At 41.9% G+C, this 57,671-nt stretch carries 54 protein-coding genes (2 of these 54 cut by a window edge); 20 read left to right on the top strand and 34 right to left on the bottom strand.

Annotated elements, in window-relative coordinates; genetic code table 11:
* Positions 1 to 419: the 5' portion of a GNAT family N-acetyltransferase gene (locus tag L1272_RS06575; RefSeq protein WP_138616213.1), read on the bottom strand. The gene continues 73 nt to the left of window position 1, outside the view; the window shows 419 of its 492 coding nt (coding positions 1-419); its start codon is at positions 417 to 419; the stop codon falls past the left edge of the window.
* Between the two features lie 75 nt (positions 420 to 494).
* On the opposite strand from L1272_RS06575, the gene L1272_RS06570 reads away from it, so the two are divergent.
* The 6 genes from L1272_RS06570 (at position 495) to L1272_RS06545 (ending at position 5,908) form a co-directional block, all read left to right on the top strand.
* Positions 495 to 1,070 (top strand): glutathione peroxidase, encoded by a 576-nt coding sequence (locus L1272_RS06570; protein WP_054561036.1) that lies wholly within the window; start codon positions 495 to 497, stop codon positions 1,068 to 1,070.
* Between the two features lie 73 nt (positions 1,071 to 1,143).
* On the top strand, positions 1,144 to 1,425 hold the full coding sequence (locus tag L1272_RS06565) for a peptidylprolyl isomerase (RefSeq protein WP_054552716.1): 282 nt from the start codon (positions 1,144 to 1,146) through the stop codon (positions 1,423 to 1,425).
* Positions 1,426 to 1,485: 60 nt separating this feature from the next.
* Positions 1,486 to 2,064, top strand: coding sequence for a glutathione S-transferase family protein (locus L1272_RS06560; protein ID WP_054552717.1), 579 nt, complete (start codon positions 1,486 to 1,488; stop codon positions 2,062 to 2,064).
* Between the two features lie 17 nt (positions 2,065 to 2,081).
* Positions 2,082 to 2,432 carry a DUF2750 domain-containing protein gene (locus L1272_RS06555; RefSeq protein ID WP_054552718.1) on the top strand — a complete coding sequence of 117 codons (351 nt, stop codon included), beginning with the start codon at positions 2,082 to 2,084 and terminating at the stop codon, positions 2,430 to 2,432.
* Positions 2,433 to 2,547: 115 nt separating this feature from the next.
* Positions 2,548 to 3,225, top strand: a complete 678-nt coding sequence (locus L1272_RS06550; protein ID WP_166338872.1) for a hypothetical protein — start codon at positions 2,548 to 2,550, stop codon at positions 3,223 to 3,225.
* Positions 3,226 to 3,337: 112 nt separating this feature from the next.
* Positions 3,338 to 5,908 (top strand): M1 family metallopeptidase, encoded by a 2,571-nt coding sequence (locus L1272_RS06545; protein ID WP_138598847.1) that lies wholly within the window; start codon positions 3,338 to 3,340, stop codon positions 5,906 to 5,908.
* A gap of 39 nt (positions 5,909 to 5,947) precedes the next feature.
* Here L1272_RS06545 and L1272_RS23110 read toward each other — a convergent pair whose 3' ends face one another.
* The gene (locus tag L1272_RS23110) at positions 5,948 to 6,076 is read right to left on the bottom strand and encodes a hypothetical protein (protein ID WP_268841463.1); all 129 of its coding nucleotides are present in this window, start codon (positions 6,074 to 6,076) and stop codon (positions 5,948 to 5,950) included.
* Position 6,077: 1 nt separating this feature from the next.
* Complete coding sequence (locus tag L1272_RS06540; RefSeq protein ID WP_138598846.1) at positions 6,078 to 6,947, bottom strand: hypothetical protein; 870 nt, start codon at positions 6,945 to 6,947, stop codon at positions 6,078 to 6,080.
* 230 nt (positions 6,948 to 7,177) lie between these two features.
* Here L1272_RS06540 and L1272_RS06535 point away from each other — a divergent pair, with 230 nt between their 5' ends.
* From L1272_RS06535 to yjjG, 3 genes are read left to right on the top strand one after another with little or no spacing between them, the layout of a single operon-like run.
* Positions 7,178 to 8,077, top strand: coding sequence for a phosphoribulokinase (locus L1272_RS06535; protein ID WP_054552722.1), 900 nt, complete (start codon positions 7,178 to 7,180; stop codon positions 8,075 to 8,077).
* A gap of 49 nt (positions 8,078 to 8,126) precedes the next feature.
* A complete protein-coding gene (gene yjjX / locus L1272_RS06530; protein WP_138598845.1) occupies positions 8,127 to 8,666 on the top strand; it encodes an inosine/xanthosine triphosphatase in 540 nt (179 codons plus the stop codon).
* Between the two features lie 11 nt (positions 8,667 to 8,677).
* Positions 8,678 to 9,352, top strand: a complete 675-nt coding sequence (gene yjjG, locus L1272_RS06525) for a pyrimidine 5'-nucleotidase (RefSeq protein ID WP_138598844.1) — start codon at positions 8,678 to 8,680, stop codon at positions 9,350 to 9,352.
* Between the two features lie 71 nt (positions 9,353 to 9,423).
* Here yjjG and lpxC read toward each other — a convergent pair whose 3' ends face one another.
* From lpxC to mraZ, 16 genes are all read right to left on the bottom strand, one after another.
* The gene (gene lpxC, locus L1272_RS06520; protein ID WP_138598843.1) at positions 9,424 to 10,335 is read right to left on the bottom strand and encodes a UDP-3-O-acyl-N-acetylglucosamine deacetylase; all 912 of its coding nucleotides are present in this window, start codon (positions 10,333 to 10,335) and stop codon (positions 9,424 to 9,426) included.
* A gap of 104 nt (positions 10,336 to 10,439) precedes the next feature.
* A complete protein-coding gene (gene ftsZ / locus L1272_RS06515) occupies positions 10,440 to 11,687 on the bottom strand; it encodes a cell division protein FtsZ (protein ID WP_138598842.1) in 1,248 nt (415 codons plus the stop codon).
* Between the two features lie 21 nt (positions 11,688 to 11,708).
* Positions 11,709 to 12,941, bottom strand: a complete 1,233-nt coding sequence (gene ftsA, locus L1272_RS06510; RefSeq protein ID WP_054552726.1) for a cell division protein FtsA — start codon at positions 12,939 to 12,941, stop codon at positions 11,709 to 11,711.
* Positions 12,938 to 13,717 carry a cell division protein FtsQ/DivIB gene (locus tag L1272_RS06505; protein WP_054552727.1) on the bottom strand — a complete coding sequence of 260 codons (780 nt, stop codon included), beginning with the start codon at positions 13,715 to 13,717 and terminating at the stop codon, positions 12,938 to 12,940. The genes ftsA and L1272_RS06505 overlap by 4 nt, the downstream gene beginning before the upstream one ends.
* A 1-nt stretch (position 13,718) precedes the next feature.
* Positions 13,719 to 14,639, bottom strand: a complete 921-nt coding sequence (locus tag L1272_RS06500) for a D-alanine--D-alanine ligase (RefSeq protein ID WP_138598841.1) — start codon at positions 14,637 to 14,639, stop codon at positions 13,719 to 13,721.
* Positions 14,636 to 16,072 carry a UDP-N-acetylmuramate--L-alanine ligase gene (murC, locus tag L1272_RS06495; protein ID WP_206769780.1) on the bottom strand — a complete coding sequence of 479 codons (1,437 nt, stop codon included), beginning with the start codon at positions 16,070 to 16,072 and terminating at the stop codon, positions 14,636 to 14,638. Before murC ends, L1272_RS06500 begins: the two co-directional genes overlap by 4 nt.
* A 17-nt stretch (positions 16,073 to 16,089) precedes the next feature.
* A complete protein-coding gene (gene murG, locus L1272_RS06490; protein ID WP_138598839.1) occupies positions 16,090 to 17,163 on the bottom strand; it encodes an undecaprenyldiphospho-muramoylpentapeptide beta-N-acetylglucosaminyltransferase in 1,074 nt (357 codons plus the stop codon).
* Positions 17,160 to 18,335, bottom strand: coding sequence for a cell division protein FtsW (gene ftsW, locus L1272_RS06485; protein ID WP_054552731.1), 1,176 nt, complete (start codon positions 18,333 to 18,335; stop codon positions 17,160 to 17,162). The genes murG and ftsW overlap by 4 nt, the downstream gene beginning before the upstream one ends.
* On the bottom strand, positions 18,332 to 19,657 hold the full coding sequence (murD, locus tag L1272_RS06480; RefSeq protein ID WP_054552732.1) for a UDP-N-acetylmuramoyl-L-alanine--D-glutamate ligase: 1,326 nt from the start codon (positions 19,655 to 19,657) through the stop codon (positions 18,332 to 18,334). The genes ftsW and murD overlap by 4 nt, the downstream gene beginning before the upstream one ends.
* Entirely contained in the window at positions 19,658 to 20,740 is a 1,083-nt protein-coding gene (gene mraY / locus L1272_RS06475) for a phospho-N-acetylmuramoyl-pentapeptide-transferase (protein WP_054552733.1), read from the bottom strand. It abuts the gene before it with no gap.
* Positions 20,734 to 22,122 carry a UDP-N-acetylmuramoyl-tripeptide--D-alanyl-D-alanine ligase gene (locus tag L1272_RS06470; protein ID WP_235373016.1) on the bottom strand — a complete coding sequence of 463 codons (1,389 nt, stop codon included), beginning with the start codon at positions 22,120 to 22,122 and terminating at the stop codon, positions 20,734 to 20,736. The genes mraY and L1272_RS06470 overlap by 7 nt, the downstream gene beginning before the upstream one ends.
* Positions 22,119 to 23,597, bottom strand: a complete 1,479-nt coding sequence (gene murE, locus L1272_RS06465) for a UDP-N-acetylmuramoyl-L-alanyl-D-glutamate--2,6-diaminopimelate ligase (protein ID WP_138598836.1) — start codon at positions 23,595 to 23,597, stop codon at positions 22,119 to 22,121. The genes L1272_RS06470 and murE overlap by 4 nt, the downstream gene beginning before the upstream one ends.
* Positions 23,590 to 25,407, bottom strand: a complete 1,818-nt coding sequence (locus tag L1272_RS06460; RefSeq protein WP_054552736.1) for a penicillin-binding transpeptidase domain-containing protein — start codon at positions 25,405 to 25,407, stop codon at positions 23,590 to 23,592. The genes murE and L1272_RS06460 overlap by 8 nt, the downstream gene beginning before the upstream one ends.
* A complete protein-coding gene (ftsL, locus tag L1272_RS06455; protein ID WP_054552737.1) occupies positions 25,404 to 25,730 on the bottom strand; it encodes a cell division protein FtsL in 327 nt (108 codons plus the stop codon). Before ftsL ends, L1272_RS06460 begins: the two co-directional genes overlap by 4 nt.
* Entirely contained in the window at positions 25,730 to 26,665 is a 936-nt protein-coding gene (gene rsmH, locus L1272_RS06450; RefSeq protein ID WP_054552738.1) for a 16S rRNA (cytosine(1402)-N(4))-methyltransferase RsmH, read from the bottom strand. The genes ftsL and rsmH overlap by 1 nt, the downstream gene beginning before the upstream one ends.
* Before the next feature lie 30 nt (positions 26,666 to 26,695).
* Positions 26,696 to 27,154, bottom strand: a complete 459-nt coding sequence (mraZ, locus tag L1272_RS06445) for a division/cell wall cluster transcriptional repressor MraZ (protein WP_054552739.1) — start codon at positions 27,152 to 27,154, stop codon at positions 26,696 to 26,698.
* A gap of 459 nt (positions 27,155 to 27,613) precedes the next feature.
* Between mraZ and L1272_RS06440 the strand changes: the two genes are divergently transcribed.
* The 4 genes from L1272_RS06440 to L1272_RS06425 all read left to right on the top strand — a co-directional run bounded on the left by L1272_RS06440 (position 27,614) and on the right by L1272_RS06425 (position 29,329).
* Complete coding sequence (locus tag L1272_RS06440; protein ID WP_054552740.1) at positions 27,614 to 27,955, top strand: hypothetical protein; 342 nt, start codon at positions 27,614 to 27,616, stop codon at positions 27,953 to 27,955.
* A 5-nt stretch (positions 27,956 to 27,960) separates the two neighbouring features.
* The gene (locus tag L1272_RS06435) at positions 27,961 to 28,407 is read left to right on the top strand and encodes a hypothetical protein (RefSeq protein WP_054552741.1); all 447 of its coding nucleotides are present in this window, start codon (positions 27,961 to 27,963) and stop codon (positions 28,405 to 28,407) included.
* Positions 28,407 to 28,664, top strand: a complete 258-nt coding sequence (locus L1272_RS06430) for a hypothetical protein (RefSeq protein WP_054552742.1) — start codon at positions 28,407 to 28,409, stop codon at positions 28,662 to 28,664. The genes L1272_RS06435 and L1272_RS06430 overlap by 1 nt, the downstream gene beginning before the upstream one ends.
* A gap of 89 nt (positions 28,665 to 28,753) precedes the next feature.
* Positions 28,754 to 29,329 (top strand): AAA family ATPase, encoded by a 576-nt coding sequence (locus L1272_RS06425; protein ID WP_199530256.1) that lies wholly within the window; start codon positions 28,754 to 28,756, stop codon positions 29,327 to 29,329.
* A 41-nt stretch (positions 29,330 to 29,370) separates the two neighbouring features.
* Here the strand turns inward: L1272_RS06425 and L1272_RS06420 are convergent, their stop codons facing one another.
* From L1272_RS06420 to L1272_RS06405, 4 genes are all read right to left on the bottom strand, one after another.
* Positions 29,371 to 30,342 (bottom strand): glutathione S-transferase family protein, encoded by a 972-nt coding sequence (locus L1272_RS06420; RefSeq protein WP_235373015.1) that lies wholly within the window; start codon positions 30,340 to 30,342, stop codon positions 29,371 to 29,373.
* Positions 30,343 to 30,351: 9 nt separating this feature from the next.
* A complete protein-coding gene (locus L1272_RS06415; protein ID WP_054552745.1) occupies positions 30,352 to 31,194 on the bottom strand; it encodes a pirin family protein in 843 nt (280 codons plus the stop codon).
* A 97-nt stretch (positions 31,195 to 31,291) separates the two neighbouring features.
* The gene (locus L1272_RS23205; RefSeq protein ID WP_290440851.1) at positions 31,292 to 32,941 is read right to left on the bottom strand and encodes a sensor histidine kinase; all 1,650 of its coding nucleotides are present in this window, start codon (positions 32,939 to 32,941) and stop codon (positions 31,292 to 31,294) included.
* A 189-nt stretch (positions 32,942 to 33,130) separates the two neighbouring features.
* On the bottom strand, positions 33,131 to 34,096 hold the full coding sequence (locus tag L1272_RS06405) for a YihY/virulence factor BrkB family protein (RefSeq protein WP_054552747.1): 966 nt from the start codon (positions 34,094 to 34,096) through the stop codon (positions 33,131 to 33,133).
* Between the two features lie 122 nt (positions 34,097 to 34,218).
* Between L1272_RS06405 and L1272_RS06400 the strand changes: the two genes are divergently transcribed.
* Positions 34,219 to 35,298: a mechanosensitive ion channel family protein gene (locus L1272_RS06400; protein WP_235373013.1), complete on the top strand. Its 1,080-nt coding sequence runs from the start codon at positions 34,219 to 34,221 to the stop codon at positions 35,296 to 35,298.
* 11 nt (positions 35,299 to 35,309) lie between these two features.
* Here L1272_RS06400 and tatA read toward each other — a convergent pair whose 3' ends face one another.
* Entirely contained in the window at positions 35,310 to 35,465 is a 156-nt protein-coding gene (gene tatA, locus L1272_RS06395) for a twin-arginine translocase TatA/TatE family subunit (protein WP_082389242.1), read from the bottom strand.
* Positions 35,466 to 35,511: 46 nt separating this feature from the next.
* Positions 35,512 to 36,276 carry a transcriptional repressor AgaR gene (agaR, locus tag L1272_RS06390; RefSeq protein ID WP_166338756.1) on the bottom strand — a complete coding sequence of 255 codons (765 nt, stop codon included), beginning with the start codon at positions 36,274 to 36,276 and terminating at the stop codon, positions 35,512 to 35,514.
* Positions 36,277 to 36,435: 159 nt separating this feature from the next.
* On the opposite strand from agaR, the gene L1272_RS06385 reads away from it, so the two are divergent.
* Positions 36,436 to 37,767, top strand: coding sequence for a sugar MFS transporter (locus L1272_RS06385; RefSeq protein ID WP_206004070.1), 1,332 nt, complete (start codon positions 36,436 to 36,438; stop codon positions 37,765 to 37,767).
* Positions 37,768 to 37,797: 30 nt separating this feature from the next.
* On the opposite strand, the gene L1272_RS06380 is transcribed toward L1272_RS06385, so the two are convergent.
* The 6 genes from L1272_RS06380 to L1272_RS06355 are packed head-to-tail and all read right to left on the bottom strand — an operon-like array spanning position 37,798 to position 44,500.
* Positions 37,798 to 38,310: a hypothetical protein gene (locus L1272_RS06380; RefSeq protein ID WP_166338754.1), complete on the bottom strand. Its 513-nt coding sequence runs from the start codon at positions 38,308 to 38,310 to the stop codon at positions 37,798 to 37,800.
* Positions 38,303 to 39,997 (bottom strand): GMC oxidoreductase, encoded by a 1,695-nt coding sequence (locus tag L1272_RS06375; protein ID WP_166338752.1) that lies wholly within the window; start codon positions 39,995 to 39,997, stop codon positions 38,303 to 38,305. Before L1272_RS06375 ends, L1272_RS06380 begins: the two co-directional genes overlap by 8 nt.
* Before the next feature lie 13 nt (positions 39,998 to 40,010).
* Positions 40,011 to 41,174 carry an N-acetylglucosamine-6-phosphate deacetylase gene (gene nagA / locus L1272_RS06370; protein WP_166338750.1) on the bottom strand — a complete coding sequence of 388 codons (1,164 nt, stop codon included), beginning with the start codon at positions 41,172 to 41,174 and terminating at the stop codon, positions 40,011 to 40,013.
* Positions 41,152 to 42,075, bottom strand: a complete 924-nt coding sequence (locus tag L1272_RS06365) for an ROK family protein (protein WP_166338748.1) — start codon at positions 42,073 to 42,075, stop codon at positions 41,152 to 41,154. Before L1272_RS06365 ends, nagA begins: the two co-directional genes overlap by 23 nt.
* A 17-nt stretch (positions 42,076 to 42,092) precedes the next feature.
* Complete coding sequence (locus tag L1272_RS06360) at positions 42,093 to 43,211, bottom strand: SIS domain-containing protein (RefSeq protein WP_235373012.1); 1,119 nt, start codon at positions 43,209 to 43,211, stop codon at positions 42,093 to 42,095.
* Between the two features lie 23 nt (positions 43,212 to 43,234).
* The gene (locus tag L1272_RS06355; protein WP_054552755.1) at positions 43,235 to 44,500 is read right to left on the bottom strand and encodes a D-tagatose-bisphosphate aldolase, class II, non-catalytic subunit; all 1,266 of its coding nucleotides are present in this window, start codon (positions 44,498 to 44,500) and stop codon (positions 43,235 to 43,237) included.
* Positions 44,501 to 44,773: 273 nt separating this feature from the next.
* On the opposite strand from L1272_RS06355, the gene L1272_RS06350 reads away from it, so the two are divergent.
* Entirely contained in the window at positions 44,774 to 46,234 is a 1,461-nt protein-coding gene (locus tag L1272_RS06350; RefSeq protein ID WP_138598820.1) for a Gfo/Idh/MocA family protein, read from the top strand.
* A 148-nt stretch (positions 46,235 to 46,382) separates the two neighbouring features.
* On the opposite strand, the gene L1272_RS06345 is transcribed toward L1272_RS06350, so the two are convergent.
* The 3 genes from L1272_RS06345 to L1272_RS06335 all read right to left on the bottom strand — a co-directional run bounded on the left by L1272_RS06345 (position 46,383) and on the right by L1272_RS06335 (position 51,875).
* Positions 46,383 to 49,061 carry a M14 family metallopeptidase gene (locus L1272_RS06345; protein ID WP_166338744.1) on the bottom strand — a complete coding sequence of 893 codons (2,679 nt, stop codon included), beginning with the start codon at positions 49,059 to 49,061 and terminating at the stop codon, positions 46,383 to 46,385.
* A 139-nt stretch (positions 49,062 to 49,200) separates the two neighbouring features.
* Positions 49,201 to 51,447 (bottom strand): S46 family peptidase, encoded by a 2,247-nt coding sequence (locus tag L1272_RS06340; protein ID WP_235373011.1) that lies wholly within the window; start codon positions 51,445 to 51,447, stop codon positions 49,201 to 49,203.
* 185 nt (positions 51,448 to 51,632) lie between these two features.
* Positions 51,633 to 51,875, bottom strand: a complete 243-nt coding sequence (locus L1272_RS06335; protein WP_138616187.1) for a YdcH family protein — start codon at positions 51,873 to 51,875, stop codon at positions 51,633 to 51,635.
* 226 nt (positions 51,876 to 52,101) lie between these two features.
* Here L1272_RS06335 and L1272_RS06330 point away from each other — a divergent pair, with 226 nt between their 5' ends.
* The 4 genes from L1272_RS06330 to katG form a co-directional block, all read left to right on the top strand.
* Positions 52,102 to 52,731 (top strand): response regulator transcription factor, encoded by a 630-nt coding sequence (locus tag L1272_RS06330; protein ID WP_054552760.1) that lies wholly within the window; start codon positions 52,102 to 52,104, stop codon positions 52,729 to 52,731.
* A complete protein-coding gene (locus L1272_RS06325; RefSeq protein ID WP_235373010.1) occupies positions 52,718 to 54,277 on the top strand; it encodes an MASE1 domain-containing protein in 1,560 nt (519 codons plus the stop codon). Before L1272_RS06330 ends, L1272_RS06325 begins: the two co-directional genes overlap by 14 nt.
* A gap of 119 nt (positions 54,278 to 54,396) precedes the next feature.
* Positions 54,397 to 57,150, top strand: a complete 2,754-nt coding sequence (locus L1272_RS06320; RefSeq protein ID WP_166338740.1) for a S9 family peptidase — start codon at positions 54,397 to 54,399, stop codon at positions 57,148 to 57,150.
* A 189-nt stretch (positions 57,151 to 57,339) separates the two neighbouring features.
* Positions 57,340 to 57,671, top strand: partial view of a catalase/peroxidase HPI gene (gene katG / locus L1272_RS06315; RefSeq protein ID WP_138598815.1) — the 5' portion only. The gene runs 1,882 nt beyond the window's last position; the window shows 332 of its 2,214 coding nt (coding positions 1-332); it begins with the start codon at positions 57,340 to 57,342; its stop codon lies beyond the right edge, outside the window.

Genomic DNA, 57,671 nt, shown 5'->3' with positions numbered 1-57,671 from the left:
TCTCCCCAAACCTTGTATTCAAAGCGATTAAACAGTTTTATGCTCGGTAGGTTATGGCTGAAGATAAAAGCTAACAATACCTTGATATTAAGTGTTTTTGCATGCTGTTCTGAAAATGTAAGCAATTGTTTACCTAGCCCTTGCCCTTGAGCCTGCTGGGTGATGTAAATACTAATCTCAACCGTGCCATCGTAAGCTGGGCGGCCATAGAAAGACTTATAACTTAACCAAGCAATTACTTTACCTTGTTGCTCAAAAACAAAGATAGGTCTTTTTTCTGTATGGCTATCAAACCAAGCTTGTTTGTCTGCCACCGACACCTCTTCGGTATCTGCGGTAACCATACGCCCAGGGATGGTCTCGTTATAAATCGCGACTATATCAGTTAAATCGTTTTGTGTTGCTTTGCGAATCGTCATAAATAGCTGAAATTAAATGATCACTTTGCTGCATATTAGCGTATATTCATCACAAATAACTAGCGGGAAATAACTATGTATAAATATGCTTTGTTACTTGCAGCAGGCCTAATAACAACGAACCTTGCAGCACAAACCACAGAGGCTACGCCAACTGCTAAAGCAAGCAGCCAATGTGATGATTTTACCAATGTCACAATGAGAAAGTTGCGTTCAAAAGAGTCTATTAATTTTTGTGAATTCAAAGATAAACCACTCTTAATAGTAAATACCGCTAGTAATTGTGGTTTTACCGGCCAGTTTGAAGGTTTAGAAGCCATTCATAAAGAATATAAAGACCAAGGCTTAGTTGTGCTAGGTTTTCCATCAGATGACTTTTTTCAAGAAGAAGACGATGAAAAAGACACGGCAAAAGTATGTTTCATCAATTATGGCGTAACCTTCAATATGTTGGCTACCAGTGCCGTTCGTGGTAGCGATGCGAACCCAATATTCAAACACCTAAATGAAGCAACCAGCTCACCTAACTGGAACTTTTACAAATATTTAGTGTCTGCAGATCGTAAGACAGTGCAACGCTTTAATAGTAAAACTAAGCCACAATCGCAAACTTTACGCGATGCAATTGAAGCTGAGCTGACTGCAAAATAAATTTAATTTTTCGTTCGGTAAATATTGAACTAAACTAGTGATTTAATACTAAAACACACATTAGGGAGATGTTATGGCAGTAGCCAGTGCAAGACACATTCTCGTAGACAGTGAAGCTCACTGTTTGGATTTAAAGCAGCAAATTGAGCAAGGAGCTGACTTTGCAGAGCTTGCTCGTGCTCATTCTAATTGCCCATCAGGTCAAGATGGTGGTGCATTAGGTGAGTTTGGCCCTGGCATGATGGTTCCAGAGTTCGACAAAGTCGTTTTCTCTGCACCAATAAACCAAGTACAAGGCCCAGTGCAGACCCAGTTTGGTTATCATCTTCTAGAAGTAACAAGCCGTACTGACTAATTTACAAATCGATTTCAAAAAGCCGCTTCATAGCGGCTTTTTTTTGCGAAGGATCTCAAAATGAAACTTTTAGGCTCGACCACCTCACCTTTTGTGCGCCGTATTCGGATTTGGGCTGCACTTAATAACCTAGCTATTGATTTTATTAATTTGGATATTTTCTCTGAGCAAGACAGACAAACCATGATAGCTCATAACCCTGCCAGAAAAATTCCTGTATTAATCGACCATGATTTTACCTTATGTGATTCCAACTCCATTATTCGCTATCTGCTCGAAAAAGCAGATCAGCCATTACTTAGCTGGCAGCAAGAGAACTACTTAACCATTATCAATGCCTGCAATGATTCATTAGTAGAAATTTTACTTTGTCAGCGTTCTGGGTTTGATACCAACAGCGACAAACTATTTTTTAATTTACAGAATGAACGAATTGTTGAAACATTAGCCTATTTAAATACTCATTTATCGGAGCCAGTATTTAAAAGCTGTGAATACCTAAACATCAGTTTATACTGCTTGCTAGATTGGATCCGCTTCCGCGAATTAACTGATTTTAGCCAACTAGAAAACTTAGTTGATTTTTATCATAAATTCGCCGATAAAGCGGCGGTACAACAAACAGATCCACGAATATAAAGATAAGGGTTACGCAAATGAGCGATATCGAAATTGAATCAGAATTAGTTAGCTTTGTAGAAAAAGTTCGTTTGAACGAATCTATGTGGGCACTGGGTGCCGAAGATGGTGGTTTTGTTGTCTGTGAATCAAACCAATTTAGCGACACTGATGTCTTATTACTTTGGGGTACTGAAGACGCTGCAAAAGCACAATGTAAAGATGAGTGGCAAGACTATACCCCTGTTGAAATTGGCCTAGACGAATTTCTTGATGAGTGGGTTGAAGACCTTAACGAAGATGATGCGCTTGTTGGTTTAAACTGGAACGATGATCAAGTATGCGTTGAAATCGAACCGGTTGGTTTAGCTAAAGCTCTTTGCGATTAATCGCAATCCTTAAGCTTATAACGACACGGCCGTATTTATGGCAGTGTCGTTAAGCTGGAAACTTGATACTTATCAGGTATACTCTTCGACACATCTTTATTATCAAGGTATTAGGTTGAAGTCCCATCTTGGTCGTAGGCCCTTTTCGGCCATGGAATTACATACCCTGTATAATGGTTACATTTATGGTGATCAGCGTTTAGCACGTGAACAAGCTAAGCATTGGCACTTTTGGCTGCCTTTGTTTGCCTATTACACCGGTGCCTACAGCGATGAAATTGGCCATTTAACCCTTGATAATATTGTTACCCTTGATGGCATTCGCTGCTTTGATTTTCATACGCATGGCAAGATAAAACCCCGCTATGTGCCTATCCATAATGCATTACTCGATGCTGGGCTTGATCAGTACTTAGACTTTTTAACAAGTCAAAATCAACAACGACTGATGTTTGATTTACCCGCTAAATCAGGTCGCTATAGCGAAAAAGTGCGCATTTGGTTTTCGGGTGAAGGTGAACGTGCTGGTTATTTGCAAAAATGCGCTATTCCTACAGTTGATCAGCAAGGTATGAAAACCGCAATTAGTAGCTTACGGCTTAACTTTGAACAACAAGTGCGAATTCATGCACTGCAAGCCAACTGCAAAGACGCCTTTAACTACTTACTTGGTTTTAAAGATTTCAACGAACAACGCTTTGCTGATATGCAATTATTAAATACCGTGCTGCAAAACGTCCGACAAATAAACCCGCAACTGCATTGGCAGCGTTTCATTGACCGCCATAATTAACTGACAAACTTTGTTACTAACTATTTATTACTGTTCAAATTAAAACCTGATAGCATGGTGATTCGCCCCTCATAGCAGGTGCCTTTCTAACAACAAAAAATCAGGGATACTTATGTTCTTAAAAAGCCTATTAACGGTGAGTGTTGCACTTGCTGTTAGCTCTGCCCATGCCAATGAATATGTTATCGAAAAGCTTGCCAAGCCTAGCTCACAACAAGTAGAACTTACGCTTGATCCTGCCAAAGACAATTTTTCTGGTCATACCGAAATTGCTTTAGAGGTTCTAAAAGCAACCAATTATATCGAATTAAACGGTATTGATTATGCAGTTAGCATGGCGAAAATTTTAGGTGCAGAAAACTGTGACCTAAATGCTGAAATGCTAAAAACAGGCAAAGTTAAATTCGCTTGTGAAGAAAAAATTCAGCCAGGCAAATACACTTTAAAAGTTGATTTTACCGCACCTTATAACCGCCAAAGTGTTGGTTTATATAAAACTTTAGATCAAGGCACACCTTATCTTTTCACGCAATTTGAAATGAGCGATGCGCGTCGTGCATTCCCCGTTTTTGACGAGCCAAGTTATAAAATTCCATTTCAGCTAACTATCACAGCGCCAACATCACAAAAAGTGTATGCCAATACACCGGTTTTAAAAACCAAAGTTGATGGCGATATGACAACGCACTTTTTTGACAAAACACCACCGATTCCTTCTTACTTAGTCGCTATGGCTGTTGGCCCGTTTGAAGAGCTTGAAATTAAAGGCATGCCAATCCCTGGCCGCGTATTGACTCCACAAGGTAAAATTCACCTTGCTGATTACGCAAAAGAAAATATGCCGCGAGTGTTAAAAGCGCTAGAAGATTATTTTGGCATTCCTTACGTATACAAAAAGCTAGACTCAGTGGCAGTGCCAGAGTTTCCATTTGGCGCAATGGAAAACGCAGGCCTAGTGACTTACCGTGAAGACATTTTACTAGTAGACCTAGCAACAGCAACGCGCAGCAAAAAAGAGCGTAATGTATCAATCATTGCCCATGAGTTAGCTCACCAGTGGTACGGTAACCTAGTGACTATGAAGTGGTGGAATGATTTATGGTTAAACGAAGCATTCGCAAGCTGGATGGCAGCGAAAATCACTGCACAAATCAACCCAGAATTTGAGTCTCACTTAGACTTACCACAAAATCATGTAATGGCACTGGATGCGCGTTTAAGTACTAAACCTATCCGTAAGCCAATCAAAACTGAAGCTGACATCATGGATGGCCTTGGCCTTGCCTACAGTAAAGGTAGCGCGGTTTTATCTATGGTTGAAAACTGGATTGGCGAAGAGGCATTCCAGCAAGGTATTCGTGCTTACTTGAAGAAATTCTCGTATAAAAATGCAGAAGCTGCTGATCTATGGCAAGCACTAGGCGAAGCGTCTAATAAAGATGTGGCAAGTGTTCTTAAATCGTTTATCGAACAGTCATCTTTCCCACTTATTAAAGTAACGCAAGATGGTAAGAAAATTAATATCAGCCAAAGCCGCTTTGTAAATGCTGGCGTTGATGCACCAGCACAACTTTGGAATGTTCCGGTTGCAATTAAGTATGGTGCGGGCGACAAAGTTAAAACCGCAAATGTACTGCTGAATAAAGAAACACAGCAACTGACTCTCGACTTTGAACCTGAGTGGATCTACCCAGATCAAGGTGCCATGGGTTATTACCGCTGGGTATTAGATGATGCTCAGTTTAATGCCCTGTTAGAGAACGCTGCTGACAAGCTAACGGTACGTGAGCGCTTAGCGCTACTTTCTGCGGTTGATTCATTACTTGATGCAGGTGTTATCTCTGCGGCTCACTTAATGCAAACTTTAGAAGCCTTTGTGAGTGATGCTCACCCATTAGTAGCAAACACAGCATTAGGTTACCTTGCTTCTCAAAAACGCGTATTCGAAGACGACAGTAACCGAGACCTATGGCCTAAGTTTATTCGAAACAGCATTGCACCTGCTGCTAAGCAATATGGATTAACGGCAAAAACAGATGAAGACGCGGCGGTATCGCAATTACGTGCGCAAGTTATTGCCCGTTTAGGTTTTGATGGTCAAGATCAAAAAGTCATTGATACCGCAAAAGCACAAGCGGCACTGTACTTAAACAACCCTGAAAATGTTGACCCATATTTAGCCTCAACTTACTTAAACCTTGCTGCTTACCATGGCGATGCAAAGTTACTTGAAAAGTACAAACAAACCTTTAAAACCACCAAAGATCCACAAGTGCGTACTAAGATGCTGGCAGCGATGGGTTACTTTGGTAAACCTGAGTTACAAAAAGCGGTTCTAGAATACAGCTTAACAGATAACGTAACAGCCTCTGATATGCGTACGTTATTAGGTGGTTTAGGCTATGGTAAAGAGCGTGAAGCACTGTTTATTGAGTGGATTTACAACAATTACGATGCTATCACTAAGAACTTACCACCGTTCTTTGTACCAAATTTACCGTTCTTCACGACGGCAAGCTGCGATGCGAAAAGCCTAGAGAAAACCAAAGCCTTCTTCAACGATAAAATCACTGAAGTACCAGGTTATGCACGTTCTCTTAGTAAGCTTGAAGAAAGCATTAATGATTGTATTGCACTGAAAAACCGTGAGTTAAATTCGGTGAATAGCTTCCTTAAGCGCTAATTAAAGCAAATGCGAAAAGGGCCACAATGTGGCCCTTTTTTATTGCGCTAAAATAGCAGTTAACTTAGTTATAAATTGCTCTGCAGCTTCAGGTGAGGTGACTTTAAATGCAATACCATAATGAATGGGCTGTGCACTTTTATGAATGCGAGTTGGAAAACGGGTCATTTCACTTATTACATACAAATGCCAGTTTGCTCTGTTTGTAATTTAAACGCGAGATTGAGCCTTCACAAAAGCGTCTTAAATCAAGCCACTGTGATACCACTTCAGGCTCAGTCAAACTGCGCTTATGAACTCGGTTATTAACCGCATAAGCCACAGTGTCTTTATCAATTAAAGCAAAGTCTTGCACCGACTCAGGTAATCTAAATAAATCACTCACTTCCTCAGTTTGCGGCGCAAAGCGTGCAACCCAATGTTGATTGTTTTTGTTATAACTAAATAAATAACTGTTTGTGTGTTTATCAAAAATTAAAGTTCGGCCAATATCATCAGCAATGACACGCGGTTTAGCCGCAGCAACACGAGTGTATTGCAATGTATGCGGCTCACCTAAGATAAACATGATCAGGTCTTCATCAGCGCCCCACGCATGGTAGCCAACAGGCTCAATCCATTCAAAAATTCGGCTCGCGGCAGGCTCTTCTGCTAATGGATACTGCCATAACTTTTGCTTACCATCTGCTTCGACCACGATTGCCGACAAGGCTTGCTGATTTGGCATTAGCGTTGGCGAGTATTCACTGACAGCAGTATTGGTGATATTCACGCTGCTCTTAGATGCAAAGTCATAAAACGCAATATCGGTTTGTGACTGGCCATTTTCGCCAACAACTTCATGGGTGTAGTAAAGCCCAGTATCAACTAAAAATGGTTGATTATTATAAGTTTTATCATCGGTTACTCGCGACACCTGCATACCATATGGGGTGTCTAAATCGGCAAGTAATATTTCGCTTTTAGGCATCGCTGCATGTGCGTGACTGGTAAACAATGTCCCTGCTGCGACGAAAAGTAAAGACGAAATCAATTTCATGTTGTTCTCTCGTTTTAATTTTTATCAGCCCATGATAGCGTTAATTAATCCGCCAGTCACTTGACCTTACCATGCTCGACCTTTATAACTAGGACGTGTTCGTTTTTTATCGGTTTCTACTGATTGATTTTATGCACGGTAATACCAATCGAGTTATGCCACTGACCATTTAACACACTAGAATGGTTAAATTTTTAAGCCGACTGGTATCAACAATAACGAGAATAATTATGTCAGCTAAACACCCTATCATCGCTATTACCGGTTCATCTGGGGCGGGAACTACCACAACCACCAATGCAATTAAGCACATTTTTAGAAGCTTAAGCATTGATGCCGCCTTCATCGAAGGCGATAGCTTTCATCGTTATACTCGCCCTGAAATGGATAAAAAAATCCGTGAAGCACAACAAGAAGGTAAGCACATTAGCTACTTTGGCCGAGAAGCTAATGATTTTGGTGCCCTTGAAGAGCTTTTTTACCAATATGGCGAAACCGGCCAAGGTAAAATCAGACGTTACTTACATACTTTCGACGAAGCGGTGCCTTATAACCAACTTCCAGGAACTTTTACCCCTTGGCAAGATTTAGAATCAAATACAGATATCTTATTCTATGAAGGTCTTCATGGTGGTGCTGTCGATGAGAATCATGATGTTGCTAAGCATGTCGATTTATTGATTGGCATGGTGCCAATTATCAACCTTGAGTGGATCCAAAAACTCATTCGCGACACCTCTGAACGAGGCCATTCGCGAGAAGCGGTAATGGGCTCTATTGTGCGTTCAATGGATGACTACATTAACCACATTACCCCGCAGTTTTCACGTACTCATATCAACTTCCAGCGAGTGCCGACGGTTGATACCTCAAACCCATTCAGCGCAAAAGATATTCCTTCTTTAGACGAAAGCTTTGTTGTGATTCGTTTTCGTGGCATAGATGACGTCGATTTTCCGTACTATTTGAGCATGATTGAAGGCAGCTTTATGTCTCGTATCAATACGCTTGTGGTACCTGGAGGCAAAATGGGCTTAGCAATGGAGCTTGTGCTAACCCCGTTGATCAAAGATATTATTTTGAAAAAACGCGCCCTTGAAAATTTAGCCCCGGTTGACTTGCCGATTTAACTCACTCGGGTACACTGCTGACTCTGGTGAAAACAATGGAGTCGTCGCCTTGAAACAAACATTACGTGTTATTGTTGGTTCAAAGAACCCCGTTAAAATTAACGCGGCTAAACATGTCTTTAGTCTTTATTTCCCACATCATACCATTGAGTGCAAAGGTGAAGATGCACCTTCTGGCGTACCTGATCAGCCACTAGGTGAAGATGAAACCCGTATCGGCGCTGAAAATCGCGTTAAGTATTGCCAAGATCACTTTGACGCCGATTTTTATACAGCAATGGAAGGTGGCGCAGAACAATTTAGTTATGGCGCTGCAACCTTTGCCTTTGTAGTGATTGCAAACAAGCAGCAATTTAGCGTGGGTCGCAGTAGCAACCTACCGTTACCGCAACCTTTTTACGATGCCTTGCTAGCTGGTAAAGAACTAGGTGATGTCATGGATGAGGCATTCAATACCGTTAATATCAAACAACAAGGTGGTGCTATTGGCTTATTAACCAATCATCTTGCCACGCGCGAAAGTACTTATGTACAAGCGCTGACATTGGCCATGGCGCCATTTTCACACCCTACCCTATTCAACCAGTAATTAGGATAACCATGAAGTATAGCCACGTATTATTCGATGCCGATGAAACGCTTTTTAGCTTTAATGCATTTGAAGGTTTAAAAGTGATGTTTGCACATTACGGCGTAGAATTTACTGAGTCAGATTATCATCATTACCAAGCAACCAATAAGCCGCTGTGGGTTGCATATCAAAAGCACGAAATTACCGCCAGTGAACTACAGATAACTCGCTTTACCGAGTGGGCAAATAAACTCGATGTACCAGCAAAAGAGCTTAACGATGGCTTCTTGGATGCTATGGCCTCTATTTGTGTGCCATTACCTGGTGCAGTTGACTTGCTTACAAAGTTAAAACCACACGCCAAGCTAGGCATTATTACCAATGGGTTTGCTAAGTTACAACAAAAACGCCTAGAGCACACCGGTTTACAGGATATGTTCGATTGGCTGGTTATTTCAGAGTTAGTCGGTAAAGCAAAACCTGCCCCAGAGATTTTTCAACATACATTTCAATTAATGGGCAATCCACCAAAAGAGCAGATTTTAATGGTAGGCGATACAGCTGCCAGTGATATTTTAGGTGGTCACAATGTGGGTATCGACACGTGTTGGTTACAACACCCAGGAGTTGAGCTACCTGAAGATATTAAACCAACTTATCAAATCAATCAGTTGGTCGAGCTTGAAGCTATTCTAGGCTTATAATTCTTGATAATAGTTTGGCAAAAAAAATGACGCTTAAAGCGTCATTTTTTATAACTGTAATATGCTTGCGATTAAGCTGTCGCTACTTCTAAGCCTGGTGCTGGCATAGTCACTGGGGAATCGAAAGTTGCCCATTCCCATGCTGACTCAGTCGCCATAATTTTACGAAGTAGTTTATTGTTTAAATCATGGCCTGATTTATAAGCCGTGATTTTACCTAGAATGTTGTGGCCAGTCATAAACATATCGCCCACACAGTCTAAGATCTTGTGTTTAACAAACTCATCGCTATAACGTAAGCCGTTTGGATTTAGTACTTTAAACTCATCCAATACAACTGCGTTATCCATGCTACCACCTAATGCTAGGTTGTTAGCGTGCATATACTCGATATCTTTCATAAAGCCGAAAGTACGTGCGCGGCTGATTTCTTCAGTGAAGCTTTGTGCCGTGATATCTAAACCGATACGTTGGCGGCTTTCATTGATTGCTGGGTGATCAAACGCAATTTCAAAATCGATGTGGAAACCATCGTATGGTTCTATCTCAGCCCATTTATCGCCTTCTTCAATACGTACTTTTTCTTTAATACGAATAAAGCGCTTAGCTGCATTTACTTCTTTAATGCCGCCTTTCTGTAACAAATAGATGAATGGTAATGCACTACCATCCATGATTGGTACTTCTGAGCTGTCTAATTCAACAATTAGATTATCAATACCCATTGCCGCTACCGCCGCAATAAGGTGCTCAGTCGTTGATAAACGAACACCATCTTTGTTTGTCAAACAGGTACACAGTTGCGTATCACCAACGGCTTCTGGTGTTGTTTCAAAATCAACAACCGGATCAAGGTCTACGCGACGAAATACTATCCCAGTATTTGCGCTCGCAGGTCGGAGAGTAATAGTGACCTTCTCACCTTTATGAAGTCCAATTCCTATGGCTTTGACTACTTCTGCAATCGTACGCTGTTTAATCATAGGTTCACTCACTTATAGTTACAGTTAGACGGCGAATTGTATCATAAATACATTCAACTGCCAATTTGTTTATTTATCGAACAAAATTACCAACAAAAACTGTCTTAGTCAGCTTGCTTTCTTAGGAAAGCTGGAATGTCGAAGTAATCGCCACCCTCTGATTTATCAGACTTTTTGCTGCTCTCAGTGCTGCTAGATACTGAGCTGCTCGTTGTACTTTGTTGTACTGGCTCTTGCTTTTCAGACGCAGATGACATGCTTACATCATCACCGCTGCTTTGACTTGCAAAGCTTGGTACATACATGCTGCTAGTTGTTTGGTTCATTGAGCTTTGTACATCAGAACCTGATGCTTTCTTAAAGCCATTATCAACAATGCCAAACTGTGGACGACGATCACCGCCTAAACCTGTTGCAACAACCGTTACACGTAACTCGTCGCTCATTTCAGGGTCAATTACCGCACCCACAACCACTGTTGCGTTTTCTGACGCAAGTGCTTTAACGTGGTTACCAACAATTTCAAATTCTTCAATCGCGATATCCATACCTGCCGTGATATTAACTAGGATACCTTTAGCGCCTGTTAAATCGACATCTTCAAGTAGCGGGCTTGAGATAGCCGCTTCTGCAGCTTCTTGCGCACGGTCAGGGCCAGACGCAGATGCTGTGCCCATCATCGCAGTACCCATCGCTGACATAACTGTACGTACGTCGGCGAAATCCACGTTGATTAGACCAGAACGTGTGATTAGTTCTGCAATACCTTGTACCGCACCAAATAATACGTCATTCGCTTTTGCGAAGGCATCTAATAGTGTAGTGCCTTTACCTAAAACTTTAAGCAATTTATTGTTCGGAATTGTAATAAGTGAATCTACAGTTTCTGACAATTCATTAATGCCTTGTTCAGCAGCTGCAGCACGCTTTTTACCTTCAAAGTCAAACGGGCGCGTTACAACAGCAACCGTTAAAATGCCTAACTCTTTAGCAATTTTAGCAACCACTGGTGCAGCACCTGTACCCGTACCACCGCCCATACCTGCTGCGATGAATACCATATCAGCGCCTTCTAAGCTGGCACGGATAGTCTCAGCGTCTTCTTCAGCAGAATTACGACCCACTTCAGGGTTAGCACCCGCACCTAGACCAGAGGTGATTTGTGTACCTAGCTGTACAGTGACATCTGCTGATGAATTACGTAATGCTTGTGCATCCGTATTCGCAGCAATGAAACGTACACCTTCAATTTGTTGTTTTACCATGTGCTCAACAGCGTTACCGCCGCCACCGCCCACGCCAATTACTTTAATGACAGCTTCTTCGCTGTGCTGTTCCATCATATCAAACATGTTTACTCTCCGACTTGAGTCTTAAAACTCACCTTGGAACCATTTAGTAATACGGTTCCACCAATTATTATCACCTTCTGCTTTCGACTTTTGTGCATTCATCGATTGCATTGTACGGCCGTATTGTAACAAACCAACCGCGGTTGCGTACGAAGGATCATCTACATAATCTGTCAAACCAACAATCCCGATTGGTTTGCCAATTCTGACCGGCATTTGGAAAATGTCTTCTGCCACTTCCATTGCACCCGTCATTTTTGCTGTTCCGCCAGTAATGACGAGACCTGCAGCAATTTGGTCTTCAAAACCTGAGCGGCGGATTTCTTCCATCGCCAACTCGAATAATTCTCTAAAACGAGGCTCAACAACCTCAGCTAAGGTATGGCGCGACATAATACGCGCTGGTCGGCCACCCACACTCGGTACTTCAATAGTGTCTTCGTTGCTTGCCATCTGGCTACTCGCACATGCATATTGTACTTTGAGTGACTCAGCATGTGATATAGGCGTTCTAAATATTTTTGCAATATCACCAGTCACTTGGTTACCGGCTACAGGAATAACGGCTGAGTGGCGAAGCGCACCATTAATATAAATGGTGATATCCATGGTACCGCCACCAATATCTAACACGGCTACACCCAGTTCTTTTTCGTCATCTGTAAGTACTGAGTAACATGATGCCAGTGCCGTGAAGATCAACTGATCGACTTCAAGGCCACAACGCTCAACACATTTCTCGATATTCTTTGCCATATCGTTTGAGCAAGTAATAATGTGCGCGCGAGCTTCCATACGTACACCGCTCATGCCAAGTGGGTTTTTAATCCCTTCTTGCATATCGATGCTGTACTCTTGTGGCAATGCATGTAGCATTTTTCGTTCTGCCGAAATAGGCACTGAACGCGCAATGTGGATGACATTTTCAATATCTTCGTCTGTCACTTCCGTGTTGTTAATTGCCACTACACCGCTTTCATTTTGGCACTGGATATGTTTTCCAGAAATCCCTAAATAAACAGAGCTAATACGGCAATCAGCCATTAGCTCAGCTTCATCTATAGCTCGACGAATCGATTCAGAAACAAGGTTAAGGTCGTTAACGCCGCCTTTATCCATACCATGCGATACTTGGCTGCCAACACCCACAATGCTTAGTTTGTTATCTGCGGTGATTTCACCAACGGTGGCCACAACTTTCGATGTGCCAACGTCTAATCCAATCACTAGGTTTCTTTCTGCTGACTTGGTCATGCCTTACTCTTATTTTCTAATTGTTCTTCTTGCACTGGCTTCCAGCTCACTGCAAGACCGGTATCATACCGTAAATCAACAACATCGATTTGTGCATCTGCACGTTGTTCCATGCGCGGATACACGTCAATAAAACGCTGTACACGCTTTGCTTTTTCTTTGCGGCCTAAGTTCAGGCGAATGCCGTTATCAAGCCATAACTGCCACGAAAAGCGCTCAGAAAGCGCTAAACTAGTCAGCTCTAAGTTATTCACTTTGAGCATTTCTTGAAATTGACTAAATGCTGTCCACGCCTCAATCTCACTGCCTTCAGGGCCGTATAATTGTGGCAAGCTTGTGGGTAATTTATCACTACTTGCTTGGAACACTTCGCCAGCTTGGTTTAACAGCATATCACTGTTCCAATGAGCTACAGCTTGATGTTCAACAACATATACTTGCAGGGTATCTGGCCATTGCTTTCTGACCGATGCCGTTGCCACCCACGGCAAGCTTTGTACTAAGCGTTGCACATGTTTTACGTCTAATTCAAAAAAACTCGATAAGTCGGCTTTTTTTATTGCACCAATAATTGCTTTCTCATCAGTATATTGGGGCTGTCCAAGTACTGATAAATGCTTTATTTGTGCGTCTTTGTTTTCTACCAACCAATCTGAGACGCCCGTGGTGATTTTTACTAATGCAAAAATCACGACTAGAAAAAAGCTCACACCAAAAATCAACGACCAATTTAGTTGCTGTTTTAATTGTTGCGCTTTTTCTAAAAAAGGATGCATATTAAAGGGTTTGCTCCAAAATGCGAACAACTAATTGCTCAAAGCTTGCACCATTCGCTTTCGCTGCCATGGGCACTAAAGACTTTTCTGTCATGCCTGGTACCGTATTTACTTCTAATAAGTAAAAGTTACCTTGCTGATCACGCATCGCATCAACACGCCCCCAACCACTTGCACCCACTAAATCAAATGCTTTTAATGCCATATCTTGCAACAATTCAGTTTCTTGCGCAGATATATCTGCAGGGCAATGATACTGAGTTGTATTCGATTGATACTTAGCTTGATAGTCATAAAAGCCATTTGGCGTCGTCATCTCAATGACAGGCTGAACATCTTGCCCAAGTACAGCAACAGTAAATTCACGGCCAGTGATCCATTGCTCAACAAGCACTTGGCTATCAAACTTAAATGCAGCGTTAAGCGCCGCATCGAGTTGCTCAGCGCTGCTTGCTTCTGCCATACCAATGCTTGAGCCTTCATGTGACGGTTTTACCATCACTTTGCCAAACTCATTAATAATCGCTTGGCTATCAAACTCATGGCGGCTATCAACAACAGTGTAAGGTGCTGTGCTTAGCCCCATTGCTTTAAATAAGTGCTTACAACGCACTTTATCCATCGCAAGCGCAGAACCTAAAACGTCACTGCCAGTATATGGGATACCCATAAATTCAAGTGCACCTTGAATAGTGCCATCTTCGCCACCACGACCATGCAGAGCAATAAACACACGTTCAATGTTTAGCTCTTTTAATTGCCATAGCGGCTGATCTTTCGGATCAAAAGCAATGGCATCAACGCCAGCACTTTGCAAAGCATTCAATACAGCTTGGCCTGATTTAAGAGAGACTTCTCGTTCGGCAGATGTGCCACCAAAAAGTACCGCTACTTTGCCAAATTTGTCACTTAACTGGCTCATACGTTTACCTGCTTTAGTTGTTCAATAGACAACTCGGTTGCTGCTAACTTTTTCACTAACTGGCCAATGTTACCAGCGCCTTGTGTTAAAACTAAATCATTATCTTGCAGTGTACTGGCAAGAACACCAGCAAGCTCGGAGCTGTTGGCAATATGTAATGGTTCTTTACCACGCTGGCGTAAACTACGACATAAACTCTTGCTGTCGGCCCCTACAATTGGCTCTTCACCCGCTGAATACACATCTAGCAGTAATAACTGATCAACATCAGCCAGTACTTTGACAAAGTCTTCGTATAAATCACGGGTTCGACTATAACGGTGCGGCTGATAAATCATCACTAAACGTTTATCTGGCCACCCTTCACGAACCGCCGCAATTGTTGCTGCAACTTCTGATGGGTGATGACCATAATCATCAACTAACATCACATTACCGCGTTCATTCTCAAAGCTTCCATAATGCTGAAAACGACGGCCTACGCCTTCAAATTTTGTCAGCGCTTCTAAAATTGCATGGTTAGCGATGTTTTGATCTTTAGCCACCGCAATCGCAGCTGTCGCGTTAAGCGCATTGTGCTTACCCGGCATATTAAGCGTAACGGCTAGGCTTTCACCTTGCTTATTCACAACATTAAATGAACAAGTATTCGCTGCTTGACTAAAATCAACCATGCGGTAATCAGCTTCTGCCGACTCACCATAGGTAATCACAGGGCGTCCAAAGCGAGGGATCAACTCCGCTGCAACCTCAGAATCAATACACACAACAGCTAAACCATAAAACGGTAAGTTATGAATGAAATCAACATACGTGTCTTTCATTTTTTCTAAGCTACCGCCGTATGTATCCATGTGATCTTCTTCAATATTCGTGATCACCGACACCATAGGCTGTAAGTGTAAGAATGACGCATCACTCTCATCAGCTTCAGCAATTAAAAAGTCGCTTTTACCGACCTTGGCATTACTTCCAGCACTGTTTAACAAGCCACCAATAATAAAGGTTGGATCAAGGCCCGCTTGTGCATAAATACTTGCTATTAAACTGGTTGTTGTTGTTTTACCATGAGTGCCCGCTACAGCAATACCGTGGCGAAAGCGCATTAATTCTGCCAACATTTCGGCGCGGCGAACAATTGGAATACGTGCCGCTTTTGCTGCTTTAATCTCAGGATTTTGCTCGTTAATCGCACTTGATACCACGACAACGCTGGCATCTTTTACATTGTTCTCATCATGACCAATAAATACTTCTGCACCCACTTGTATTAAGCGCTCAGTCATCGCACTGTGCGCAATGTCTGAACCTGTGATACGGTAGCCTTCAAAAGCAAGTACTTCGGCAATACCACCCATGCCTGCGCCACCAATACCCACAAAGTGGATGGTGTCTATACGACGCATCGCAGGACGAGTGTTGTTTTCTTTCATCGTGCTTTCTTTCACTACTAATCTCTTCTATCTGCTAGTTGCTCACAGCGTTTTGCAACATTGGCTGTGGCATCTAAAATAGCAAGCTGTTTTGCTTTACTTGCCATTGTTGAAATTTTTTCTGGTGCATTTACGTAAGGCGTTAATAACTCAACAACCGCCGCTTGGTTAAACTCACTTTGCTGCATAATCAATGCAGCTTGCTCAGTCACTAAATACTTTGCATTGGCAGTTTGATGGTCATCGACAGCATGTGGAAAAGGCACAAATAAGGCCATTCTTCCGGCTGCCGCAATCTCACTCACCGTTAATGCACCAGCTCGGCAAATTACCAAATCAGCCCATTGATATGCGCTATCCATATCATCAATGAATTCAGCGACTTTACTATTTTCAGTTAACCCTAACTGTTGATAGCTGGCAGTCACATTCGGTTCATTATTTTTACCTGTTTGGTGCCATATATTAAGCGTTGTTAGCGCTGAAAGTTCACTGAATACAGCTGGTAAAGTCTCATTAAGAACTTGCGCACCGAGTGAACCGCCAACTACTAGCACATTAATCGGTGTCGCTGTTTGCTTTACAGTGACATTAGCGACACTTGCTCGCACAGGGTTACCCACCACTTCGCATTGTTCTTTTGCAAAAGCCGATGGAAAAGCAGCTAAAACTTTATTGGCAAACTTTGCTAGCCAACGATTACTCATGCCTGCAACAGCATTTTGCTCATGAATAACCAAAGGAATACCTAAGCTCTTTGCTGCAATGCCCGTAGGTCCAGTCACATAACCACCCATAGCTAAAACAACATCGGGCTTTTGTGCTTTTAAAATTTTGCGTGCTTGAAAAATGGCATTCATCACCATAAATGGTGCCTTGACCAAACGTTTAATACCATTGCCACGCACACCTTTCACATTGATAAAATCAATCTCAATGTTGTGCTTAGGTACTACCGTTGCTTCCATTCTGTCAGGCGTGCCAATCCAGCTAACCTGCCAGCCTTGCTGCTTTAAAAAATCAGCAACTGCAATACCCGGGAAAATATGACCACCAGTACCGCCTGCAACAACAAGTAATTTTTTACTCATCGCTTACCTCCTCGAGAGGTTGCCTGCTTAGTTGCCATTTTTGTCTCAAAATCTATTCGCAAAAGTACACCTGTTGCTATGGTCATAATTAATAAACTAGAGCCACCGTAAGAAACAAACGGCAGTGTTAAACCTTTGGTTGGCAAAATACCCGCACTTGCGCCAACATTTACCATGGTTTGAAACGCAAACCAGATACCAATAGCAAAAGCAAAATAGCCTTCGTACTCTTTGCCGCATTTCAATGCTTTTTGACCAATTAACAGGGCTCTGAATACAAACACAGCAAGCACAATCAAAATACTTAATACGCCAAAAAAGCCAAGCTCTTCACCAATCACTGCAAAGATAAAGTCATTATGTGCTTCAGGAAGATATTGCAGTTTTTGCACGCTATTTCCTAAGCCTTGACCAAACCAACCACCTTGACTGTATGCCATTAGCGATTGCACTAACTGATAACCTTTACCGAATGGATCTTCCCACGGCTCTAAAAAGCCAGTGACACGAGCCATACGGTATGGTTCAGCGATAATTAGCACTACCACGGCAGCAATACCCGTTAAAATAAGGCCAAAAAACTGCCATAACTTAGCCCCCGCTAAAAACAACAAACCAACTGTCGTCACAAACAGTACAACTACGGTCCCTAAGTCTGGTTGCATCAAAATCAAAAATGCATACACACCAAATACAGCTAATGGCTTGAAAAAACCTTTTAAGTTCTCTTGTACTTCTTCACGTTTACGTACCAAGTAACCGGCAATATAGCTAAAGAAATACAACTTGGCGGCTTCAGCAACCTGAAAGCCCACAGGGCCAATAGGTATCCAACGCTTTGCACCGTTCACTTCACGGCCAACAATCAGCACTAAAACCAGCAAACCTAAACCCAGCAACAATAAATAGGCGTTACTGCGCTTCCACCAATCCATAGGCACGTTTGTGGCAATCCAAAATAAGAAAAAGCCCATAATTAAGAACATGCCGTGGCGAATAATAATGTGATACGGATTATCAAATAATCGCTCTGCTGTTGGCATAGAGGCACTGGTTACCATCACAAAGCCAACGCCAATCAACATCAACATGCAATACAATAACGGCACATCATAAAGCTGTGGCGATTGCTTTGGTGTTAATGCGTCACGGATGTCAGCAAATGCAATCATACTGCCTCCGCCAATACGCACTGCGCAAAATCATCACCACGTTGCATGTAATTGTTGTACATATCAATGCTGGCACATGCGGGTGCTAATAAAACGATATCGCCACTGCTGCTTAACTGTTTTGCTAGTTGCACAGCTTCATGCATGTTGGTGGTTAGGTGGCCTTTTTCGGTTAATGCTACGAGAGCTTTAGCATCCTTACCAAAACAAATAAGCGCTTTCACTTTGTTGTTTAAGTATGGCTTTAAGGCATCTAAATCAGCCCCCTTTGCATCACCACCGGCAATCACAACCAATTGCTTTGCTTGATCAGCTAAGCTTTCAATCGCAGCGATAGTTGCACCTACATTGGTCGCTTTTGAATCATTAAAGTATTTTACTTCATTAATTTCAGCGACAAACTGGCAACGGTGTGCAAGCCCAGTAAAAGCACTAAACGCTTGCTGGTAATGCCCTTTAGCAATATCAAACGGGCTCAGTAATGCCATCACCGCTAAAGCGTTTTGTTGATTGTGTGAACCAACAACATTTAAGCAGCTTGCTGGTAATACTGGTTTACCGTGTGCTGCAAAGTATTGTTCGCCTTGATGTTCAACCAAGGCAAAATCTGCATTGGCGAGCGCAAAGCTTACTTGGGGTTGCTTTGCAGTGTGTGTTGCCACATCAATGGCATTAACTACAGCAAGCTCTGAGCCATTATAAATACTTTGTTTAGAGTCTATGTATGCTTGATAACTTGAATAACGATCGAGATGGTCTTCACTCACATTCAAAACACAGGCACTTTTCGCTTTTAAGCTATGCGTGGTATCAAGTTGAAAACTCGACAGCTCAAGTACATAAACATCATAGTCTTGCGATAGTAAATCAAGTACCGCAGTACCAATGTTACCACCAAGGCCAACTTTATAACCGGCCGCTTTCAGTACTTCAAACGCCAATGTGACCACTGTCGACTTACCATTTGAACCTGTCACCGCGACAATTGGTTTATCGGTTAAACGGGCAAAAAGCTCCACGTCACCAATCACTTCAACACCAGCATCAATTGCTTTTGCTACAGCGGGTGTCGCGAGGCTTAAACCTGGGCTGATGATAATAATGTCATTGCTGGCTAAGTCTGCCTGTTCTAAATCACCAAAGTGAGTCGTTAACTCACTGGCATGCTCATTTAGCCAATCAGCACCCGGCGGCGCTGTGCGGCTATCAACAACAATTGGCTTAATATTCTGAGATAATAAAAAACGCACAATGCCCAGACCGGTTACACCGAGTCCGAGCACTGAAATTTGTTTGTTTTTAATCTCGTTAATAACTGTCATTTACCTGATCTTTAATGTCGCAAGGCCAGCAAGCACTAGCACGATTGAAATAATCCAAAAGCGCACAATTACGCGCGGCTCAGGCCACCCCTTTAATTCATAATGGTGGTGAATAGGCGCCATTCTAAAAATACGTTGACCACGTAATTTGTATGAGCCTACTTGTAAAATCACCGACAATGCTTCCATTACAAACACACCACCCATGATGATAAGTACCAGTTCTTGACGAACCAGCACCGCAATAATACCCAGTGCACCACCAAGTGCTAATGAACCTACATCACCCATAAATACCTGTGCTGGGTAGGTGTTAAACCATAAGAAACCAAGGCCAGCTCCCACAATTGCTGTACACACAACCACAAGCTCACTGGCGAGCGGTAAATGCGGAATATGTAGGTAGCTTGAGAAATTAACGTTACCTGTTAAATAAGCAATAATGGCGAGTGCTGCCGCCACTAAAATGGTTGGCACAATCGCTAAACCATCAAGGCCATCTGTTAGGTTTACCGCGTTCGACGTACCTACAATTACAAAGTAAGTCATCACGATATAAAACAACCCTAGCTGTGGTAGCACGTCTTTAAAAAACGGCACAACTAACGAGGTTTCGCTGCCTTGCTGCGAGGTAAAATAAAGTGCGCTGGCAACCACTAACGCAATCACTGATTGCCAAAAGTATTTCCATTTAGCAATTAACCCTTTAGGGTCTTTGCGGATCACTTTACGGTAGTCATCAATAAAACCAACCACACCTAACGAGCCCACGACAAATAAGGTTGCCCAAACATATTTATTTGAAAGGTCTGCCCACAGTAATGTGCTGGTAAAAATCGCCCCTAAAATCAAAATGCCGCCCATAGTTGGCGTACCTTTTTTAGATAGGTGAGATTCTGGACCATCGTGACGAACCACCTGACCAATCTGCATTTTTTGCAATGCACGAATTAGCTTAGGACCAAAATAAAGTGAGATAAGTAGCGCTGTTAAAATACCTAAAATTGCGCGCAGCGTTAGGTAAGAAAAAACATTAAAGCCACTGTAATATTGTGTTAAATACTCTGCCAGCCAAACTAACATGACGATACTCCATTATTGCCATTTTGCTGGCTATTTACTAAATCTGTGACCACAAGCTCCATACGAGAACTGCGCGAACCTTTTACAACAACTGTGGTTTTTTGCGTCGATTGAGCAAGTTCACTTTGTAATTGTTGTAATAATTGTTCACGGCTTGAGAAGTGGCGGTTTGGCTTTTCAAATACATCACTGGCTGATTTACTTAATACACCTAGGCTGTAAAGCTCATCAATGCCTTTTTGCTGTGCATATTCACCGACTTGTTGATGATAAAAACGCGCTTCTTCACCAAGCTCCCCCATATCACCTAACGCAAAAATACGACGCCCCGGCATATCACTTAACAAATCAATTGCCGCTTTAACCGATTGCACATTCGCGTTGTAGGTATCATCAATCACCGTCAATGTGTCTGACACTTTAAGGACGTTTACACGACCTTTAACTTCACCCATGGTTGCCAGCGCCGATGCGACACTTTCGAGACTTACACCGAGCTCAGTGGTTAAGGCGGTGGCTATTAACGCATTAGCAATATTATGCTTGCCCGGTAATGCCAGAGTGACAGGTACTTTTTTATCTTTATTGCAAAGCACAAAAGAAGCGCGCGCTTGTTCATCAAGCACCACATCTTCTGCCCAATAATCTAATTGTTGGCTAGTAGAAAAACGTTTTACGTTGCGATTAGTTAATTTATCAAGCCAAAAATCGGCATAATCGCTGTCGCAATTAACTACGGCAACACCATCAGGCTTTAAGCCATCATAGATTTCGCCTTTGGCCGTTGCTACACCTTGTAATGAGCCAAAGCCCTCTAAGTGAGAAGCTGCAACATTACATACCACAGCAACATCAGGTTTCGTCATTGCAACGGTGTAAGCAATTTCACCAATGTGGTTTGCACCTAACTCAATCACCGCATATTGGTGTTGTGGTTCAAGGCGTAATAACGTGAGTGGTACGCCAATGTCATTATTAAAGTTGCCTTTTGTTGCTAGTACTTCACCATGACCAGATAAAATCGCCGCACACATTTCTTTTACGGTCGTTTTACCCACGCTACCAGTAATAGCAATTGTTTTCGGTGCAACCTGTGCCATCACAGCTGCGCCGATGTGACCTAGCGCAATACGTGTGTCACTAACCACAAACTGCACAATATCGACATTAACAGGGCGCGCTACAATAGCAGCTATCGCGCCTTTTTCTTTTGCTTGCGCAACAAATTTATGGCCATCAAAATTAGGCCCTTGTAGCGCTAAAAACACTTCACCGTCACGCAAAGTACGGGTGTCAGTGTTAATATTTTTTACCGTTTGATTACCACCTTGGTAATCGGTTGCTAGAACTTTAGCTAGCCAATCAAAATCCATAGGGATCATAACTGCGCCCCTTGCGATTTTTCTTTTAATTGTTGTTGTACATATTGACGATCGCAGAAGTCGATTCGTTGGTCGCCAATAATTTGATAGTCTTCGTGGCCTTTACCCGCAATAAGAATGACATCATCAGCACTCGCTTGCGAAATGGCATAACTAATAGCCTGCGCTCGGTCTGCTTCACAATGTGCGCGTTCAGGCTGCTTAAGCCCCGCAACCACATCAGCGATAATAGCGTCAGGGTCTTCACTTCTTGGGTTATCGCTGGTGACAATAATACGGTCTGCATTGCCTTCAGCTGCTTTTGCCATCATCGGGCGCTTGCCTTTGTCTCTGTCACCACCACAGCCAAACACACAGCTAACGCCACCTGGAACGTGCTTTTGCAATGCTTGTAATGCCAGTGCTAATGCATCAGGAGTGTGGGCATAATCAACAATACAAGTCGGTTGACCTGGCGCACTAAATGCCTGCATGCGCCCAGCAACAGGCTGCAATGACTTACATCCTTCAACGAGTAAATCAAGTGGGTAACCCATACCTAATAAAGTGGCCATAGCAGCGGCTAAATTATATAAGTTAAACTCGCCAAACAGTGTGCAATTAACTTCGGCTAGCCCCCAGCTGGTATCAAACTTCGCCGAAATACCGCTGTTATCATAAGTTACATCGCTAAAATAAACAAAACGCGCATTTTCAGGCGTGAGGTTTTTATGGCCGTAACAAATTAGATTATTGAAGTCGTATTTTTCTAACCATGCTTCAACTTGCGCATCATCTTGATTAAGCACCACAAGCTGTGGCATATGGTCACGCATTAACATTAACTTGGCATCAGCGTAAGCATCCATGGTGCCGTGATAATCTAAGTGATCGCGTGTAAGATTAGTAAATACTGCTGCTTTAAACTGACAATTATCAACGCGATGCTGCACTAAACCATGAGATGAGACTTCCATGGCCACAACATCATTCTGCTCTGCGACAAGCTCAGATAAAATACGCTGTAAATCAACGCTCGATGGCGTGGTGTTTGCAAGCTCAGTTAGATTATCAGGGTGCCCATAACCGAGCGTACCAATCACTGCTGCGCGTTTATGACAGTGCTGTGCTAAGTGCGCAATCATTGCTGTGGTTGTTGACTTGCCATTGGTGCCTGTCACACCCACTAACTCAAGCTGCTTTGATGGTTGCTGGTAAAAAGCTGCTGCAAGTGCTGGCAGCTTTTTTGCTAAATCGGTAACTAAGTAAAGTGGTTCAAACTCACTTTCGAACTCACATAAACGGTCAGCAATAACTGCCACCGCACCATTTTCAATGGCTTTGTCAATAAACTGTCCGCCATCAAGCTGATGGCCTTTAATGGCGACAAACACATCGCCAGCTTTTACATCTCGACTATCAAGACGTAGTTGGTTAACCAATAAACTATTGGCCTCAACATCAATTTGATTAAGAATCGGTTTTAAATCACGCATCGTTATCTTTGCCTTCTACGTACGCAACCGCATCTTTGTCCGGTGCAACGTTTAGAATTCTTAAGGCATTGGAGACAATCTCTGCAAATGCAGGGCCTGCCGTCGCACCGCCGTAATAAACATCTCCACCCGGTTCATTAATCATTACTACTACCGCTAAACGTGGGTTACTCGCTGGCGCAATACCAGCAAAATAGCCAACATATTCGTCACCATACCCGCCCACAGCGGCTTTCTTAGAGGTACCTGTTTTGGCAGCAGCACGATAGCCATCAACATGAACTTTTTGTGCAGTACCACCTTTTTCGAATACGCTTTCCATCATGTGAACAACCGCTTCAACGTCTTTTTGTTGGAAAATACGTTCACCCTCTGGTACTGACTCTTGTTTAAGAACTGTTAGCGGGCGCATAACGCCACCAGAGCCTAACATGGCATAAAAACGAGCCATTTGGGCGGTACTTACAGCTAAGTTATAACCAAATGATAATGCAGCAATTTCATGATCTGACCAGCGTCGATTTGGGTAAAATAAACCGCTGCTTTCACCAACCATGCCTGTACCACTATCACTGCCAAACCCCACCTTTTGGTAAAGCCCTACAAAATAGTCTTTTGGTACTTCTTGACTGACCTTAGTTACACCCATATTACTTGAATACTTTAAGATTTCTCTTAAGGTCATCTCACCATGGTTACGGGTATCTTGCACAAGGCTGCCACCCACACGCATCCAGCCAGGATAAGTATCAATAATTGAATCCGGTTGAATTGCGCCGTAGTCTAAACCAGCTAAAATGGCTAGTGGCTTAACAGTAGAGCCTGGCTCAAACAAATCGGTGATAGCACGGTTACGACGCTTATGCGGTGCAGCATCGTTTAAGTTATTAGGGTTAAACGATGGGCTATTCACCATAGCTAATACTTCGCCGGTTTTAACATCAACAACCATGGCTGAACCCGAAGTAGCTTTATAGGTTAGAACTGCTGATTTTACTGCTTTATAAGCAATCGCTTGAATGCGCTGATCAATACTTAAATGAATGTTTTCAGGCTCAACACGTTCACGCTCATCAAGCACTTCTACTTCACGGCCTTGGGCATCTTTACGAATGGTGCGCTGACCTTCAACACCCGTTAACGCCTTTTCGTAAAGCTTTTCGATTCCCTCAATACCATGACCATCAATGTTAGTAAATCCAATAACATGGGCTGTTACTTCACCGGCAGGGTAATAACGTTTTGACTCATCAAGTAAGTGGATACCTGGTAAACGAAGATCACCAATATAGTTAGCAACAGCAGGGGTAACCTGACGTTTTAAGTAGACAAAACGACGCTTTGGATTATCACGAAGGCGAGAGTTAACTTTACTTGGGTCAATGCGTAATACATCCGCAAGTTCACGCCAGCGAATATCATTATTGTAATAAGCGGCAATACGTTTATCTAACTCAACCGTATTTTCAGCCAGTGCTTGTTGATCTTCACCATTTTTTCTAGCTTGACGCAGTACCTTACTGATCAGTGATTTATGCAGCGCTTTCGGATCCGCATACACACTTACCACAGGTACGCTGACCGCCAACTCTTTGCCATTGCGATCGAAGATCATGCCACGTTGCACATGTTGTTTTTCAACACGCACAGTTCGTTTATCACTTTCAGAACGCGCTTTATCTGGTTCAATAACCTGTAAAAAAGCGGCACGCGCAACCAGCGTCATAAAGACTAAAAACACCACTGAGCACACCAGCAAAAAACGCCATGTAATTAAGGTATTTGTTGGCTTTTTCCCTCTGCTTCTCATCGCAGTATTACCACCTGTTCGTCTTGGCTAGTTGGCCGTTTCATTTCTAATTGCATAGTCGCGACTTCTTCAATGCGCGCATGCTGTGAATAAAACTCTTCTTCTACGAGCAAGTAACGCCACTCAAGATCGAGCTCATCACGCTCTTGCAATAATTTGTCTTGTTCAATCAATTGCTGACGCGCTAGATGCGTCACCTGAACCACACTCAAACTAGATGCGAGGATCACAACCAACAAGGCCAAGGTCAGCTTATTAGCTCCTAGGCCTTTGAAAATTTCTGTAAATAAATTAGGTTGGCGATGTGTCGCTTTAGCTTTCATTACAACCTCTGCGCAACCCTTAACACTGAACTACGTGAACGCGGGTTTGCTTCAATCTCCGCCTTACTCGGCTTAATGGCTTTACCCACTGCCTTTAACGTCAGGTTTTTGTTTATTTGTGCGTCCGTCAAAGGCAGACCTCTGGGTATCGCCTCTCCCTTACTCTGTTTTTTAATAAACTGCTTAACAATGCGATCTTCTAACGAGTGGAACGAAATAACCACTAAACGTCCCCCTGGTTTTAAAACCTCAACAGCGGCTTGCAATGCAGTTTGAATTTCTTCAAGCTCACTATTGATATAAATACGGATCGCTTGGAATGTGCGTGTAGCTGGGTGTTTGTGCTTATCTTTAACTGGCACAGCTTCATCGACTAAATCAGCAAGCTGCTTAGTACTTGTGATTGCAGTGTGCTCACGTGTTTCAATGATCTTATGAGCAATTCGACGACCAAATTTTTCTTCGCCATAGGTTTTAATCACATGCGTGATATCTTCTAGTTCAGCTTCAGCTAGCCATTGTGCAGCACTGCGACCACTAGTTGGATCCATACGCATATCAAGTGGGCCATCTTTCATAAAACTAAAACCGCGTTCAGCATCATCAAGCTGTGGTGAAGAAACACCGATATCCAACAAAATACCGTCAACTTTACCGATTAAATCGTTATCTTCAGCAACCGCTTTTAGGTTTGAAAAACGAGTGTGAGCAATTGAAAAACGCGCATCATCGGCAAATTTTTCGGCGGCTTTAATAGCTTGTGGATCCTGATCAATCGCCTGTAAGCGACCTTGTTCACTTAAACGCGCAAGAATTTGCCCCGAGTGCCCACCGCGACCAAATGTGCCATCCATGTAAATGCCTTCAGGTTTAATATCCAAAGCATCTATGGTTTCGTCCATCAGTACAGAGACATGTTCAAATTGCGCTGTCATTAGCTATTATTTGCCTTTTTCTTTGTGCCGTTAGAGTGAGAAGTTATCGAACTCAGGATTCGCCTCAAAATCGCCTAGGCGTTCAATTTCAGTATCTTGGCGCATTTGTTCATGCCAACGATCTTCATCCCAAATTTCGAACTTGTTCATCAAGCCAACCAACATGATTTTTTTTCCTAGTTCTGCATGGGCTCGTAACGAAGGTGCCAGCAAAATTCGGCCATTTTTATCTAATTGATATTCTGTGGCATTGCCGAGCAACATTCGTTGCATGCGGCGAGCGCGTGGATTCATATTTGAAATTTTTAATAGTCGCTCTTCTATTTCAAGCCACTCGGCTAACGGGTATAACCACAAGCAGGGCTCGTTTAAAGCAACAGTGCAAATAACCGTTCCCTGATCTTCAGACAAGATCGCATCTCGGTACTTAGTTGGTACCGCAAAACGTCCTTTATCATCCAAACTCAGTGAGCTCGCACCCCGAAACATAACATGCCTTAAATTAGGTTATTTATTGTAACTGACTATCTCTGATCCAATTTGATCCACTAAAAACCACTTTTTACCACAGTGCTCCAGTTTAGGGCTTGACAAGCTATTTTGTCAAGTAACTAGATCATCTTCAGTGCCTTCTAAAGCCAGAAAAAATAAGGCCTCAAGCAAAGCCTCTGAATTACGTGGGAAAAAGTGGAAAACATAGAAAAAAATTTTTTTTCCAATTTTATTGGCAATCTAATGGGGAAAAATGGTTAATGAATAACCAATGAACAATTACAAAATTATCTTATTCTGTAATTTTTACTTAATCACCCTGCAAGAGTTACGAAAAACCACTAACCAAGAACGCAATAAAAAGAATAAACAATTGAAAATTATTGATTTTATATTTTGGTATGAAGGTTGCGATGAATTAATCACCAATTAAATGGCAATTTTTAAGGAATGATTATGACTACCGCAACTTCAAAATCGAATTCAAGCACGGCAACAAGTAACAGTGCAAACTCGAACGCGGCTCAAGTAGAGGCGCCATTCACAGAAAAAGCGACAGAGGCAGCTCACCACGCAGTAGATGCATTATCAACACGCGCTGCTAGTGCTGAACATAGTGTACGTCAGGGTGCATCTAGCTCTGCTCAAACGCTTTCGGAAAAGCAAGCAATAGCACGCGCTAAAATTAATGAATACAGTGGTAAAACTCGTAAACTTGCATCAGAAAACCCACTTGCAACAGCAGGTATTGCATTTGCTGCAGGCATGTTAGTAACTGCACTTATTCGTCGTAAGTAATTGTTATGCAAACTTCTCAATCTACAGATGAGAAAACGCAAGATGCCACTGATCAGCCATTAAACGCTGATCAGTGGCAAGATCACCTTGCTAAATTATCTGACTACGGCAAACAGCTATACATTGACTATCGCAAACAAACTGGGACTTGCAAAAAGCTTGCAGCTGCTGAGTGGCGCTTATCAACACGTTCACTCGCCTTAACTATTATACTACTTGTCTGTTTTGCCGGTGGTTTAGTGTTACTTTGGGCTGGTTTACTTGCTACTGTCGGTATCGCGATATTCAGCTTTAGCCAATCATTGTGGTTAGCCGCTATTTCACTGATTGCATTACAATTGCTTTGTCTTGCATGGCTTTGGAAGAACATTGGTTATGTCAGCAGTAAAATAGGTTTTGATCATACGCTAAAAAGTATTCGTCAATTATTGAATATTAGTAAGGATGAATGATGTTAATTGATTATTTTATTAATAAACCGCAACACAGAGTAACTAAGCTAAGCCAGCAAATGGATTTACAAGATGAGCTTAAACGTCAACACCATCAAGCGTTCAAATACCGTTTAAAACGCTTTGCGGTAAGTAAAGTGGGTGTTGCCAGTGCCTTCACTGCGGGTATGGGTTATGAAGCACTTAATAACTCAGACCACAAGGACAGTAAATTGAAACAAGTCAGCCGCTTCAGCTGGTTACTGCGTTTGTTGTGATCATTATCATGTAATGTTTGCTTTTTACTTCTCTTTGCCACCTATTTTCATTACCTTAAACACAAACGAGCAACTTGTGAGAATGTAAGGTGAAGAAAAGGATTGTACTAACTGGTGGCCCTGGCGGTGGTAAAACAACAGCCATCGATCTATTAAGACGTGAATTTTCTAATCAAATTGTTGTTGTACCAGAATCTGCGACCATGCTGTTCAGCGGTGGTATAGAACGTGGTGATGCAACTCACCTGATCAAAGCTCACCAACAAGCTATCTTCAGCTTACAAAAACACCTTGAACATATTCAACGAACCATGCACCCAGATCGTTTAATGCTTTGCGATCGTGGTAGCTTAGATGGACTTGCCTACTGGCCCGGTGAGCAAGATGAGTTTTTTGAGTGTCTGAATACCAACCTACATACCGAGCTGAATAAATATGATGCAGTGATCTTTTTTGAAACAGCAGCGAAGTCTGGGCAAAGTATTCATTCTAATAACCCAGTCAGAAACGAGTCTGATCAGCAAGCCATATTGCTTGATGACAAACTGCAAGCAGTTTGGTCTCAGCACCCTAATTTTAATTTAGTGAAAAGTTCTGAGTCATTTATTCAAAAGGTGATGTTTGGCATCGACACTATCCGCAAGGTCATGGATAGTTATAACTAACAGTTCAATCAAGTCATTAAACTGTTAGTTATCAAGGTTTATTAACCACGGTTATGAGACCGAGCGTAGTCTATATCAGGCCCTTTTGGCACAACTTGAGTTGGGTTGATCATGGTGTGGCTAAAATAGTAATGACGTTTTATATGATAAAAATCAACGGTCTTACTTACACCTTCAATTTGATATAACTCACGTAAATAGTTGCTGATCGCCGGATAGCTCTCAATAGTACGCAAATTACATTTAAAGTGGCCCACATAAACACTGTCGAAGCGAATTAAGGTGGTAAATAAACGCCAGTCGGCCTCAGTCAGTGTGTCCCCCACTAAATAACGATTAGCTGTTAAACGTCGCTCAATCTTATCTAGAGCGGCAAAGAGATCATCAAAGGCTTCCGTGTAAGCTTCTTGCGTTGTCGCAAAGCCTGCACGATACACCCCATTATTAATGTTGTGATAAACAAACTCATTAACTTCATCAATTTCAGAACGTAACGATTGCGGATAAAAGTCGCGTTCATTACCTGTTAGGGCATTAAACGCGCTATTAAACATTCTGATAATTTCAGCAGATTCGTTGCTAACAATACGCTGCGTTTTTTTATCCCAAAGCACGGGAACCGTAACACGACCAGAGTAATCGGCTTTGTTACGCGTATAAATTTGATGCATAAATTCGCTATCGAAAAGTGCATCACCGGTGCTGTGATTGGTTTTATCAAAGGTCCAGCCATGCTCTAGCATGTCAGGACTGACAACCGACACACTGATATAATCTTCAAGGCCTTTTAAATGGCGAAAAATCAAAGTGCGATGAGCCCACGGGCAAGCTAAAGAGACATATAGATGGTAACGATCTTTCTCAGCTTTAAAGCCCGCATCACCGCTTTGCCCTGCACTACCATCTGCTGTAACCCAGTTGCGTAACTGGGCTGCCTCACGTTTGAACTCACCTTGATTGTTATCGGTGTCGTACCATTTATCTTGCCATTGGCCATTTACAAGTAATCCCACAATAACCTCCTATAGTGTGCCAAATTTACCTAGCTGATAGTCACGTACTGCTTGTTGTAACTCAGCTTGGGTTGTCATTACAAACGGGCCCATATGAGCGATTGGTTGCTTAAGCGGCTCACCGGCTAGAATTAACGCCCCTGCACCCGTTTGCGAGTTAAACTCAATGTCACTGCCAGGCTCTAAAATCAATAAGCTACCTGCTTTAACTGGTCCGCCCTGTTCAGTATGAATTTCTCCGGTATGGATATAGATCATCACCTTAGTTTGTGTAAGCGGTGTATGGTAAAACTGCGTGCCAGCCGGTAAAGTCACATCAGCAAGCATGCCATCAGCGGCGAGATCTTGTAGGCTAGAGTCCTGTTTTTCACCTGCAAATTGCCAGCTTCCAGCTAATGCTTTTAGCTCAACACCTTGCTCATTTTGAGTCGTTGGTGCTGGCGCTTCAGTGGTATCTTGATATCGCGGCGCTCTTAGCTTCTCGGCACTTGGCATATTTAACCAAATCTGAAAGCCATGCATACCTTCTTTAGCATCTGCTAATGGCATTTCACTGTGGATCACACCAAAACCGGTACTCATCCACTGCACATCGCCAGCACGAATTGCTTTTTTGTTACCCATTTGATCTTGGTGCTCAAAGCCACCTTTAATAATATAAGTAAAGGTTTCGATACCACGGTGAGGGTGCGCAGGAAAGCCGCCCATAAAATCACTATGATCATCGGATTTAAGCTCATCGATCATTAAGAAAGGGTCTAAGTACTTGCCATCAAAACCTGGAATACGGCTGATGTTTACACCATCACCATCTTGTGTGGCATGGCTATTTAATTGTTGAATCACTTTCATAACTTTACTCCCGTAAATTGTATGAAGTGATTTTAGGCGCTATTTTAACTAACAACCATGAGTAAAATAAGCATCTAACGTTCTATAAAAGCGAATACTAAAGAGGTTCTATATCATCGCTCTGCGTTATTTCATGCTCAGTTTGAAGATTTGGCAAAGTTAAATAAAAGGTGGTGCCTGTCTGTTCTTCAGATTCGAAACTAATCGAGCCCTTTAATTTTTGCGTAACTAAATTCATAACAGCATAAAGCCCTAGACCAGTATTTTTTTGGACACGCTTAGTAGTAAAAAAAGGATCAAATATTTTATCTTGAATATCTTCGCTTATGCCGCAGCCATTGTCTTTAACACTTATAAAAACATTATTATGTTTAAAACTTGCCGAAACTTCTATTTTTGCGCCTTCAATCTGCCCATCAAACGCATGAAAAAAAACATTTGAAAACAAGTTTGTCATAACGTGATTAAATGTTCCTGGGTAACTTTGAATTTTTAAATCATCGGGTATGTTAAAAATCACCTCAACATTTTTATTTTTAGAATCTGACTTAAACGACATCACAATATCATGCAGATGCGGATTCAAGTTAATTAACCTTAATTCATCACAATGCTGATCAGCGGCAATTTGTTTAAAGCTTGTTATCAATTCAACTAATCGATCTAAATTAGAATGAAGTAATAAGCTAATTTCTTCTGAAGTATGTACATATTTTTCAAGTGAGCCTTTACTAACGCGTTTATCAGCTAGCACTTTTCCCATCTTTTTATTTTCATCTTCAAGGTAACTGACAGCTGTTATACATATACCTACAGGCGTGTTGACTTCATGTGCTACCCCAACAACTAGACGACCTAGTGCTGCTGTTTTTTCTGCTTCCATTAAGTATTTTTGAGTCTTTGCCATTAAATCCATAGATTCTTTAAGCTGCACGTTTTTCTCAGTCAAAGAAGATGTTTTTTCTGCCACTTCAGCTTCAAGTGAAGACACATATAAATGATTAAGTGATTTGCGCAAACGGCCAATAAAATACAGCACAATTAAAATGGTAATAAAGCAGCAAAAAGAGAAAAGCGACATCAAGTAGTGATCTCGCGTCGCAGTATGAAGATTTTGCTCGGTTCGATAATCTAACATAAACAAAAAGTTATTAATGTGACTCATTATTTCTGACTTTGCCAAAAAGTAATCATCACTATACAAACTCAGAATCGCGTCAATTTGCTCCTTTTCCATATTCTCGTCAGGTTTATTTGCTAAAGCTTGAAAAGCAGTGTACTCAATTTTTGTTAAATCATTTGATGCTTTTTCTGCAAGCCGGATTTGTTGCATCTCCTCATCTGTTATACCAATGGAATTTAGCATAACTTGGAGTGATTTTTTTTCACCGTCAGGAAATGGAGCCTTACCGTTATGAGGCATTAACATATCCCAATAAACGCGGTGATAATCTTCTGGACGTGGAGCTTCACCATTTCGAATAGCTAGAATTTGGTTAAAAAAGTCTAAAAATTTAGTATTGCCTGTTACCGTATAAGCCCTTGCCATTAAACTTAATTGATCTGAACTTTGTCTGACTTGCTCAGCCAAAATATAAGACTGATACCTAACCTTAGTTTCAGCCTCTATGGTTTTTAAACTGCCATACATTAAATAAACTGACAAAGCCGTTAACCCAGCTAGAATTACAGCAACCAAATTAAGTAAAGATAAACGCTTAATATTAAGTTGGAGCTCTTTTTGCATTTCATGACCTATAAATATGATTACAGCTAGAGATCGCAGATTTAACTTTCTGACCTACTGATACGTAAAATCACAGTACGAGTCATAAAAACCAAAATCGAACTTTAGGATTAAATATTTAATAGAAGTCAATTCTAAAAATGTCAATTAGGGCCTAGGGGTTACCTAAAGGAGTAACTCGACTGCGTCTTATTGCTCATTTTCTCGTTGTTTAATTGTCAATCTATCGGCCACGATCGCGCCGCGTTTCCCTACAGCTTTTTCTGGCCCAATAGTGCTATCAACTAGAGTTTGCTGCTCTGTACTAGCATTGATAGCCGCACCAAAAATGATGATATATGCGCTGATATAAAGCCACATCAACATGATCACCACACCACCTAGCGATCCATAGGTTTCGTTATAACTAGCAAATTGAGATACATAATATGAAAAACCAATTGATGCGATGATCCACATTAACGTAGCAAGCATTGAGCCCGGCGTGATCCAGCGCCATTTAGCTGGAGTTCGATGAGGCGCATAACGATATAAAAACGCTAAAGCGAGATTAAAAATAATGGCTAACAATGGCCAAGTAATGAGCTGAATCATTAAGTCGATAAGCTCTGTTAAACCAACTAAGTTGAGTACAATCGGTAAGATACCAATGATCAATAATGCCACCAGCGCAACTACAATAGCGCCCAGAGAAAATAAAAAACGCACCACTAATGCCATAAAAAACTGACGCTTATTACGCTGATGATAAGTAATATTACAGGCGGTAATAAGTGCTTGGCAGCCTTTACTGCTACTCCAAATAGTTAATAGCAAGGTACCTATGGCACTTGCACTCAATACCTTATTTGACTGCTGAGTGATATCGCTAACTTGAAGCAAAATGATGTCACGACTACTTGCAGGTAATATCGCAATCACCTTATCTAACTGATCATGGATATCTGTGGGAGAAGCAAAATAGGCATATACGGATACAATAGCTGCCAGAGCAGGAAAAATAGCTAAAAGAGCATAAAATGCCACGCCAGCTGCTACAAAAGATAAATTGTCTTGTGATAGGTTGTGATAAACCCGTTTACTGATATCCCACCAACCTCGAATTGGGATTTCCATCGGTGAACGAGCTTGAAAACCGCGGTTACCATTCGCCATAAGTGACCCAAAGAATGACTGTGAAAAGTACAATGCTGCAAACAACTTGCCAGTAATTATGGCGCCTGAATTGCATTGAACTAAACTTATTGAAGCAACTTAAAGATCCATAGAGCGGTGCAATGAGTTATTATTTACTTACTGAAAATCAACTAGCTAACGTTTTAACAGCATCAATTTCCATAGCATCTCAAACAGTTTCTGAAAGCTTATCTTGGCAAGACTTAAACTTTCAAATTACGCAGTTTTTACATACTGCATGGCAAATGTTACCTGCACTGACACTTGGTATTGCGGCCATCATTATCTGTTACTTGTTGGCCCGCCCTTTATCTTATCTATTAATAAAACCGCTTGGCTTTGTGAGCGAAAGCAAACTTTTGCATGTGGTGACTAGGCGCTTTTTTAGCATTATTATTATCTTGTTTGGCGTTTACTTATTTTTACGTCTAGCAGGGCTAACCAGCTTTGCTGTGGCTATTATGAGTGGCACTGGCTTAGTTGGGCTTATTTTAGGCTTTGCTTTTCGTGATATTGCCGAAAACTTTATCTCAAGTATGCTACTTAGTGTGCAGCGCCCTTTTCGTATTGATGATGTTATTGAAGTAGATGGGCGTTTAGGAGTAGTTAAAAAGGTTACGGCTCGCGCCACCACCTTGGTTGATTTTGATGGCAATCACATTCAAATTCCCAATGCGACCGTCTATAAAAACGTCATTAAAAATCTCACCGCAAACCCAAAAATGCGGGGTCACTTTAATGTTGGCATTGGCTACGATAATGACATTCGCTATGCCCAACAATTAGCAATGAAAGTGGTTAATCAAAACCCTGCTGTTATTAATGATCCGCCAAGCCAAGTATTAATTGATTCATTAGGCTCAGCAACTCTTAATCTAACCATTTATTTTTGGGTAAATAGTAACGAACACAGTACTATCAAAGTGGCCTCACAATTGATGCGAGAGTTGGTCAATACTTATTTAGCGGAGCAAATAAGCATGCCGGATGATGCTCGCGAGCGAATTATTTTGAATAGCGAAAACGATACCGAACAGCCAAACAATAACGTAAGCGCTGATCCAAAAACAGCAAAATCACTCGACGATCACAGCCTTGATGATGTTAGCAGTGATGCCGATGATATCCGTGTGCAAGCAGATCAATCTCGCGACCCAGAGCAAGGTAATAATATTATTTGAGACAAAGATTATCAGGCTTCGTCTTTGGGTTTATCTTGCATTGCACGTTTAAACCCTTTAATTGATGTCCCTAAGTCACCACCGATCCGTGACAGTTTTTTTGTGCCAAATAAAAGCACCACAATTGCGGCAATAATAGCTAATTGCCAAACACTTATTCCTGCCATAATAACCTCCTTAAGGTTTAGGTAATTTGTCAGTATGCTACTAGCTCTAAACAGTGATTACGTCGATCCCCAAAGCAACCAATGACTCAACAAATTCAGCTGGCATGTTTTTATCGGTTACTAGCACATCGATTGATTTTAGTGGTAATACATTATACAAAGCCCGTTTACCAAATTTACTTGAATCAGTTACAGCAATCACTTGATCTGCACGTGTGCACATTGTTCGGTTTAACATTGCTTCAGGCTCATAATGGGTGGTGATCCCCGCTTCAGGATCTATGCCATCCACTCCTAAAATAACCTTTTTGAAATTATATTTACTGAGTGCTTGTTCAACTTCATTTGAGTAAAAAGACATTGATTTCTTGCGCAATTGCCCACCCAGCATAAATACATTGGCATCGTCTATATCAGCCAGTACATGTGCGATATTGAGGCCGTTTGTCATCACGGTTAAGTCTTGTTTGTTGGTCAATGCTTTCGCGACTTCTTCGGTTGTGGTGCCCGAATCAATAATTAGTGAATCGCCATCATCAACTAAATTTGCAACAGCTTTTGCCAGTAGAACTTTCACAGCATAATTTTCGTTATGCTTATCTTTAACTGATAACTCTTTGACCAATTTATCACAAGCAATTGCGCCGCCGCGAGAACGAACAACCAGACCACGCTTGCCCAGTTCGTTAAGATCATGGCGAATACTAACCTCAGAAATATCAAAAGTTTTCGCAAGATCTTTAACATTTACTTTGCCATTTTCCTCGGTCATCAGAACGATTTTTTGTCTTCTTTCTATTGTGGTTAGCATAGCTGGCCTGTTGTTTATATAGCTGCTTTCAAATTCGTAGTTCAATATTACACAATTTACAGTTTCAAAGCCAAGCTTAGTTTCGAAATAAAATAAAACTTTCAAAACTTACGAAAAATGTTTTATTATTAATCTACCGTTAACTTATTGGTGACAAAAATGACAACACAAAGCTCACTATTAGAGCAAACAGAACACACCAACCGTACACAATTACTACCTATGTTGATCATAGGTGGTTTGTTTTTCTTATTTGGCTTTATAACTTGGCTCAATGGATCTTTGATTCCATTTCTACAAATGGTCTGTGATCTCAACCATATTGAAGCTTACATGGTGACATTGGTGTTTTATATCGCCTATACCGTCATGGCACTGCCGAGCGCTAAGATATTGAAATTATTTAGTTATAAGCATGGTATGTCATTTGGTTTAGGCACCATGGCATTTGGCGCGTTGTTGTTTATTCCTGCCGCACAAATTCAGGCTTATTGGTTATTTTTGGTTGCCTTATTTACTTTAGGAAGCGGCCTCACCTTATTACAAACCGCTGCGAATCCTTACATCGTGCTAATTGGTTCTAAAGACACGGCAGCCGTACGCATTAGCATCATGGGTATTCTCAATAAGAGCGCAGGTGTGGTTGCTCCATTGCTCTTCTCTGCGATTGTATTTAGCGACATTGCCAGCTTTAGCCCTGAAGCTCTCGCCCACTTGAACAGCATTCAAAAGCAATTACAGTTGCAAGAATTGGCTAATCGTTTAATAACGCCTTACTTTGTAATGGCAATTGCGTTAGCGATATTAGCTGCGTTGATTATGCTGGCTCCATTACCTGATATTGAGCAACCAAAAACTAGCAACAACAGCGAGAGTAAATCAGTACTGCAATTCCCACACTTAGTTTTAGGTGTAATCGCCCTATTCTTTTACATAGGTGCAGAAGTCATTGCCGGCGACACCATTGGCCTTTACGGCAAAGAACAAGGGGTATTACAGTTCGCTGAACTCACCTCTTACACCATGGGCTTTATGGTGCTAGGTTATGTGTTAGGTATCGTGTTAATTCCTCGTTTTTTTAGTCAGCAACAGGCGCTGATATTTTCCGCGTTAAGTGGTTGTGTGTTTTCACTTGGCATCATTTTGATTGATCCGCAACAAACTGCGATTGCAAACGTAGTGCTCTTTTGGCTTGCTGGTAACAGTTTTCCAGATACCGTGTTATTTGTTGCATTACTTGGCTTATCGAATGCGCTAGTTTGGCCGACCATTTGGCCTATGGCCCTTGCAAATCTCGGCGATAAAACTCAAACCGGCGCGGCATTACTGATTATGGGGATTTCTGGTGGCGCTCTATTGCCTTTGGTATACGGTGTATTTGCAGAATATACAGGCAATGCACAACAAGCTTACTATCTGTTGATCCCTTGCTATGCGTTTATTCTTTATTACGCACTAATTGGTCACAAACTAACAAGTTGGCGAAAGTAACGAGATAGGCAGGCTTAGTTATTTTAATTTTTAACTAGCCTGCAATTTTTCTGATGTGAAATAGCCCAGTAGCAAAAATTCACGCACGGCAAAAATACACTTATAAATTAAATACTCGTCACGCTTATCAAGGCTCACTTCTGAAAAAGGTAAGGCTTGCTGCGCTATTATGCGCTGTTGCTGCTGCGAAGAGATAGTAAATAAACTTGTGAGTTTATTTGCTAATTGCGACGATGAAAGAACACCTTCTGCAATCAGCTCAGCGCCTTTTACACATGCCGTACGTTCAGTCAGAGTTAGTGTATTTGCTAGCATTAAATCTGTGAAAGCGACTAAATTAAAATACAGCTGCTCATTTGGCTCTAGCTCTAAAATAACAGCCTGCATTTGCGTGACCACATCCCGATGCGCCGCTGCTTTAAGCACCTCAAAATGATTGCCATCCGTTTTATCAAATAACTGAGTCGCAGCCACTGGCGTAATAGCCGCACCGAATAATGCAGCTAAATATTTAATCGCATTTCGCCTTTGTAGATCAGCCATAAAACACCCCGTTTTGATAATGCCGTACAGCGTGATCCGCGGCTCTTGCAGTAAATGCCATATAGGTTAACGAAGGGTTCTGATAACCCGACGAGCACATAAACGAGCCATCAGTGACATAGACGTTTCGCACACTATGAATTTGGTTGTAACGATTAAGCACTGAGGTTGTAGCATCATGCCCCATACGCGCAGTTCCCATTTCGTGGATGGCTTGCCCCGGCGCTGAGCCTTTATCGTATGCTTGTACATTTTGATAACCTGCTTTGCTTAGCATCTCGACGGCTTGCGTTTTCATATCCTCGCGCATGCGTTGCTCGTTTTCAGCAAATTGGCAATCAAAATTAACTAAAGGTAATCCCCATTGATCTTTTAATACCGGATCTAAGCTCATTTTATTACGATGATAAGGCAGGCATTCACCAAAGCCTATTAATGCAACTTGCCAAGGCCCAGGTTTGGCAAGCCCTTCTCGAAAAGCCTTACCAAAGCTAAGTTCTTTAAAGCCCCGTCGCCAATCTTTGCGTGTTGCGTATCCTTGATAGCCATAGCCGCGAATAAAGCTATGCTGCTCGGCATCATTAAGATTTCGAAAACGCGGAATATGAAAGCCAACGGGTCTGTCGCCATCATTAAAGTCATCAGCAAAGCCCCTAGGCTCGCCAGTGGCGCCAACCCTAAAATGGTGATCCATGAGGTTATGACCAAGCTCTCCACTATCGTTCCCTAAGCCATTAGGAAAACGTGCAGAAGTTGAATTTAATAACAAGGCTGTTGTTGCCACCGTTGATGCACAGCAAAAAATAATCTTCGCTTGCGCGATACGCTCCTTTTTAGATTCAGCATCAATTACTTTCACGCCCGTAGCTAGTCCGCTATCTGGATTGTAAATAATCTCTTTGGCAATGGAGTGAGTCTGGATAGTGAGTCGCCCAGTACGCATCGCTGCAGGTAAGGTCGAGGCTAAACTACTAAAATAACTCCCTGCTGGGCAGCCTCGCATACAGCGGTTGCGCTTGCTGCATGGGGCACGACCTTGCTCAGGCTTTGCCTTGGTTAAATGTGCAACTCGCCCGATGGTGAGGTGACGATTAGTGTAGTGAGTTAATAAACTTTGTTTAAGCTGCTGCTCTACGGCATTAAGCGCAAAAGGAGGCAAGTAAGGTCCATCTGGTAGCTGAGGTAAGTTCAGCGCTTCGCCAATAACCCCGATGTAGGCTTCGACTTTATCGTACCAAGGCGCAATATCTTGATAGCGCACAGGCCAATCAACGCCGTGACCATCTTGTTTGTTGGCTGCAAAATCTATATCACTGAGGCGCAAGCATTGCCGCCCCCAAGTTAATGAGCGCCCACCAAGATGATATCCTCGGATCCAATCAAAACGTTGCGATTCTTGATAAGGGTGCTGCAAATCATTCACAAACCAGTGTTTTATTGATTGTTTGGTGGCATAGCCAGTGCGTGCTTGTTTAGCTTGATTCTGCTTTTCTAGAAGGCTGGGCCTGTCGCGAAAAGGCAGTTGCCAATCTTCTTTAAACGCAGTGATATAGTCTGTACCGTGCACAACCTGTCTGCCACGTTCTAGTAGCAGTACATTGAGTCCTTTTTCGGTCAGTTCTTTAGCAGCCCAGCCGCCAGTAATGCCACTGCCAATAACAATGGCATCGAATACTTTTGCCTGCATTCTCACTTAACTTTTAAAAGATTTGCTTACCCGCACAGATCGTTGCTTGAACAGAAAAGTCTTTATCGAGCAGGGCAAAATTAGCCTGTTTACCTACCGCAATACTGCCTATTTGCTCCGCTTTATTTAAAAACTCAGCAGGTACTAAACTGGCCATTTTAGTTGCTTCAACTAGGCTTGCATCGGTTAGGTTATAAAAGCGTTCAACGCCAACTTCCATGGTTAATGTACTGCCCGCTAAAGAGCCGCTCTCAGTTCGTGCAACACCTTGCTCAACCACAATAGGAAGCTCACCTAAGCGGTAGCGACCATCTTGTAAGCCTCCGGCGCTTACGCAGTCTGTGATCAGAGCAATTTTATCAGCCCCTTTTAAACGGTAAACCATGTTCATGATGCTCGGGTGCAAATGAATACCATCAGGAATAAGCTCAACCATGGCATCGCTGTCCATCAACAGTGCCCCCGTACAACCAGGATCTCGATGATGAATACCGCGCATACCATTAAAAATATGCACACCACCGCAGGCTCCATGGGCAAGAGCTTGTGTTGTTTGCTCAAAATTAGCATCTGTATGACCCAGCATCACACGCACACCTTTATCGGTGATATAGCGGATCATGTCGGGGGATTTAAGTAGTTCTGGCGCTAACGCAAATGAGCTTAAGCAACCTTCACATGCGGCATAAATTTCATCAAATCGCTGTTTAGTAAGCTCTAAAAAAAATGACTCGTTATGCGCGCCTTTATGCGCTTCTGCAAAGAATAAACCTTCGTTATAAGCCCCTAGCAACTGCGCTCCAGCCAAGCCTTTTTGATAGGCACTCGCCATATTTTTATAAGCTTGAATTGAGACGTCCCAGTCTGCAGTCACCGTTGTGCCAACAAACCCCGTTACGCCATGCTTTGCTAAAGACCGAGAAATAGTCTCTAACGATTCTGGTGTGCCGTCCATAATATCGCAGCCTTCACGACCATGAATATGCAAATCGATAAAGCCTGGAAATAAGCTATGCTCACCTAAATCTATTACTTTAATCTCTGGCTCAATTTGCGTGGTAATAGCACTAATTTTACCTTGCTCGACCAAGACCGCATGATCGAGTAAAACCGTCTCAGCAGTCACCACTTTTGCGGCCTTTAAATAATAGCGATTAAGATGCGTTGGAATTAGCATGAACACTTCCTATTATTGCAGCGCCTCTTACGCCGCTAGAATCACCAAACTTTGCACGCTTCACGTCGGGCACGGCAAAACCTGAAAATAAATGAGTTTGAATCGCATCAGGGAGCTTTTCTACTATTGCATCAATGAGCGACAACCCCCCGCCAAGTACGATAACTTCTGGGTGCAAACTTTTACTAATAGCAGCAAAGGTTTCGCCAAGAATATCTAAGTAACAAGCGAGCACCTTTAAGGCTTGCTCATCACCTAGCTTAATATCGTTTGCCCATTCAATCGCTGATTTAGGGGATTGCGTAATATGTTGATACAGAGTTTGTACACCGGGCCCTGCAATATAGCTTTCTACACAGCCATTTAAACCACAGCCGCATTTTAAAACGGGCAGCTGATATTTTTGTTGCAGATACGCAGAAAGTGGTAAATGACCATATTCTCCCGACATACCTAAACCTTGGTTAAACAAAGTGCCATCAATACACATACCACCCGCAGCCCCCGTACCAACAATGGCACCAAATACTCGGCTATAACCTTCACCAGCTCCGCCATTTGCTTCTGATAAAGCAAAACATCGGGTGTCATTTAATATCGCAACAGGGCGCTTTAATAATGCTTGTAGGTCGTCGGCAATCACCTTACCTGTGGCACAAGGCACATTGGCAGATAACACTTTGCCAGCCTCATTAATGATACCTGGCATACCGATCCCCACAGCACCTTGGCTACTTGTTAATTCATCGGCCTTTAGCACCTGCTGATATATTGCCTGCAAAAATTGCTGATAATCATCAGTTGGCGTAGTAATACGCCAACTCTGCTGTTGCTCTAAATTATTATTAAAAATGGCGGTTTCTATTTTTGTTCCACCAATATCGAGTCCATAAACAGCCATACTCTACCTAACACTTTCTAACAAGAAGTTAACGGGTAAATAGTTACCCCTTGTACAACACGGTTAACTTCGCCCGTTGGGCAAGGATTGTCAGGTGTTAAACCGAGTGAGATTGATTTAAAAAATGCAAAAATCTGACAATAAACAATATAATACAGACCTTGCCACACATCATCCAGCGGTTGCTGCTTTGTACCTACCGATAATTTTTCTATGCGCAGGCATTGCTGTTCATTGACTAATTCATTATATAAATCAGTGTCATATAAACTGCTGTATAGATTTCCAGATGACATCAATAGTACGGCAGTTTTGGTATTAATAATGGTTTTCGGGCCATGCCTAAAACCCAAAGGCGTTTCAAAATAACTAATTAATTCACCATTTGTTAACTCTAAACACTTTAATGCAGCTTCTTTGGCGTAGCCAAGTAAAGACCCGGCTCCTAAAAATACTAAGCGCTCAACGTTACTTAGTGCAAAACGCTTAATGTCATCAATTTGCGTATCGAGTAGCTGATTAGTATGCGCCACAACTTTTTCTAATTGAACGCTATCGGGAGTAAAAATACACAGTGTTGAAATCAGCATTGAGGTAAAGCTACTTGTCATTGCAAAGCTCTCATCAAGTGTTTCTTTTGGCATTATCACACTTAAGCTATTGCTTTTAACTGATGCGCTTTTAGCTAACTCACCGTTTTCATTACAGGTAATAACCAAGTGATAACATTCATCAACGACTTGCTCTGCAATATCGACCGCTGCGACACTTTCAGGGCTATTTCCAGAGCGCGCATAAGAAATAAGTAAGGTTGGCGTGCCCTTTTGTAAAAAACCATATGGGTTTGAGACAATATCAGTGGTGCTGACAGCACATACGTCCAAATCGGTTTTCGCAGTTAAATGAGGTGTTAAAGCCTCGCCCACATAAGCTGATGTACCAGCGCCTGTTAAAACAACTTTTAAGTTATTAAGTGCTAAAATCGGCGCTAAAAAATCATTAATCTCAGCTCGCTTGTTATCAATCACTGTTGCCGTATTACACCATGATTTGGGTTGTTGTGTGATTTCTCTTGCGGTCCAATAAGCGTTCTGTTGCTTAAGTTCTGTTTCGTTTAAGGATAAAAACTGTGTCATATTAAATTCTCTCTCAACACCACTTATTGATTACAAGCAAGCGAATAGCTATTCGTCACTTCCATTATTTTGTTAAGTACTAACTCACGCGGTGATGAGTTAATTTGGCCCTTAGTTAATGCTTTGTACTGCATTGGCATAAATTGGCTAAGTAAGGTCTGTGGAATAATTTGCCCTTCTAAGTTCTCAAACAGCGTTTCTACTGTTTGTTTTATCTCATCTTCAGGCCAGTAATAACGGATGCGATCGCTATAACTATAAGCCCTAAACAGCTTAGCTTCAGCACCCTGCGATGGGTAAAACTTATTCCAATAATGTGGTTTTTCTAGCATGATGCGCTCACAGACATCACGTAAATTAGAACGCTTAGCAGGTTCAACTAACTGATCTTCAATATAAGTTAAAGCAAATAAACCTTCGCGTAGTGCATAGGTAAGCTGTGGCCCCACTTTTAATATGGCAAAGTGATCTTGTACTAACTCGCGATAGCAATGATCTGGCTGGTAATCAGTAGAGTGAGCTTCATACACAAGATTATCGACAGTAGTGATAAACTCTTTCAGTTTTTGCGCTTCATTACGTTGGTAATTAAAAACTTGATGATTATCAAACTCAACCCCCGGCTGCACAACAACAGCAATAACACGCGACCACACGTCACTTATGTTTAAGCTAGCAAATGCTGCCTGATGTAATTCGATTGTTTGCTGTACCCCTTCAACATGGGATACCTCAATAATTTCATGCTCTTCTGTTGCCCCACCCGGAGGGGGAACTTCAGTACCAACCACATAAAGAATATCGTTATCTTTTGAGACCGACTCGGCAGCTTGGCACATCAATGCTGCACGCTTGGCAATTTCTGCATCAGCTAAACGTTCTCCATCGTCAGCGCATGGCATGCTGGCATCTAGATGAATTTTTTTAAAACCCGCACTCGCATAGGCTTTAACAAGTTCAACAGCTTTTACCATCGCAACCTCTGCAGGCTCATTCACCCAACATACAGGACCTAGGTGATCACCACCTAAAATAATGCGCTGGGTATCTAAACCCACTTTTTCGGCTATTGCATAAACAAATTCAACAAAGTCATGAGGCTTCATACCCGTGTAGCCACCAAACTGATTAACTTGGTTTGCCGTAGCTTCAATTAAAATTTCAGTGTCATCATTAAGAGCTTGCAACATCGCTGCTTCGATAACGAGTGGATGCGCGCAGCATACAGAATAAATTCCCTGCGCTTGCCCTACTCGATTGTTATTAATAATCGTTTTTAATGCATTCATGGTTCTCTCCAAGCAGCTTACATCAAAGGTTAGATATATGATTTGAAATTACAGTAGCACACAGCGAAACACCACGCAACAAAATGAAAGGTAACGAAAGTTCATATTAAAACTAAAATTTGACCTAAAAAACCATAAAAAGGCATTAAGGGTAATGCAGCCACCAATTTGAAAGATTTTGAAAGCATTTAATTGTAATTAACTTTTAGTTGCGATATAACAGAAACAACTGAAACCCACTATTAAAATAATCTCAGTGATTTAGGTATCGTTATGACAATAGATAGACGTAGTTTTTTAAAATCTGCCGCAGCCATTACCGCCGCGACAGTCGTGACTGGCTGTGCGAAAAGCCAACAAGGTGATAATCAAAGCACACCTCTTGCAGCGCAAGGTAAAAGCGTAATGGGCTTAGCTGTGCCTGCAATGGATGTGGTGCGTGTTGGTTTTATTGGGGTTGGTCAACGTGGTAGCGGCCATGTGAAACATCTTTGCCATATTGAAGGTGTTGAAATCAAAGCTATTTGCGACACAGATAAGCTAATGCTAGATAAGTCTGTTAATTATGTCATTGAAAAAGGCTTACCTAAACCAACTGCTTATACGGGTTCAGATAAAGCCTATTTAGACATGCTCGCTCGTGATGACATCGACATTGTGATCATTTCAACGCCTTGGAAATGGCACACACCGATGAGTGTTGAGACCATGGAAAGTGGAAAACATGCCTTTGTTGAAGTACCTGCAGCAACCACCATGGAAGAGTGTTGGCAATTAGTAAACACCGCAGAGCGCACGCAAAAGAACTGCATGATGATGGAAAACGTTAACTACGGCCGTGACGAGTTAATGGTTTTAAACATGGTTCGTAAAGGCGTATTTGGTGAGTTATTGCATGGTGAAGCAGCTTATATTCATGACTTGCGTTGGCAAATGAAAGAAATTGACCGCAGCACAGGCTCATGGCGTACTTATTGGCATACCAAAGTAAACGGTAACTTATACCCAACCCATGGTTTAGGCCCGGTTTCTCAGTATATGAACATCAACCGTGGTGACCGCTTTGACTTTGTTACTTCAGTCAGCTCACCTGCGCTTGGCCGCGCCGCCTATGCAGAACGTGAATTCCCTGCAGGCCACGAGCGTCGTTCACTAAAATTTACTGCTGGCGACATGAACACCAGCATTATTAAAACAGTGAAAGGTCGTAGCATTATGGTTCAGCACGACACCACAAGCCCTCGCCCGTACAGCCGCCATAACCTAATTCAAGGTACTAATGGCACATTTGCAGGATTCCCTAATCGTATTGCTCTTGAAGATGTGCCACCAGCTATCGCGAAAATTTACCAACAGCAATATGAAGCAGAGCTCGCTGCCTGGGAGAAAGCAGGTTCACAGGGTCGTAAGCCACATATGCAAAACTTCCATAGCTGGGATCAAGATATGGAAAAATGGCGTGCTGAGTTTGATCATCCACTGTGGAAACGCATGGGTGAAGAAGCAGTACGTAACGGTGGCCACGGCGGTATGGACTTCATTATGCTTTGGCGCATGATCTACTGCTTACGCAATAATGAGCCACTCGATCAAGATGTATACGATGCCGCAGCATGGTCATCAATCTTCCCGCAAAGTATGGCATCGGTTGCAGATAGAAGTAACAGTAAAACAATTCCAGACTTTACCCGTGGCGCTTGGCAAACAGGTAAGCCTCTAGGAATTGTGTCTTAACACTTTCTCTCCTGAAAAACTAAAAGCCCGCCCTTTGCCCTGCGGGCTTTTTTATTTCATTGTTCACTCCCTTTAGAGCTTTACTCTATAAAACTTTACCCACAAAAAAGCCCGCAACGTCAGCGGGCTTTTTAATTAGGCCTTTAGCTTACTGAGCATGTGCTGCAGCGCGGAAAATCGTGTTAGCTAAAAGTACATTCATGCCCTCAAGGTAGGCGCGGTAGGTTGGTGATTGTGTAAAGCCTATTACCATGCCTTTGCCTTGCGGTTGATGAACAAGCAATGGCTTATACGCAAGCTGTGCTTTATTTTGCTGCCACAGATAACCACTTGCTAGCACATCATCTTTACCTGTAAACCACGCTAGGTTTTTACCTGAGTTCAGTTTTATAGGCGTGTAAATATCATTACCGTAAGCTACCGCAACAAGGTCTTTATCAACCCCAGCGGTTAACCAGTGCTCTTGGTCTACTTCAACATTAGCAAGTACACCGGCTACATAGTCTGGCGATGTATGTGGCTCAATGCTCGCTGCTTTTAAATCATCGCGAGAAGCGAATAACTGCCCTGCCACTTTACTGCTTTTATCATCGCTGCTGTCGGCTTTATCTTCTCGGTAAGCTTGCTCGCGTTTAACATCTAACAAACCGTAATCAGCGTTGGTGGTAAAACGGTTAGCATTACCGAGGGCAATCAACACGCCACCTGCTTCAACCCAGCTTTTTAAATTAGCCGCGCCCGATTTACCGAGTGCTTGCTCGTAATTACCTTCTGGTAAAATAAGCACTTGGTAATCACTTAAATCAGCCCATGCAAGCATGGGTGTGCGAATAGCTGTCACCGGGTAGCCAAGCTGTCTTTCGATAACAAAACGAGTGTTACCGGCGCTTAGCTCTCGAGTGGCTGCATCCCATGCAATCGCCACTTTTGGTGCTACCATAGGCACTGTTTTGTTACTACCAAAGCTTGGGCCTTCAATCACCCAACTTGAATCAACACCATCAACTATTGCACCAGTTTGCTCGGCAATTTGGCTAATTTTAGTCAGTAAGTCTCTATCGTTTAGGCGCTTTTCGATTACTAAGCTACCCGCTGGGTAGTTAGTTTTATCACCTAATACAAATGCTTGGTCAGCACTTTTCAGTTTAATGCCAGCTTGCAGTGCTGCTGTTAAAAAGCGTGCTGCGGCCGTATCACCCCATGCAACAATATAAGCCACTGAGGCTTCTGGATTATTCACTTTACCAAGCAATGTGTCGTCGGCCTGAACCGCTTTACTATCTGCGCTAACTGCGCGACCACAACTATCGCTATCAACATTAAACATCATCGGCAGTGACCAACCTGTGACATCGTAAATTTCATCACCTAGGTTACGAGCACGGCGTCTTTCTTGCTCTTTTACAAAAGCCTCTGCCATATCTACTTGGTCAGTAAAGGTGGTACGTACAAATACCCCGCGTGGCTGTGCAGTATCAATAAAATAGCTGCCTGCTTTGTACTTAACGCCACAGGCTTTGAAGTCTTCAGTTGCTTGTTTAACTTCAACACCATGTTCAGCCATTAAGGTTGCGAGTCTATGAGCGCCTTCACGGTTACTTTGTTTAGGTAAGATATAAACACGCTCTTTGCTATCTTTACCCGAATCAATCGCATCAACTTGATATTGATAAAAGTCACCTAGTAGTTTTTCACGTTGATTGGCAGCCCCTTCGGCAGTCGAAATTGAGGCCACAAACTGACGCTTTACAGTATTAAAATAGGTGAGTAGTTCACCGGTGTTTTTCTCAAAAACATGGCCACGCGCAGAGCCTACTTCGTAAGTTGATGCTGATGCACCATAAAAAACAGGCCAGCTATCACCGTAGCCTGGGTAAAAGGCATCAAAAATTTCACGGGTAAAGTAATCAAAGCCAAACTCATCAAAATATTTCGCATGATTTTGCCCAATCGCATCCATGTTGGCGATTTGGGTTTTCGTCATATGCGGATTAAATGGCTGAGCAGCCGGTGCAAAGTAGTAAGATTGGTCGCCGCCCATTTCATGAATATCAACCACTACTTGCGGTTTATATTTATTGATTGCAGCCACTCTGCCTTTACTTTCAGGCTGAGTAAGCGCTAACCAATCACGATTCATATCAAACAAATAATGATTTGTTCGGCCTCTTGGCCACGGCTCATTATGCTCTGCACTTAACCTATCTGCACTGTGCTCAAGGCCCACGGTCGCATAATAACGAGTAACAAAGCGCTCACGGCCATCAGGGTTTTGCAATGGGTCGATAAACACCACGGTGTTGTCTAAAATTTTGCTGTTAACGGCATCATTCGGGGCTGCTAGTAAGTGATATGCAGTGAATAGTGCAGCATCGGTTGAGCTAATTTCATTACCGTGCACGGCATACTGAAGCCACACAGACGTCGGTAAATTTTTAATTAGCGACTTAGCTTCTTTTTCAGAGGTGATACGCGGATCAGCCAAGGCTTGGGTATTATTAGCGAGGGTTTCTAATGAGCGAATATGCTTCGCTGTGCCAACCACCGCATAAACCAGTTCACGACCTTCCCAGCTGTTTGCGTACTTAAACACTTTAATACGATCTGGCGCAGCTTGTTCAAGGGCGCTTAAATAACGACGCATATCGTTGTAATTGGTAATGCGCTCACCTACATCGTATCCAAGTACTTGTTTAAATGTTGGTATTTGCTGATTATAAGCCGTGCCCGGCCACATTGCTTCGGTATTCGCTGCACTGGCATTAAAGCTTGCCGTTATTGCCACAACACTCACTGAAATGGCTTTTATTATTTGTTTGGCGCTCATTATTTTTCCCAAGTAAAAGTATCTGCTTTGTACATTACAAAAGTATTGAAAATAAACAAATTAAAAACGTTAGATTGGCAAAAATTAAAGACATAAAAAAACCGCAGCAATTGCTGCGGTTATTTTCAAAATAGCAAGGCTATTTAACTAAGGTCATTTCATCAAGTAGGTAACCTGCGTTATCAACTTCTTCCATTAACCAAAGCATGTATCGAATATCAACGTGAATAGCACGGGTGATTTTGGCGTTAAAGTACCAATCTTTGGTGATTGATTCATAAGTCGAGTCAAAATTAAGACCCACTAATTCACCTTTACCATTCATGACTGGCGAACCTGAGTTACCCCCTGTGGTATCAGCGCTACTTAAAAAGTTGACTGGTACTGAGTTAACTTCAAGAGGTTTAGCCGCTTGTGATTCACAACCAAAGCTGAATAAGCTACAACTTACGCCTGGTAGACCTAAGTCACCACGGTAATACGCGCCAAATGCTTGCTTTTTGTATGCTTCAAGTACTTTATCGGTAACAACAAATGGTTTTTCACCTGTGTGTTTAGCCACTAAACCACGTAGTGATGTAAATGGCGTTTTATACACAGCATCTGCCGCTGGGTAACCATCAACTTGTGCGTAGCTTACGCGTAATGTGCCATTTGCATCTGGGTAAACTGGCTTACCTTTAGCATTATTGAAAGCGATCACGGCTTGCATATACTGCGGGCGAATTTCTGCTAAACGACCCGCCATTTCTTTTTCGTCAGCTTCTTGTGCCATGTTGGTATCGTATAGAGCAACAGCTAACCTTATGAATGGGTCGTTTGATGCTTCAAACTCTGCGACAGATTTACCAATCCAGTTAACACGTGCTTCTACATCTGTAAGCTCTGTATTAGCATAAAAAGAAGCAATAATCGCATCAAGTTCAGCTTGTGTTGTGGTATCTGTAATACCTAAGCCGTCGTTTAATGCCGCAACTTGCGCTGCTTTATCTTGCGCTAAATAGTTACCTAAGTAGCTTAACCATAAGGCTTTATCGACTTCAGGCGTAAACTGTTTTTGTATACGCTCTAAACGCGCTTTAAGCATAGGAAGATCGCGCTCTTGATAACCCATTTCGCGCTCTGCATTTGGTTTTTCACTTTCTTTAGCTAAACGATATAAACGAATTGCCGTGCTTAGTAAGTCTGCGCGTTTTGCATAATCAAAGTAAAAATGGCTTTGTTGCTGTGCATGTGCTTCAACTAATAATGACTTTAATGCGTGATATGAATCTGCGTATGCTTTACGTTCTGCACTTTGTGCAAACCAAGCGAGGTACTCTTGCTCTTGCGCAGCTTTAATACCCGGAATATCCGTTACTTTAAAGCCATCTTGTAAGCCTTCCAGTTTCTTTAAACGGTTGTTAGTGCTTTTTACACGAGAGGCATATTTAACTTGTGCTTGCTCATCGCCTTCGCTCTGCTTGGCGATTACGTCTAGGGTCATGTTATAAGTATTAAGCAATGTTGGGTAATACCAACTCGCAGAATAATTTACTTCGTCTGCAAGCTTATAGCGGCTAGTTCGACCCGGGTAACCGGCCACCAGCACACCATCACCTAAGCTTACGCCGCTCGCATTCACTTTTAAGAACGACTTTGGCTCATAAGGTACGTTATCTTCGCTGTAATCTGCAGGCTTACCATCTTTACCAACGTAACCACGTACAAAGGTAAAATCCGCCGTGTGACGTGGGTATTCAAAGTTATCAATGTCGCCACCAAAGTTACCCAGCGCTTCTGCTGGAGCATACACTAAGCGCACATCTTTGATCATCAGTTGTTTGATCATGAAGTACTCTAAGCCATGGTGAAAATCACGCACGGTACAACGGTAGTTAGGATCTGACTCACACTCGCTGATCAAAGCTTTGCGATTTGCTTGAATTGCTTCATAACGCGCTTTGCCGTGTAGTTCTGCAGGTAAGTTACCCAGTACGCGCTCAGTAACATCATCCACTTGTTCAGTTACATACAAACGCTCTTGCGGGCCTGCAGGTAGCTCTTTTGATAAATCAGCTGCTAAAAAACCTTTTTCAATTAAGTTGTTTTCTGGTGTGCTGTTATTTTGAATCGCGCCATAAGCACAGTGATGATTAGTTACCGCTAAGCCTTTTGGTGACACAAATGACGCAGAGCAATAGCCTAAACCAACCACTGCATTGAGTGGGTATTGGTTAAGATCTGCCACTTGTGATGCCGGTAATTCAATACCAACGCGGTCAAACTCGCTTTGTAATTGTTTTAATTGATGCGGTTGCCACTGCCCTTCATCAGCGTGCGCGCTACCGACAGCGACAACACCCATGAGTGCTAATGAAGTAGTAATAATATTTTTTTTAATCATGTTAATCCCAGTCAGTGCAAAGCACTATTCCATTGTTGCCTTAAAAAATCGCGCTAAGACTACCATAACCTTGATTGACTCAAGACATATTGCGATTAAATACAATTGGAGAGTAAAAATAGAGGGGAGAAAAAGCTCCTACCGTAAGAATGCAGTAAGCAGGAGCATTAGCTTCGATTCAATTATTAAGCATTGGCTTTTAAAAAGTCATAAAGTTCATCTTTAAGCACGGCGCGTTGCTGCTTTTTTTCATGCATATCCGCATCTTCAATCGGCGAGTTTTGCAATTCAAGCTCACGAATTTCTTTATCCATATCATCATAACGCTGCATGGTTTTCTTGAAATGAGCATCGTGTTTTGCAAGGCTGTGGATTAGTTCATTAAACTCAGGGAATTCATTCAATAACGAGTGTTTCTCACCTAACATGGGCAACTCCTTTGGCTAGAATTTCAGTTCAATTTCAATGTATCACCCTAACATACAGAGTCAATGTCGCAACCTTGTCCAAGATCAAAAATACAGCGATTCATACAAGTTTCTGAAACTCATTGAGTAAGCAACAAAGAAGATGTAGTTCGCACAAAATTCTAAGAATTATTCCTAGACATAACCATTTGAATTAGAGATATAATCAAATTTGATGGAGGGAAACATGCGTATTGGTATTATTGAAGATCACCAACTAGTAAGGGATAGCTTTAAAAAGTTACTAGAACTACAACAGGAGTGGCAGGTAATTATTGAAACCTGCACGGTTAGCGAAGCTAAACTTGCCGTTGAAATTGAACAACCTGATATTTTTATAGTTGATATTTCAATGCATGAAGGAGAAACTGGCCTAGCATTTTTAAGCTACTTAAATAGTTACTACCCTGAAATTAAAACAATTGTTGCCTCCATGTATGACTACGAGCCTTATGTAAGCAACGCTCTTAGCTTGGGCGCGCAAGGTTACGTCTCTAAACGTTCAGCATCAGAAGCCTTAATCGACGCTGTCAATTCTGTAATTAAGGGCGGCAGGTATATAAGTGAAGATGTGAAGTTTAACTATAAAGACCCTTCTAATAAACTCGCTTTACTAACACCAAGAGAAAAGGAAGCTTTACCTCTATTTGCAAAAGGGCTTAACGCAAAACAAGTGGCGCAACAGTTAGACATGATGCCTAAAACTGCTCATGTGCATAAGGCTAATATTTACCAAAAACTAAAAGTATCTAACTCGTTCGATTTACTCAAAATTGCAATAGATAATGGACTCATTGCGCTTGATGAACTGGCATAATTTTCCTTTCGTGAATGTATCTGTAAACCAAGCTTTTGCTGAGTTTACAAAACAAGCTCTAGTCGCTGTTATTTACTTTGTTACCTTATGCTTTTCTTCTTGGGTAAGTAATCATTTAGAAACGGTGGCGCAAAGTAGCGCCATATTCTTGCCTGCGGGAGTTAAGCTCGCTTTTTTTATTATCTTCCCAATTAGGTTTTGGCCAATTCTTTGGTTTAGCTCAAAGCTTTATGCTGCTTATATCGGCATGTTTTATAACGATGCTTGGCACTTCGATTTATTACATGGCTTTTGGCAAGAAGCTACCTACATGATAATAGTACACTGCTTTAAAGAAAGTCGTTGGCCACCCAAGATCGATGCTAATACCGGCGTTATCTCAATCGTTTTGTTGGCTACTTCAACAGCCGCTATCAAGTGGTTTTTGTTTGCTAGTGCTTTTGAGTTCACTACATGGTTAGCTGGTAAGCAGTTATTACAATACCAACTCAATATGACCCTAGGTGATTTAACGGGGACACTACTCGTTGCGCCAATATTGCTAAGTATTAAGGCAGGCTATAAACATAAAATTACGCTAAACAACTATTTACTCGTAATTGCGCTGTTAGCCCTGACCATAGTTTACCTTGCAGCCTATATACATAGGCCTGACCTATATTCTCTGCTACGCTTGTTCTCTTTACTGCCTATTCTTTGGTTTTCTTATAAGTTTGCTACAACAGGTGCTATTTTGAGTGCTTTACTCAGCAATAGTCTAATTGTTGTACAAGCAGGCATCCAACAAGATGCAACGAATACTTATATAAGTCAGTTATTTATCTTAGCAAACTCAATTACTGGGCTTTTAATTGGTACTGCAACAAATGAACTCAAATTAAAAAACGCTGAATTACAACAAAGCAATGAACAACTTTCTCAATTACTTGCTAAAAACAAACAACTTGCAAAACGGATGGTTACAATCCAAGAAGACGAGCGCAAATATCTGTCTCAAGAATTACATGACGAATTAGGGCAAAATCTCACAGCGCTAAAAACAGATTTAGCAGTATTATCACTCTCACAACAAAACAGCAATAATTCAATCATTGCTACCCTTAGAGAAAATGCCAAAGCTATGTATGACTCTGTGTATCAAATTATGCATCATTTGAGACCGAGAGAGCTTGACGAGTTAGGCCTTGAACACGCTCTAAAAAATGGCAAATTAAAATCCCTATTAAATAAAGCTGATATCGAGTATCAAACGAACTTAGATATCAACAGTACCTTGGCTGATGAACACCAAACGGCTATTTACAGAATCTGCCAAGAAGCTGTTACCAATTGCATTAAACACAGCAGCGCCTCACAATTATTTGTTCAGTTGAGTGTAAATAAGCAAGCCATAGATCTCATAATTAAAGATAATGGTGAGCAAGTGCGTAACAACGCAGAATCTGGTGGCTATGGCCTTTTATTTATTGAAGAGCGAGTGCTTGCTTTAGGTGGTAAGTGTAGTTTTGACACGCAGGGTGGCTTCACTATTAAAGTATCTTTTTAACTTCATGTATTAGAGTTACGTAACCAACGTGATAAATATGCGATTTATCGTTTCTACTCGAATTGTTTATTAAAAACGCTACACTGGGTGCGTCAATTTAAAAACAACGAGAAAGATGAATGAAAGCGCAATTATCACTTTTGAGCTTAGCCTTGGTGACAAGCCTTGGTAGTGCACAGATTAGTGCGAAAGAAGCTCTGCAATTTAAAGACGTGTTTGATTTTAAATACGCAAAAGGCACCCAACTTTCTGAAGATGGCCAAATTCTTAGCTTTAGTGCCGACCCTTATCGCGGTAATGCACAAGGTCAGGTTTATACATTAAACAACAACACCCTACTAACTAGCGTTGAGCGCGGTACTCGCCCAACTATTAATAAAGCAGCAAACTGGGTGGCTTTTACTCAGGTACCAAGCTTACTTGAAAAAGAAACCACCAAGAAAAAAGATGAGCTAAAGAACAACCTTGTTTTAGTGAATACTAAAAGTGGTGAGCAACAGACCTTTAACGATGTAAAAGACTATGTATTATCGGATGATGGTGCATGGCTTGCTTACCGACTCGATAAAAAAGCAGATAAAAAAGACAGCGAAGAAAAAGACGAAAACAGCAGCGAAATCAAGCCAGATAAAAAAGATAAAAGCTTTGATTTAGTGCTTGTTAACCTTCAAGACAAAACCACGCACACTCTCAACAACGTATTCAGCTATGCGATGAGCAGTACCGGTGAGCAGTTATTAGCAAGCCAAAGCTACAGTGATGGTGCCGACAACCAAGTTGTATTAGTTAATCTTAATAATGACTTTAAAACTAGTGTGTTGATCGATGAGCCAGGTGTTGTGGCAAACAAAATTGCTTGGCAGCCAAACAGCAATACCGCAGCGCTGTTAATTGGCAATTATGTGAATGATGATACACGCCGTCGTGACCACAGCTTACAGCTTTTACAAAACGGGGCGCTTTCAACTATTAATTCTGCAGATAGCAGCTGGACTATTGGCAAAACAGCATCGCTAAAATGGTCTGAAGATGGTGCTCGTTTATACTTTGAAAACCACCCTAAACTCGCTGCAAAAGTTGCCCTAAAAGAATACAAAGATGAAGCCTCTTTATATGATTTCGATACCATTCGCGACCAAAAGGGCCTTAACGTTTGGCACAACAAAGACGCTGAAATTAAGCCTCGCGAAGAGCAGCAATGGAACAAAGCGAATAAGCTTCGTCATTACCAAGCGGTATATCATGTAAATGGTCAGCACGTTGTGCAGTTGAGCACACCGAACATGCCAGAGGTTTCGCTTAATACTCATCGTGAAGCGCTATTAGGCTATTCAGACCGACCTTACCTAGAACGTGTTATGTATGGTGGTTTTTACGCAGATTATTTCAGTGTTGATGTTAAAACCGGTAAACAAACCGCTATCGTCAGCGACTATCCGTTTAGACCAAGCCTTGCGCCAAATGGTCAATTTGCAGCATTTTTCCAAGACAGCCAAGTACAGCTTAAAGATTTAGGTAACAACAAGGTTTCAACCTTATCTAAAGCAATTAACGCTATTTTTGCTGATGATAAACATGACTACCCATCACCTCAGCCGGGTTATGGTTTTGCAGGCTGGTTAAACGACAGCAGCCAAGTACTGGTTTACAGTAAATTTGATATTTGGGCTTTTGATGTCGCAACACAAAAGGCAACGCGCCTAACTCAAGGTAAAGAAAGCAATACCCAATATCGTGTTATTAAACTAGATAAAGACCAAGTGGGCTTTGCCAAAGACGAAACATTATTACTAAGCGCAACCAACCTGCAAGATAAGCAAACTGAAATTGCAAAACTTGATTTAACAAGCAATAAAGTAAGCAAAGTACTTTCGGGTAAAAAGCGCTATGATGTAGTTAGAAAGGCGAAAAATGCCGACAAATACCTATTCACAGCGCAAACATATCAGCAATTCCCTGATTACTACCAAGCTGATTTTAGCTTCAAAAAGCCACAGCGTGTTACCAACCTCAACCCACAAATTAGCAACTTTGCATGGGGCGAAAAACCTGAGCTTATTAGCTATAAAGGGTTTGATGGTGAAGATTTACAAGGCGTATTAATTAAGCCTGCGGGCTACAAAAAAGGCGATAAGGTGCCAGTGGTTGTGTACTTCTACCGCTATATGAGCCAACGCATGTATGACTTCCCGAAAATGGAATTAAATCATCGTCCTAACTTCCCGATGTTTACTTCAAATGGTTATGCGATTTTCTTACCTGATATCCGTTTTGAAATTGGTCATCCGGGTAAATCGTCAACCCAAACGATGATCAACGCCACTCAAAAGTTGATTGATTTAGGCATTGCTGATCCAGATAAAATTGGTTTACAAGGTCACTCATGGGCAGGCTACCAAAGTGCCTTTATGATCACGCAGACAGATATGTTTAAGGCGGTTGTATCGGGTGCGCCAGTATCTAACATGACCAGTGCATACAGCGGTATTCGCTTAAAATCAGGTCTTGCTCGTCAGTTCCAATACGAAACAGGGCAAAGCCGCATTGGTAAAACGTTATTCGAAGCGCCAGAGCTATACATCGAAAACTCACCGGTGTTCTTCGCTGATAAAGTGAATACCCCAATCCTGATTATGTTTGGCGACAAAGATGATGCTGTGCCATGGCACGAAGGTGTTCAATACTACCTAGCACTTCGTCGTGCGGGTAAAGATGCCACCTTCTTACAATACGAAGGTGAACCACATCACCTGAAGAAATTCCCTAACCAAGTGGATTTCTCAGTACGTATGATGGAATATTTTGATCACTACTTAAAAGGCAAACCAGCCGCTGAGTGGATCAAAAACGGCGTACCCTTTATTGAAGAATAAGCAACAAGCTGAATTTAAGCTTACTGCACACCTCCCCTAGAGCCAGCATTTTCGCTGGCTTTGTTCTATAAAATCAATTAAACCATCTGTTTTTTCGATTTTATCAATCGATTTAAACCCCAGTTTGTAAGTGGAAAGTTAACCTGAACAAATCTATATTTCACCCAACTTCTAACTGGAGACTACACAATGTTTAAAAAATCAACGTCAGCTTTGTCTAAAGTAGCTGTTGCGGTATCACTGTTGGTGGCAACAGGCGTACAAGCTACAAACGACATCAAATCAAACCAATTCTGGTGGCCAGAGCAATTAGATCTTAGCCAACTTCGTGCCCATGGTGCAGAGTCTGATCCTATGGGTCCTTACTTTGATTACAAAAAAGAATTCTTAAAGTTAGACCTAAACGCAGTGAAAGCTGATATTGAGAAAGTATTGACTGATTCTCAAGATTGGTGGCCTGCTGACTACGGTCACTATGGTCCATTCTTCATCCGTATGGCGTGGCACGCATCAGGTACTTA

It is taken from the genome of Pseudoalteromonas sp. PAST1, assembly GCF_021532515.1.
GTDB classification, from domain to species: domain Bacteria; phylum Pseudomonadota; class Gammaproteobacteria; order Enterobacterales; family Alteromonadaceae; genus Pseudoalteromonas; species Pseudoalteromonas simplex.
This window is presented reverse-complemented; position numbering and strand designations above follow the sequence as displayed.

Bases quoted from the DNA above. Each gene is read 5' to 3' on its own strand.
- L1272_RS06375 (WP_166338752.1), bottom strand. From the start codon at position 39,997: ATGCAGGCAAAAGTATTCGATGCCATTGTTATTGGCAGTGGCATTACT.
- L1272_RS06470 (WP_235373016.1), bottom strand. From the start codon at position 22,122: ATGATCCCTATGGATTTTGATTGGCTAGCTAAAGTTCTAGCAACCGAT.
- L1272_RS06430 (WP_054552742.1), top strand. From the start codon at position 28,407: ATGTTAATTGATTATTTTATTAATAAACCGCAACACAGAGTAACTAAG.
- murE (WP_138598836.1), bottom strand. From the start codon at position 23,597: ATGCGTGATTTAAAACCGATTCTTAATCAAATTGATGTTGAGGCCAAT.
- L1272_RS06320 (WP_166338740.1), top strand. From the start codon at position 54,397: ATGAAAGCGCAATTATCACTTTTGAGCTTAGCCTTGGTGACAAGCCTT.
- L1272_RS06400 (WP_235373013.1), top strand. From the start codon at position 34,219: ATGAGTTATTATTTACTTACTGAAAATCAACTAGCTAACGTTTTAACA.
- L1272_RS06335 (WP_138616187.1), bottom strand. From the start codon at position 51,875: ATGTTAGGTGAGAAACACTCGTTATTGAATGAATTCCCTGAGTTTAAT.
- L1272_RS06500 (WP_138598841.1), bottom strand. From the start codon at position 14,639: ATGAGCCAGTTAAGTGACAAATTTGGCAAAGTAGCGGTACTTTTTGGT.
- L1272_RS06540 (WP_138598846.1), bottom strand. From the start codon at position 6,947: ATGAAATTGATTTCGTCTTTACTTTTCGTCGCAGCAGGGACATTGTTT.
- murG (WP_138598839.1), bottom strand. From the start codon at position 17,163: ATGAGTAAAAAATTACTTGTTGTTGCAGGCGGTACTGGTGGTCATATT.
- tatA (WP_082389242.1), bottom strand. From the start codon at position 35,465: ATGGCAGGAATAAGTGTTTGGCAATTAGCTATTATTGCCGCAATTGTG.
- mraZ (WP_054552739.1), bottom strand. From the start codon at position 27,154: ATGTTTCGGGGTGCGAGCTCACTGAGTTTGGATGATAAAGGACGTTTT.
- lpxC (WP_138598843.1), bottom strand. From the start codon at position 10,335: ATGATTAAACAGCGTACGATTGCAGAAGTAGTCAAAGCCATAGGAATT.
- agaR (WP_166338756.1), bottom strand. From the start codon at position 36,276: ATGCTAACCACAATAGAAAGAAGACAAAAAATCGTTCTGATGACCGAG.
- L1272_RS06460 (WP_054552736.1), bottom strand. From the start codon at position 25,407: ATGAGAAGCAGAGGGAAAAAGCCAACAAATACCTTAATTACATGGCGT.
- ftsL (WP_054552737.1), bottom strand. From the start codon at position 25,730: ATGAAAGCTAAAGCGACACATCGCCAACCTAATTTATTTACAGAAATT.
- ftsA (WP_054552726.1), bottom strand. From the start codon at position 12,941: ATGACCAAGTCAGCAGAAAGAAACCTAGTGATTGGATTAGACGTTGGC.
- murD (WP_054552732.1), bottom strand. From the start codon at position 19,657: ATGACAGTTATTAACGAGATTAAAAACAAACAAATTTCAGTGCTCGGA.
- L1272_RS06365 (WP_166338748.1), bottom strand. From the start codon at position 42,075: ATGGCTGTTTATGGACTCGATATTGGTGGAACAAAAATAGAAACCGCC.
- L1272_RS06440 (WP_054552740.1), top strand. From the start codon at position 27,614: ATGACTACCGCAACTTCAAAATCGAATTCAAGCACGGCAACAAGTAAC.
- L1272_RS06380 (WP_166338754.1), bottom strand. From the start codon at position 38,310: ATGGCTGATCTACAAAGGCGAAATGCGATTAAATATTTAGCTGCATTA.
- nagA (WP_166338750.1), bottom strand. From the start codon at position 41,174: ATGCTAATTCCAACGCATCTTAATCGCTATTATTTAAAGGCCGCAAAA.
- L1272_RS23110 (WP_268841463.1), bottom strand. From the start codon at position 6,076: ATGACCCGTTTTCCAACTCGCATTCATAAAAGTGCACAGCCCATTCAT.
- yjjG (WP_138598844.1), top strand. From the start codon at position 8,678: ATGAAGTATAGCCACGTATTATTCGATGCCGATGAAACGCTTTTTAGC.
- L1272_RS06560 (WP_054552717.1), top strand. From the start codon at position 1,486: ATGAAACTTTTAGGCTCGACCACCTCACCTTTTGTGCGCCGTATTCGG.
- L1272_RS06340 (WP_235373011.1), bottom strand. From the start codon at position 51,447: ATGATTAAAAAAAATATTATTACTACTTCATTAGCACTCATGGGTGTT.
- mraY (WP_054552733.1), bottom strand. From the start codon at position 20,740: ATGTTAGTTTGGCTGGCAGAGTATTTAACACAATATTACAGTGGCTTT.
- L1272_RS06505 (WP_054552727.1), bottom strand. From the start codon at position 13,717: ATGCATCCTTTTTTAGAAAAAGCGCAACAATTAAAACAGCAACTAAAT.
- L1272_RS06405 (WP_054552747.1), bottom strand. From the start codon at position 34,096: ATGGCGAATGGTAACCGCGGTTTTCAAGCTCGTTCACCGATGGAAATC.
- L1272_RS06345 (WP_166338744.1), bottom strand. From the start codon at position 49,061: ATGAGCGCCAAACAAATAATAAAAGCCATTTCAGTGAGTGTTGTGGCA.
- murC (WP_206769780.1), bottom strand. From the start codon at position 16,072: ATGAAAGAAAACAACACTCGTCCTGCGATGCGTCGTATAGACACCATC.
- L1272_RS06355 (WP_054552755.1), bottom strand. From the start codon at position 44,500: ATGAATGCATTAAAAACGATTATTAATAACAATCGAGTAGGGCAAGCG.
- rsmH (WP_054552738.1), bottom strand. From the start codon at position 26,665: ATGACAGCGCAATTTGAACATGTCTCTGTACTGATGGACGAAACCATA.
- L1272_RS06435 (WP_054552741.1), top strand. From the start codon at position 27,961: ATGCAAACTTCTCAATCTACAGATGAGAAAACGCAAGATGCCACTGAT.
- L1272_RS06545 (WP_138598847.1), top strand. From the start codon at position 3,338: ATGTTCTTAAAAAGCCTATTAACGGTGAGTGTTGCACTTGCTGTTAGC.
- L1272_RS06360 (WP_235373012.1), bottom strand. From the start codon at position 43,211: ATGACACAGTTTTTATCCTTAAACGAAACAGAACTTAAGCAACAGAAC.
- L1272_RS06570 (WP_054561036.1), top strand. From the start codon at position 495: ATGTATAAATATGCTTTGTTACTTGCAGCAGGCCTAATAACAACGAAC.
- L1272_RS06350 (WP_138598820.1), top strand. From the start codon at position 44,774: ATGACAATAGATAGACGTAGTTTTTTAAAATCTGCCGCAGCCATTACC.
- ftsW (WP_054552731.1), bottom strand. From the start codon at position 18,335: ATGATTGCATTTGCTGACATCCGTGACGCATTAACACCAAAGCAATCG.
- L1272_RS06385 (WP_206004070.1), top strand. From the start codon at position 36,436: ATGACAACACAAAGCTCACTATTAGAGCAAACAGAACACACCAACCGT.
- L1272_RS06555 (WP_054552718.1), top strand. From the start codon at position 2,082: ATGAGCGATATCGAAATTGAATCAGAATTAGTTAGCTTTGTAGAAAAA.
- L1272_RS06565 (WP_054552716.1), top strand. From the start codon at position 1,144: ATGGCAGTAGCCAGTGCAAGACACATTCTCGTAGACAGTGAAGCTCAC.
- L1272_RS06330 (WP_054552760.1), top strand. From the start codon at position 52,102: ATGCGTATTGGTATTATTGAAGATCACCAACTAGTAAGGGATAGCTTT.
- ftsZ (WP_138598842.1), bottom strand. From the start codon at position 11,687: ATGTTTGATATGATGGAACAGCACAGCGAAGAAGCTGTCATTAAAGTA.
- L1272_RS23205 (WP_290440851.1), bottom strand. From the start codon at position 32,941: ATGCAAAAAGAGCTCCAACTTAATATTAAGCGTTTATCTTTACTTAAT.
- L1272_RS06415 (WP_054552745.1), bottom strand. From the start codon at position 31,194: ATGAAAGTGATTCAACAATTAAATAGCCATGCCACACAAGATGGTGAT.
- L1272_RS06325 (WP_235373010.1), top strand. From the start codon at position 52,718: ATGAACTGGCATAATTTTCCTTTCGTGAATGTATCTGTAAACCAAGCT.
- L1272_RS06535 (WP_054552722.1), top strand. From the start codon at position 7,178: ATGTCAGCTAAACACCCTATCATCGCTATTACCGGTTCATCTGGGGCG.